At 41.6% G+C, this 57,671-nt stretch carries 43 protein-coding genes and 1 pseudogene (1 of these 44 running past the window's edge); 16 read left to right on the top strand and 28 right to left on the bottom strand.

Going from position 1 to position 57,671, the window contains the following annotated elements; translation table 11 throughout:
* From PI95_RS11175 to PI95_RS11145, 7 genes are all read right to left on the bottom strand, one after another.
* Window positions 1–3,887, bottom strand: partial view of a GAF domain-containing protein gene (locus PI95_RS11175; RefSeq protein ID WP_039737478.1) — the 5' portion only. The gene continues 151 nt to the left of window position 1, outside the view; only the first 3,887 of its 4,038 coding nucleotides appear in the window; the start codon lies at window positions 3,885–3,887; its stop codon lies beyond the left edge, outside the window.
* 80 nt (window positions 3,888–3,967) lie between these two features.
* Window positions 3,968–4,441: a chemotaxis protein CheW gene (locus PI95_RS11170; protein WP_039737475.1), complete on the bottom strand. Its 474-nt coding sequence runs from the start codon at window positions 4,439–4,441 to the stop codon at window positions 3,968–3,970.
* A gap of 85 nt (window positions 4,442–4,526) precedes the next feature.
* Window positions 4,527–4,889: a response regulator transcription factor gene (locus PI95_RS11165; protein WP_039737473.1), complete on the bottom strand. Its 363-nt coding sequence runs from the start codon at window positions 4,887–4,889 to the stop codon at window positions 4,527–4,529.
* A gap of 336 nt (window positions 4,890–5,225) precedes the next feature.
* The gene (locus PI95_RS11160) at window positions 5,226–6,422 is read right to left on the bottom strand and encodes a response regulator (protein WP_039737471.1); all 1,197 of its coding nucleotides are present in this window, start codon (window positions 6,420–6,422) and stop codon (window positions 5,226–5,228) included.
* An 837-nt stretch (window positions 6,423–7,259) separates the two neighbouring features.
* Complete coding sequence (locus PI95_RS11155; protein ID WP_039737469.1) at window positions 7,260–7,814, bottom strand: GTP-binding protein; 555 nt, start codon at window positions 7,812–7,814, stop codon at window positions 7,260–7,262.
* A gap of 346 nt (window positions 7,815–8,160) precedes the next feature.
* Window positions 8,161–9,081, bottom strand: coding sequence for an N-acetylmuramic acid 6-phosphate etherase (murQ, locus tag PI95_RS11150; protein WP_039737467.1), 921 nt, complete (start codon window positions 9,079–9,081; stop codon window positions 8,161–8,163).
* Window positions 9,082–9,168: 87 nt separating this feature from the next.
* Window positions 9,169–9,621 carry a DUF3110 domain-containing protein gene (locus PI95_RS11145; RefSeq protein ID WP_039737463.1) on the bottom strand — a complete coding sequence of 151 codons (453 nt, stop codon included), beginning with the start codon at window positions 9,619–9,621 and terminating at the stop codon, window positions 9,169–9,171.
* A 512-nt stretch (window positions 9,622–10,133) separates the two neighbouring features.
* On the opposite strand from PI95_RS11145, the gene PI95_RS11140 reads away from it, so the two are divergent.
* The gene (locus tag PI95_RS11140) at window positions 10,134–16,463 is read left to right on the top strand and encodes a translocation/assembly module TamB (RefSeq protein ID WP_063842287.1); all 6,330 of its coding nucleotides are present in this window, start codon (window positions 10,134–10,136) and stop codon (window positions 16,461–16,463) included.
* 12 nt (window positions 16,464–16,475) lie between these two features.
* Here the strand turns inward: PI95_RS11140 and PI95_RS11135 are convergent, their stop codons facing one another.
* The 4 genes from PI95_RS11135 to PI95_RS11120 form a co-directional block, all read right to left on the bottom strand.
* Entirely contained in the window at window positions 16,476–17,462 is a 987-nt protein-coding gene (locus PI95_RS11135) for a Rieske 2Fe-2S domain-containing protein (protein ID WP_039737461.1), read from the bottom strand.
* A gap of 215 nt (window positions 17,463–17,677) precedes the next feature.
* Window positions 17,678–18,574, bottom strand: coding sequence for a helix-turn-helix transcriptional regulator (locus PI95_RS11130; protein ID WP_039737459.1), 897 nt, complete (start codon window positions 18,572–18,574; stop codon window positions 17,678–17,680).
* Entirely contained in the window at window positions 18,546–18,857 is a 312-nt protein-coding gene (locus PI95_RS11125; RefSeq protein ID WP_373695698.1) for a type II toxin-antitoxin system RelN family antitoxin, read from the bottom strand. Before PI95_RS11125 ends, PI95_RS11130 begins: the two co-directional genes overlap by 29 nt.
* 57 nt (window positions 18,858–18,914) lie before the next feature.
* Complete coding sequence (locus PI95_RS11120) at window positions 18,915–19,805, bottom strand: carbohydrate ABC transporter permease (protein WP_039738244.1); 891 nt, start codon at window positions 19,803–19,805, stop codon at window positions 18,915–18,917.
* Between the two features lie 210 nt (window positions 19,806–20,015).
* On the opposite strand from PI95_RS11120, the gene PI95_RS11115 reads away from it, so the two are divergent.
* Window positions 20,016–20,741, top strand: a complete 726-nt coding sequence (locus tag PI95_RS11115; protein WP_039737458.1) for a DUF3891 family protein — start codon at window positions 20,016–20,018, stop codon at window positions 20,739–20,741.
* A gap of 63 nt (window positions 20,742–20,804) precedes the next feature.
* Complete coding sequence (locus PI95_RS11110) at window positions 20,805–21,683, top strand: alpha/beta fold hydrolase (RefSeq protein WP_052324639.1); 879 nt, start codon at window positions 20,805–20,807, stop codon at window positions 21,681–21,683.
* A 5-nt stretch (window positions 21,684–21,688) separates the two neighbouring features.
* Here the strand turns inward: PI95_RS11110 and PI95_RS11105 are convergent, their stop codons facing one another.
* Both PI95_RS11105 and PI95_RS11100 read right to left on the bottom strand, forming a co-directional pair.
* Window positions 21,689–22,003, bottom strand: a complete 315-nt coding sequence (locus tag PI95_RS11105; protein ID WP_039737457.1) for a hypothetical protein — start codon at window positions 22,001–22,003, stop codon at window positions 21,689–21,691.
* Between the two features lie 80 nt (window positions 22,004–22,083).
* Window positions 22,084–22,710 (bottom strand): 4Fe-4S single cluster domain-containing protein, encoded by a 627-nt coding sequence (locus PI95_RS11100; RefSeq protein WP_039737456.1) that lies wholly within the window; start codon window positions 22,708–22,710, stop codon window positions 22,084–22,086.
* A 246-nt stretch (window positions 22,711–22,956) separates the two neighbouring features.
* On the opposite strand from PI95_RS11100, the gene PI95_RS11095 reads away from it, so the two are divergent.
* Window positions 22,957–23,514, top strand: coding sequence for a MerR family transcriptional regulator (locus PI95_RS11095; protein WP_163518798.1), 558 nt, complete (start codon window positions 22,957–22,959; stop codon window positions 23,512–23,514).
* 1 nt (window position 23,515) lies between these two features.
* On the opposite strand, the gene PI95_RS11090 is transcribed toward PI95_RS11095, so the two are convergent.
* Together PI95_RS11090 and nudC are read right to left on the bottom strand one after the other, a co-directional pair.
* Window positions 23,516–24,271 carry a PAP/fibrillin family protein gene (locus tag PI95_RS11090; RefSeq protein WP_201280398.1) on the bottom strand — a complete coding sequence of 252 codons (756 nt, stop codon included), beginning with the start codon at window positions 24,269–24,271 and terminating at the stop codon, window positions 23,516–23,518.
* Entirely contained in the window at window positions 24,252–25,064 is an 813-nt protein-coding gene (nudC, locus tag PI95_RS11085) for an NAD(+) diphosphatase (protein ID WP_039737454.1), read from the bottom strand. The genes PI95_RS11090 and nudC overlap by 20 nt, the downstream gene beginning before the upstream one ends.
* A 102-nt stretch (window positions 25,065–25,166) precedes the next feature.
* Between nudC and PI95_RS11080 the strand changes: the two genes are divergently transcribed.
* The 3 genes from PI95_RS11080 (at window position 25,167) to PI95_RS11070 (ending at window position 34,161) form a co-directional block, all read left to right on the top strand.
* Window positions 25,167–26,147 (top strand): aldo/keto reductase, encoded by a 981-nt coding sequence (locus tag PI95_RS11080; RefSeq protein ID WP_039737453.1) that lies wholly within the window; start codon window positions 25,167–25,169, stop codon window positions 26,145–26,147.
* Window positions 26,148–26,213: 66 nt separating this feature from the next.
* On the top strand, window positions 26,214–27,491 hold the full coding sequence (locus PI95_RS11075) for a S41 family peptidase (RefSeq protein WP_039737452.1): 1,278 nt from the start codon (window positions 26,214–26,216) through the stop codon (window positions 27,489–27,491).
* 136 nt (window positions 27,492–27,627) lie between these two features.
* Window positions 27,628–34,161: a PAS domain S-box protein gene (locus PI95_RS11070; RefSeq protein WP_052324637.1), complete on the top strand. Its 6,534-nt coding sequence runs from the start codon at window positions 27,628–27,630 to the stop codon at window positions 34,159–34,161.
* A 149-nt stretch (window positions 34,162–34,310) separates the two neighbouring features.
* Here PI95_RS11070 and PI95_RS11065 read toward each other — a convergent pair whose 3' ends face one another.
* Window positions 34,311–34,766, bottom strand: a complete 456-nt coding sequence (locus PI95_RS11065; RefSeq protein ID WP_039737451.1) for a cupin domain-containing protein — start codon at window positions 34,764–34,766, stop codon at window positions 34,311–34,313.
* Window positions 34,767–34,907: 141 nt separating this feature from the next.
* On the bottom strand, window positions 34,908–35,675 hold the full coding sequence (locus PI95_RS11060) for a cysteine hydrolase family protein (protein ID WP_039737450.1): 768 nt from the start codon (window positions 35,673–35,675) through the stop codon (window positions 34,908–34,910).
* A 79-nt stretch (window positions 35,676–35,754) separates the two neighbouring features.
* On the opposite strand from PI95_RS11060, the gene PI95_RS11055 reads away from it, so the two are divergent.
* The 3 genes from PI95_RS11055 (at window position 35,755) to PI95_RS35860 (ending at window position 38,591) form a co-directional block, all read left to right on the top strand.
* A complete protein-coding gene (locus tag PI95_RS11055; protein ID WP_039737449.1) occupies window positions 35,755–37,155 on the top strand; it encodes an amidohydrolase family protein in 1,401 nt (466 codons plus the stop codon).
* A gap of 329 nt (window positions 37,156–37,484) precedes the next feature.
* The gene (locus PI95_RS35865) at window positions 37,485–38,045 is read left to right on the top strand and encodes an RNA-guided endonuclease InsQ/TnpB family protein (protein ID WP_336507200.1); all 561 of its coding nucleotides are present in this window, start codon (window positions 37,485–37,487) and stop codon (window positions 38,043–38,045) included.
* Window positions 38,046–38,051: 6 nt separating this feature from the next.
* Window positions 38,052–38,591 (top strand): RNA-guided endonuclease InsQ/TnpB family protein, encoded by a 540-nt coding sequence (locus PI95_RS35860; RefSeq protein ID WP_336507201.1) that lies wholly within the window; start codon window positions 38,052–38,054, stop codon window positions 38,589–38,591.
* Between the two features lie 36 nt (window positions 38,592–38,627).
* Here the strand turns inward: PI95_RS35860 and PI95_RS11045 are convergent.
* Window positions 38,628–38,928: pseudogene (locus tag PI95_RS11045) on the bottom strand (peptidase).
* Window positions 38,929–39,184: 256 nt separating this feature from the next.
* Here PI95_RS11045 and PI95_RS11040 point away from each other — a divergent pair.
* Window positions 39,185–40,393 (top strand): NupC/NupG family nucleoside CNT transporter, encoded by a 1,209-nt coding sequence (locus PI95_RS11040; RefSeq protein WP_039737448.1) that lies wholly within the window; start codon window positions 39,185–39,187, stop codon window positions 40,391–40,393.
* 73 nt (window positions 40,394–40,466) lie between these two features.
* Here the strand turns inward: PI95_RS11040 and PI95_RS11035 are convergent, their stop codons facing one another.
* The 7 genes from PI95_RS11035 to PI95_RS11005 all read right to left on the bottom strand — a co-directional run bounded on the left by PI95_RS11035 (window position 40,467) and on the right by PI95_RS11005 (window position 48,733).
* Entirely contained in the window at window positions 40,467–40,925 is a 459-nt protein-coding gene (locus PI95_RS11035) for a hypothetical protein (RefSeq protein WP_039737447.1), read from the bottom strand.
* Window positions 40,926–41,170: 245 nt separating this feature from the next.
* A complete protein-coding gene (locus tag PI95_RS11030; protein ID WP_039737446.1) occupies window positions 41,171–42,349 on the bottom strand; it encodes an acyltransferase family protein in 1,179 nt (392 codons plus the stop codon).
* A gap of 214 nt (window positions 42,350–42,563) precedes the next feature.
* Window positions 42,564–43,742, bottom strand: a complete 1,179-nt coding sequence (locus tag PI95_RS11025) for an acyltransferase family protein (RefSeq protein WP_039738235.1) — start codon at window positions 43,740–43,742, stop codon at window positions 42,564–42,566.
* A 153-nt stretch (window positions 43,743–43,895) separates the two neighbouring features.
* Entirely contained in the window at window positions 43,896–44,600 is a 705-nt protein-coding gene (locus tag PI95_RS11020) for an acyltransferase (RefSeq protein WP_039738232.1), read from the bottom strand.
* A gap of 1,071 nt (window positions 44,601–45,671) precedes the next feature.
* A complete protein-coding gene (locus PI95_RS11015; protein WP_052324636.1) occupies window positions 45,672–47,246 on the bottom strand; it encodes an MHYT domain-containing protein in 1,575 nt (524 codons plus the stop codon).
* A 320-nt stretch (window positions 47,247–47,566) separates the two neighbouring features.
* Window positions 47,567–48,529: a glutaminase A gene (gene glsA / locus PI95_RS11010; RefSeq protein WP_039737445.1), complete on the bottom strand. Its 963-nt coding sequence runs from the start codon at window positions 48,527–48,529 to the stop codon at window positions 47,567–47,569.
* Window positions 48,530–48,562: 33 nt separating this feature from the next.
* Window positions 48,563–48,733 carry a hypothetical protein gene (locus PI95_RS11005; protein WP_163518797.1) on the bottom strand — a complete coding sequence of 57 codons (171 nt, stop codon included), beginning with the start codon at window positions 48,731–48,733 and terminating at the stop codon, window positions 48,563–48,565.
* Between the two features lie 640 nt (window positions 48,734–49,373).
* On the opposite strand from PI95_RS11005, the gene PI95_RS11000 reads away from it, so the two are divergent.
* The 4 genes from PI95_RS11000 (at window position 49,374) to PI95_RS10985 (ending at window position 53,877) form a co-directional block, all read left to right on the top strand.
* Window positions 49,374–50,489: a septal ring lytic transglycosylase RlpA family protein gene (locus tag PI95_RS11000; RefSeq protein WP_039737444.1), complete on the top strand. Its 1,116-nt coding sequence runs from the start codon at window positions 49,374–49,376 to the stop codon at window positions 50,487–50,489.
* A 181-nt stretch (window positions 50,490–50,670) separates the two neighbouring features.
* Window positions 50,671–52,275 carry a bifunctional pantoate--beta-alanine ligase/(d)CMP kinase gene (locus tag PI95_RS10995; protein WP_039737443.1) on the top strand — a complete coding sequence of 535 codons (1,605 nt, stop codon included), beginning with the start codon at window positions 50,671–50,673 and terminating at the stop codon, window positions 52,273–52,275.
* Window positions 52,276–52,859: 584 nt separating this feature from the next.
* On the top strand, window positions 52,860–53,462 hold the full coding sequence (sodB, locus tag PI95_RS10990; protein WP_039737442.1) for a superoxide dismutase [Fe]: 603 nt from the start codon (window positions 52,860–52,862) through the stop codon (window positions 53,460–53,462).
* 208 nt (window positions 53,463–53,670) lie between these two features.
* Window positions 53,671–53,877: a hypothetical protein gene (locus tag PI95_RS10985; protein ID WP_039737441.1), complete on the top strand. Its 207-nt coding sequence runs from the start codon at window positions 53,671–53,673 to the stop codon at window positions 53,875–53,877.
* Between the two features lie 147 nt (window positions 53,878–54,024).
* Here PI95_RS10985 and PI95_RS10980 read toward each other — a convergent pair whose 3' ends face one another.
* The 3 genes from PI95_RS10980 to PI95_RS10970 all read right to left on the bottom strand — a co-directional run bounded on the left by PI95_RS10980 (window position 54,025) and on the right by PI95_RS10970 (window position 56,736).
* Window positions 54,025–54,597, bottom strand: coding sequence for a hypothetical protein (locus PI95_RS10980; protein WP_039737440.1), 573 nt, complete (start codon window positions 54,595–54,597; stop codon window positions 54,025–54,027).
* 327 nt (window positions 54,598–54,924) lie between these two features.
* Complete coding sequence (locus PI95_RS10975) at window positions 54,925–55,782, bottom strand: SDR family NAD(P)-dependent oxidoreductase (protein ID WP_039737439.1); 858 nt, start codon at window positions 55,780–55,782, stop codon at window positions 54,925–54,927.
* 51 nt (window positions 55,783–55,833) lie between these two features.
* Entirely contained in the window at window positions 55,834–56,736 is a 903-nt protein-coding gene (locus PI95_RS10970; RefSeq protein WP_039737437.1) for an oxidoreductase, read from the bottom strand.
* A 118-nt stretch (window positions 56,737–56,854) separates the two neighbouring features.
* Between PI95_RS10970 and PI95_RS10965 the strand changes: the two genes are divergently transcribed.
* Window positions 56,855–57,671 (top strand): LysR substrate-binding domain-containing protein (locus PI95_RS10965; RefSeq protein WP_163518796.1); only part of this gene is annotated, 817 nt, incomplete at its 3' end.

Raw genomic sequence — 57,671 nt, 5'->3', positions numbered from 1 at the left:
TGCACCATTTGTGTTTGGGTAGCTTCGGTAATTCGCTGTAGTAACTGACTAATTTCAGCAGTAGCCGCTACGATCGCATTCAAGTTTTGCCGGGTTTCATTCACCAGATTTGTACCTTCTACAACCTGCTGAATTCCTGTTTCCATTGCAACTGCTACTTCCCCTGTTTCAGCTTGAATTTCCTGAACTAATTTTTCAATTTCTATCGTCGCTGCGGCTGATTGACGAGACAAAGAACGTACTTCATCAGCTACAACTGCAAAACCTTTGCCATATTCGCCCGCACGAGTCGCTTCAATAGCAGCATTCAGAGCTAATACGTTTGTCTGCGTGGCAAAATTACTAATCAAATTCACCACTTTGGATATCTTCTGTGAAGATTCACTCAAACGTTTAATCTTTTTGCTGGTTTGAGCAACAGTTTCGCGGATTCCTTGGATTGCTTCTACAGTCCGGTTCATCGCTGCATCGCCAGATTCGACAGTTTGGTTGGCTTGTTGCACTGTTACTTGTACCAACTCTGCATTAGCCACTACACCTTGAGTAGAGTCCACCATCTGTTGAATCTCGCCTAAAGCTTCGTTAATTTCTTCGGACTGTTGCTTTGCCAAGGTTGTTAGTGTCGCTAATGAAGCATCGCTGTTACTAGAGGTTTGGGCGACTTGTTGAGCTGCTGACTGCACCTGGATGACAATTTGCCGCAGCGCTTGCAGGGTATTATTGTAAGCATCGGCGATTGTGCCTAACTCGTCTTCTGTAATCGGCGCACGCACCGTCAAATCTCCGTTGAGTGCGGGTCTAACTGCACTGAGTAACTGCATGGCTCCTTTCTGCAATAGCTCTTTGGCAGCCTTGTCTTTTGCTGCTGCTTCTGCTAATTGTGCCGATTGTGTCTGTAGTTGTTGCAGATATTCAGCTTGTTGTAATGCTATCCCCAACTGGTCGCCAATTTGTGCTAGTAATTTGACTTCTGATTCTTCCCATTCACGCGGACTCTTATTTTCATAAGCTGCTAACATTCCCCAGAGTTTTTGTCCCTGAAAAATCGGAACGATCGCATAAGCTTTAGCTTCATACTCTTCCAAAACTTCTATGTAACAAGCCGAAAATCCCGCGTTGTAGATATCTGCAACCGCATAACTTTGTTTATGACGGAATCTCCCACCTTGGGTTTCTTGTAAGTATGTGTCTGCGATCGCTTTGCTATTTGTCTGTAGTTTACTACTTTGGATCAGCCTTTGCATTGCATTGCAATTACTAACGCTCTCTTGCAAGCGTAAGATTTTATACTGCTTTTCTACCAGATTGCTCCAGCCAGCAGTCACAGATTCAGAAATAAATTCGCCACTCCAATCTGAATTGAAGCGATAAACGGCTACACGGTCGGTGTTGAGTAGCGATCGCACTTCTTTTGTGGATGTAGTGAAAATCGCTTCAATGTCTGGGGATTGTCTGATTTTATCAATGATTTTGGCGACAGCGCGATCGCGTTCTGCGGTCTTTGCGACTTCGTGAGATTGTCGCTGCAACTGCTCTAATGTTTCCGATTGTTGCATAGCTACTCCCAGCAACACAGCAATCTGCGTCATCACATTTACTTCAAACTCTTCCCAATGTCTGCCTTGTGAATTTTGATAACTAGCTAGCAATCCCCAAAGTTTGCCTTCTTTAAAAATGGGAACAGTCAGATAAGCCTTTGCTTCAAATTGTTCTAGAAGTTCAATGTAGCAAGCAGGAAACCCAGCTTTGTAGATATCATCGACCACAAAAGTGGTTTTCTGTTGATAACGACCTCCTTTATTTTCTTGTAAATAAGTATCTTTAATGTTGACTCCTGCAAGAGTGCGGATGGTATTGCAATCACCGTTATTTTGTAGAGAGCTTCTTTGAAATTGTTGTTCTGTAAAAGGAATCCAATCTTTGCCAACAGATTCAGCTACAAATTCGCCACTCCAATCAGCATTGAAGCGATAAACAACGGTGCGATCCACTTGTAATAATCGGCGAACTTCAGCCGCTGTCGTTTGCAAAATAGTAGCAAATGCCGAAGATTCTGTAACTTTTTCTGCTAGTGCTTCTCCAATTTTGCGAGTGAGGAAAATTAAATTTTGCTGACGTTCTGCTGTGCGAGCAAGTTTTTGAGATTGCTCTTGAGTTTGTTGGATGTATTCTACTTGTGAAACAGCTACGCCAAATTGCACAGCAATTTGAGTTAACAAATTGACTTCCCTAATTTGCCAATTACGAGTTTTGGAGTTTTGATAAGCTGCTAGCAAACCCCATAATTTTTGTCCATAAAATACAGGAACAATCATATATGCCTTGGCTTCAAATTGTTCCAAAATGTCTATGTGGCAGGGGGAATGACCAACTTGATAAATGTCATTAACTACAAATGCTTCATTGTTGCGGTAACGTCCTCCCTGAGTTTCTTTTAGGTGAGTATCTTCCCAAACAGTTTTGATACCTTGTCCTACCAATTTTACCCAACTATTAGCTACAGATTCAGCGACAAACTCGCCACTAAAATCGGGGTTGAAGCGATATACTGCTACGCGATCGCATTGTAATAATTGACGTACTTCTTGAGTAGTTGTTTTGAAAATAGCATCTACATCTAAGGTTTGTCGGATGCGATTGATTACTTTGGTTAAAGCTGTTTCTTGTTCAGCTATCTGAGTTAATTCCTCAGATTTCAACCGCACTTGTTCTAAATTTTCTGCTTGTGATACTGCTACAGCAAAGTTTATCCCGAACTGATTTAATAATTTAACTTCCCAAGCTTGCCACTCACGAGTTCCTGAGTTTTGATAAGCTGCTAGCAATCCCCATAATTTTGTACCAGACAATACAGGAACAATTACATATGCTTTGACTTCAAATTGTTCTAAAATATCTAGATGGCAAGGAGCATGATTTGCTTGATAAATGTCATTAACAATAAAGGTTTCATTATTGCGATAACGTCCACCTTGAGTTTCTTGCAAGTGGGTATCTTCCCAGACAGTTTTAATTCCGGATCCGACAACTTTCACCCATTCATTACCTACAGACTCAGCAATAAACTCGCCACTCCAGTCAGAATTGAAACGATATATTGCTACGCGATCGCATTGCAATAATTGACGTACTTCTTGAGTAGTAGTTTGAAATATTCTATCCAGACTTGATGCTCGTTGAATTTTATCAATGACTTTGGTAATAGATGTATGTTCTACTTGTTGCTGTTGCAGTTTTTTTTCAAATTCAAAATCCTGTAATTTGTGGATTAACTCTGTTATAATTTGAGATAGTAAGCTAATTTCAACTTCTTGCCATTGACGCGGTGCAACGCAATTTTGAACTACCAACAAGCCCCAAATTTCACCTTTTAATAAAATCGGTATACTCAAACTTGCCTTGATTTGAAATTTATCCAGCAGTTGCAATTGATAGGGAGTGATTTCTATTTTATTTGTATCTTCGATAGCAACAAATTCTTCTGCTAAATAATCTTGACTTGCAGCTAAACCAAAAATAATAGCCGGAAGCTTTTCGCGACTTGCAGGTGTCCAACCGACTGTTTTTGACTCTGCTAAGACAACACCATAATCATCAGAATTAAAGCGATAAATAAGAGCGCGATCGCACGCAATTTTTTCTCTGACTTGTGCAGTCGTGATTTTTACTAACGTGTCTTGATCTGAAGCTTGACGTATTTGCGTTGCCATATCTTGCAACTGCCGTCGCCAACTTTTAAAATGCTGTTCAACAACGTTTAATTCGACCAATATTTGATTATTATAAATATTATTATCTATATTATTGCTTGCGTTGTTATTTTCTAAATTTTTAGCATCAACAGCATGATGACCGTTTTCTTTATTATCTTGAAATAAATTTGTCATTTCATATACCTCGATTTGTTAAGTAAAAATTGCGATTATATATTTGGTAATCAAAATTTGTTTTTGTAGTTACCAAATTTTCAATTATGAATTTCCCAAATGGAAGCTTGGATAATTGCCGCAGCATCAACAGCAATAATCATCTCCTCTGAGTCATTAATGAAATATCCCTGCAAAAAATCTGACATTTCTCGTGAAAATAATTCTGCGTTTGGGAATTTTATCTGCTTTGTATCTAGCAATTCAATATCGATAAGCTGGCGCACCAAAAGTCCCAAAGATTTCCCTTCGTTTTGCACCACAAGAGCCATCATTTTTGATAGTAAATTTACCCCTTGCGAAAGTGGTGTATAACCGAGCATATTTTGTAAATCAACTAACCAAAGCATTTCGCCGCGCCAGTTGTAGATACCTAAAACGCAACTAGGCATTTGCGGTACACCACATATTTCCGTTAATGACACTTGCAATACTTCTGTAATATGCTGCAACGAAATTACAGCTGTATCTTTTGCACCTAAATTAAAACTTAAAAACTTTTGCTCTGAGTTCAAAGTTATTTATCCTTTGACAAGTGTCTTTTTATTGATTGACAATAATTAAATAGTTTTTTTGTATTAATTAAAAATATATCAAAAACTATTTAATCAATTGTTTTAATGTTATAACTAATTGTTCTGGATTTATCGGTTTAGAAAGATAAGCATCTGCTCCTAACAAAGTGCCCCACATTTTATCGACATCACTATCTTTCGTGGAGCAAAAAACTACAGGTATTTTGCTAGTAATGGGATTATTTTTCAACTCTCGGCAAATTTCAAAGCCGCTTTTTCCAGGCAAAATTACGTCGAGAAATATTAAATCTGGTTGATTGTGATTTAATTTTTCCTGAGCTTCTTCACTGCTTGTGGCACTAATCACAGAAAAACCTGCCTGTTGCAAGTAACCGCTGAGGATTTTCATATCGGTCAAACCGTCCTCAACTACTAAAACAGTATTCATGGTAATTACCTAATAATGAATTGTGTATTTAAATTAAACAAGTGCAAGTTTTTGACTTTATCTAATTTTGATTCATCGTTTTTAAATTTGGCGAGCGTGAAAGTACTTAGGCTTCACAATTTTGACATTAAAAATTTAAAAATGATGCTTGGTTACGATACATAATCTTTTTATCTGTATTCTTTCAAATCCAAGTTGCGAAGCCTGGGTTGAGGTCATATCAGATAAGAGTTTTAAATATGTTGTGGTATAGCTATCTCTAAATGCCAACCTAATATTTAGGGCTGACTTTATGATTAGCGCTTTGATAAATCATCGAAGATTAACTATCAATCCTTAATGACAAACCTGCAAATCAGATCCGCTCTTTACTGACGATTGAGCCTGCACATACTTACGTACCACAGTCATTACTTTATCAGCGACTACTGGTTTTGTGATAAAGTCCGTAGAACCTACGACTTTGGCACGAACTCTATCAAACAAACCATCACTGCCTGTTAAGATAATCACGGGTGTGTTAGCGAAGACAGAAATTCGCCGTAACTGAGCGCAGATTTCATAACCACTAGCAACGGGCATTACTAAATCTAAAAAAATTAAGTCTGGCTTATGCTCAATTAGAATTGGTAGCGCTTGCACGGGATCTTGAATTTTGATACACCTCAGTCCGTTTGGGATCAGAATCTGTTCTAACATTTGACAGACCTGAGGGCTATCATCTACACAGGCTATTAATGGAACTGCTGGGGTCTTTGGTTGTAGAGGAGTAGAGTTCTTTTTAACTTGGGTGACTGCTAAGGGTAAATCAGGCGCTTCTACCAGTTCAATGAGTCCTTTTAGTATATAAGGAAGTAAAGAACGGGCGACTGGGAGTACACTCTGCTTCATTTTGACTGCTAAATCTCGCAGAGTATATTTGCCGTTGATTAAAGTCACAAAGTTTTTGTAGACAGATAAGCTAACCTGTTGCTGGAGTTGCTCTGGTCTTCGCAAAATTGGTGCTAAATCAGGAGAAAAACTCGCTAAACCAGCTTCAGACCAATTTTTCCACGTTTCTTGCATCAGCTTCAGAGACATGTCTGCATTTGTGAAGCTCATTGGTGCTTCCAAGATAACTTCTTGGTTGCGATCGCAACTAACAGAGGCAAAATTTGCTTGTTGAGCAAGGTCAAATAACAATTCTGTGACTGTATTTTCTACAATAAAGTTGATTTGCTCACGTTTAATTTTCTGTTTTTCATGCAAGACTTCCAAAAGGCGATAACCCCAATAGTCAATTGATATATCCTCAACGCGCAACCGCATTTTCTCTACATCAATTTCCGGACAATGTTGAGCCATATGTCTACGCCAGCGGCGAAACGGATGAGTCCCCCCTGTTGCCCAAACTATCCGTCCTAACCGATAGTAAAAAGCCCATTTATGTCCCTTGGAACTTTTAATATTTAATTTGCCACTGTATTGTAGTTGAGTACAACTTTTAAATTCATCAACTAAGTTATTCGGTACTATCAATTCCGGATGACTCATGCTTTATTCCTTTGATTAACAAGTCAGCCCTTAAAAAACCATAATTAGCTATATAGTATCTTTTCATTCATACACTGGATACTAACAAATTAATCCGGATAGTAGCCATTTATTCTGTATTGTAATGATATAGAGCGTTCTTAAGTATAGATTGAGAATATTGGGGGAAATAGAGGCAGCATTAACTGTCCCTTGAGAGAAGTAATCCGGCGTAGAATTTACCTTCACTCATACCCTACATCCCTGGCAACATTTCCCTAAAAAACGTGGAATTGCGCTCATTTCAAGATAAAGATGCACTATACAGTCATGTATCATCTTACGATTTTGCCCGCTGAAACAAATCCGTGTAAATCCTGATTTTTATTTTGAAGTGAATTTAAAAATTTTAGATATATTGTATTATTCTTTTTAATTTTAAGATGAGTTAGGGTTTGTTCTATGTCTACTAAACAGTATAATTTTATAATATTTTTTATAAATGAAGAGTGGAAAATTTTAATTTATATAAAAAATAGGAAATAATATTTTGAGAAGTGCGGTTAGATCTGAGCGATCGCACTTAATAAACTACTTGATTCTGTATAATAAGTAAATTTGGCAAAAAAGACAAGCTAAGTTGTTCAGTTTGCAACAGTTATTGCGAGTGAAGGCATAAGCCCAACGTTGTATTAACTGGCAAAGCTGGAAAAATTACGATATTAACTTCAAGAATTTGATATCTATTTCTTGATTTAGTTTCGCTAAAACTCTGTTATTATTTAACAGTATAAATAGCCCACAATGTCAAGAAAGCAAAGAATTGAAAAATCAAAGGCAAAACTTTCCGAATATTGATTAAACGGTGATTTCTTGGGGTAAAGAACTTTGCGTATAGTGTTGTACTAAAGCTATTATTGCTTGAGCTACGGAGGCACTTTGATTTGGGCTGACAGTGACAATTGGTGGTCGGGTTTGCTTTGAAGCATAACCGAGAGCGATCGCTATATTTTCTTCGGACCAAGCTCCTGGACAATCTACATGAGTTAAACCAATAATCATGGGAATTTGTACCGTTCGATTCATGTAGTCAGCAATTCGACGAGCGGAGCTAAATTCCTCTGGTCGATTAGCTGATACTAGCAAGATGTAAGCGTGCGCCTTGTTAATTAATATTTTCCAGAGAAAATTGAATCGCTCGTGACCTGGTGTACCGTAAAGATGCAGCACCATATCAGGAGAAAATTGCAGTTTGCCAAAGTCAAAGGCAACGGTAGTTTTTTCCTTAAGTAATGCTGTTTGGTCTGTTGCTTGACAATCTGTATCTACAACTTCAATTTCACTAATAGAACGAATGAAAGTTGACTTGCCAGCCCCGACATGACCAGTCACAACCAAGCGCATGATTTCCATAAAACTTTAATAAAAGATAAACAACGTTCGTCTGATTGTTCTTTCTGGAAGATTAGCACTTATGATTATCCTGAGGTAATTCATAAATGCCAACGGCAGTTTTACTTACAACTAATTCTTGGCTTCATATTTGTTTAAGTAAAATTACGTAATACCATATTCACCCGCAGGCTAGAAGCCTAGGGCTATACGAACAAAGCCCACCTACGTGGGCTAATTAAGAGCATCTTGATATAGAAGAGGAAAAAAAGTGAGCCAGCGCGGTCTTGGGGGTTTCCCCCATGAGCGACTGGCGAACCCGAAGGGTTATTAGCTATTAGCTAATAGTTCGTGGTTTTGTGGAGATTTATCCTTTTTTCTTTGTTGCTTCAATGGCTGCTCTGAGATTACTTTGATGCTCTGACAAGAGCCTATCGCCCTCCTCTTTTTCCAAACCAGTCCAATGCATTAATAGTGCTAATTTTACCCACTTGCCACTGCGTTCTAGTAACAAATTAGCGGCTTCACGGCTTAAGCCTGTAAGGTCTGACAAAATTCGCAAAGCGCGATCGCGTAACTTTTGATTTGTCACAGCTACATCAACCATGCGATTGCCGTAAACCTTGCCGAGCTTGACCATCACTCCTGTAGAAATGATGTTTAAAGCTAGCTTTGTTGCTGTTCCTGCTTTTAAGCGAGTTGAACCAGCTAGCACCTCTGGTCCAGTTAAGAGGCGAATGTCAACATCGACATTAATCTTAACTTGATCGTCAGGGACACAAGCGATAAAAATAGTAGTGGCTCCCCGCTGACGAGCGGCGGAAAGCGCACCATGAACAAAAGGCGTTGTACCGCCGGCGGTAATCCCGATGACTACATCTAGTTGTGTAATTTGTCGTTGAGCGATCGCAGCTTCTCCATCTTGCGATCGGTCTTCTAAATCTTCGGAACTGCGTACTAGTGCCCCTGCACCACCAGCAATTATCCCCTGTACTAACTCTGGAGGTGTACAAAAAGTTGGGGGACACTCGGCGGCGTCTAAAACTCCTAATCTACCACTCGTCCCCGCACCGACATAAAACAGGCGTCCTCCGTGACGCAAACGTTCTGCGGCGCGTTCAATCGTTTCGGCTAGCTGATTTTTAGCTTTCTCAACCGCAGCTACAGCTTTTTGGTCTTCGCTGTTAAACAGTTCTACGAATTCCAAACAACTGAGCTGGTCTAAGTTTAGACTATTAGGATTTACCTGCTCAGTTAAAAGATGCCCGCGCTCCTGCAAATTTTGCATTGTCTACATCCGTTACATCTGTTAATTATCCTTTAACTATTAACTGTCAGTTGTATGATTGTCATCTAGATATTGACTAGTGACTAATTACAACAATCCTTCTAATTTTCGACGAATCCTGTCGATTTCCGAATCAGAAAACTCTGGTTGTTCTTCTGGCGCTTGGTTGCGACGCTGGGATTCTTCATCATTGTTCTGTTCCGGGGCATTTGGTTGCCAGTCGGTTTCTGGTACGTTTGTTTCTGGGGGAATGGCTAATTCGCCGTTTTCCGGGACGATTTCCCAGTCATAATTAGCACTTTCACAAAATTCTTTGATTTCCTCGGCATCTACCGCTTCTACTGTGGGTGAGGCGAAATCCTGAGCTTCTAGCAACAGAGCATAGCGGGTAGCGTCGTCTTCTGACTCGAACATCAGAATTTTATTGCGTACTGCCCCTGGCAGCGCCGCTTCGGCATCGCCTACCCGAATCGAGTGAATTCCCTCATTTTCTGTTCGCGCATTAAAAATTAACACAAAAACACGCATGGGTGTAATCATCAGTCCTTTTATCTTGAATCTATTCATTAAATTATGGCGCGATAGAGACCCCATACCGCAGGGGAAAAGGAAAAGGGGACAAGGGGGGAGGGGGAGCAGGGGGGGCAGGGGGAGCAGGGGAAGCAGGGGGGGCAGGGGGGGCAGGGGGATTTCTTACCCTTTCCCCTTTCCCCAATCATAGGCAGGTGCTCCACTTGGGGAGACCCCAAGACCGCACTGCCTCCCCTTTTCCCCTCTTAAAAAAGCCCATTACCCATTACCCATTACCCATTACCAATTACCCATTACCTAATTCCCAATTCCCAAATTATTAAGATTTTCTTGACAGTCCGAATATCGCCATACATCAAGCTATTAAGCGTTATTTCTCATTAATTCTCGTTTATACGCCCTCTTAATCTATCCTGTATCACTGCTTGACTTGGCGTATCCTGGTAATGACATGTCCAATGCTGTGTCCGTTAGCTTTCTTCTGTGTACCAGCTACATCTGGCAGTAAATAGTAAAACCAAATGGCTAACTCTCCCCATCAAGATCCTAACTTTAATGCCCGTGCTAATAAGCGTCTTTGGTTTCTAGTGCTAAGTCGCGGTGGTATTGCCTTAGGCGGACTTTTATTGCTTGGACTTATCGGCGGTGCTTGGAGATTGTCGATTTTTGTCCAAAAAGAGTTAGCACCGCTGGCAGAACAAAATCTTACAACTTCACTTAACCGTCCTGTAAAACTGGGGAAAGTTAAAGGATTTTCTCTTACTGGAGTAAGCTTTGGATCTTCAGCAATTCCAGCAACACCTACAGATCCCGACCGAGTGGCAATTGGTGGCGTGGATGTAGGTTTTGATATATTACAGTTACTCACCAAGCGTACATTAAAGCTAGATGTCACTTTAGTCAATCCGGATCTTTATATAGAACAGGATCGACAAGGGCGCTGGATTACTACAAGCATCGCACCGCCAGGTAAAAGCGGCGCTATTAAGACTGATTTGGACAAAATTCGGTTTAGCAATGCCAACTTGGTTTTAGTACCGTATCGAGAGGCAGGTGGACAAGGGGGACTAGGGGGACAAGGAGGACAAGGAGGACAAGGGGGACAAGGGGAAATTTCTTCTTCTGCTCCCCCTGCTTCCCCTGCTTCCCCTGCTTCCCCTGCTTCCCCTGCTTCCCCTGCTTCCCCTCTCCCCCTCCCCCCCTCCCCCACTCCTGCAACAGTGGCGTTTTCACAGCTTAACGGTTCGGCTCAACTTCTGGAAAACAACAAACTGATTAGGTTTGACCTGCAAGGACTGCCCGGTACTGGGGGCACAATTGCCCTTGGGGGAGATGTGCGTGTAGAGGGAGGAGGGATACAACAAGCTAAACTACGGGTTCAAGCGCAAGATTTTCTTGCTTCTGATATCACTAGTTTGATTAAATTACCACTGATATTAGAGGCGGGGCGAACTAATGGAAATTTACAAGTTGAATTAAACGGGAAAAAACAACCTTTACTACAAGGAAGCGCTAGTTTACAAGCAGTGCGATTTCAGATTCCCAAAGTGCCACAACCATTTATCAATTCCCAAGGAAATCTCAATTTCCAAGGTACGCAAATCAAGGTTGATAATGTGGCGACTAGCTACGGTAAAATTCCAGTGGTGGCTAATGGCACCATCGATACAAAAACTGGCTTTAAGCTGATAGCGCGATCGCAGCCTGTAAGTGTAGCGAATGCTTTAGAAACTCTTAAGGTAAAATCGCCTTTAGCTGTAACTGGAGAAGTCAAAACCGACTTGCAGATAGGCGGAGGAATCTCACAGCCATTTCTCTCAGGTACAGTTGTCAGCACCAAACCTGCCAAAATTGACAAAGTTGATTTAGATAGCTTCCGCAGTAAATTTGATTTTTCGACTGCTGCTTCCCTAATTACCCTGAAAGATATTCAAGGTAAGGTAAAATTAGGCGGCGATGTCACTGGTGGTGGAACGATCGCTTTAGGTAAAGTTCCCCAAATAAATGTCAATTTCCGCGCCAAAAATCTACCTGGAGATGTATTGGCAAAAGTTTACGATGTCAATACGTCTAATGTGCAAATCGGCACTGTCTCTGGTAATGCTAATTTAAGTGGCGGTGGTAGTAATGTGCAAACTGTGGTAGACTTTCAAGCACCACAGGCTACTTACCCAACAAGTGGTGAAATAGCGATCGCACCAGATAAAAGCATCTCTTTCCGCAATGTGGTTGCTAGTCTCCCTGGCGGTACAGTACAGGCATCTGGCAGTTTTGCCAATCAACGCTGGCAAGCTGTAGCCCAAACTCAAGGCTTACAGTTAGAACCGTTTGTAAACAAACAACAACTGCAAAATGTCTCTTTGGCTGGGGCACAATTAAACGGTCGTTTCACATTATCCGGCACTACCGGTCCGTTTCAAATTGCCAAAATTGACTCGGATAACGGACGAGTTCAAATTGGTGGCGGTACTGTTGCAATTTCTAACATCAAGCTGCAAGACCAAAACGTTTCCGCCCAATTAATCGCATCAGGTGTGCGACTGGGACGAGTGTTGAAAAAGACTCCGCCTATTTTACAAGCACCTTTGGCGGGTAAATTCCAAATTGCAGGCAATAGAGAAAATTTTAGCCTGAAAACTCTGCAAGCCACAGGCGAAGCGCGTTTGGGCGTTGCTGGCGGTACCGTCACAGCTGCAAATATCCGACTGGCTGATGGCGTGTATCAAGCACAAGTCCGGGCAAATGATGTTGCCGTGCAAGAATTATCACCAGCCACTAAGGATTTTCGCGGAAGGCTAATCGGTCAGTTTCAGGTGGCGGGAAGCGCCGAATCAATTACACCAGAAACTATCCAAGCAACTGGTCAAGCACGGGTGAATGTAGGAAATGGCACAGTCACGGCATCAAATATTCAACTTGCTAATGGCGTGTATCAAGCACAAGTCCAAGCAAATAACGTGTCGTTGCAGCGTTTGCCATCAGTACCGCCACAGCTTCAAGGTGATTTAAACGGTCAATTTAATGTAGCAGGCAGCGCTACTTCCTTTCAACCAGAAACTATTCAAGCCAGTGGTCGGGCAAGGGTGAATTTAGGAAAGGGAACAGTTACAGCCTCGAATATCCAATTGGCGAATGGTCGCTATCAAGCACAAGTGCAAGCAAATAATGTGCCTTTGCAGCGTTTGCCATCAGTCCCACCGCAGTTTCAAGGTGATTTAAACGGTCAATTTAATGTGGCGGGAAGTTTGGAAGCATCCCAACGGCAAAATATTCAAGCCACCGGTCAAGCGAGGGTGAATTTTGGAAAGGGTACAGTTACAGCTTCAAATATCCAACTTGCCAATGGTCGCTATCAAGCGGAAATTATAGCAGATAATCTGCCTTTGCAGCGTTTGGCAAAAGTACCACCGCAGTTTCAAGGTGATTTAAACGGTCAATTTAATGTGGCTGGAAGTTTGGAAGCATCCCAACGGCAAAATATTCAAGCCACCGGTGAAGCGCGGGTAAATGTTGCAGGTGGGACAGTTACAGCTTCTAATATTCAACTTGCCAATGGTCGCTATGAAGCTTTAGTGGCGGCTGAGGGTGTAGAATTAAACCGCTTTAATCAGCAGTTACGCGGTGATTTGGGCGGTGAATTGCAAGTAGCGGGAACAGTGGCATCGCCCAAATTATCAGATGTGCGTGCCGCTGGTGATGTACAGTTATCTCAAGGTATTCCCGGACTTGAGAAACCTTTGAATGCTGCGATCGCCTGGAATGGTCAAAAGCTGACGATTGTCAAAGCTACGGCTCCAGATTTAAATGTTAGTGGTGATATATTTGTTAACGCGAAAGCAAGTATCCCAGAAATTACTAATTTAAATCTGAATGTACAAGCACAAAATTACAATCTGCAACAATTGCCTATAAAGCTGCCGAATGCGGTAGCCTTGGCAGGAAAAGCTGATTTTAGCGGACAAGTAACTGGAAAGTTACCTTTGCCAAATGTTGAAGGGCAACTCAATTTACGCGACTTGGTGGTAAATAATTTAGCTTTTGAACCGGTGTTGAGTGGTAAAGTTGAATCAGTGCAGGGACGTGGTTTAAATTTGAATCTAGCAGGGACACGCGATCGCATTGCTTTCAACCTGAATGAAAATAATCGCCCTGAATCCTTTGTAGTGCAGTGGCAGCAAGCATCGGCAATCGGTCGCAGTCAAGGAGATAATTTGGCAGTGCAAGTCAGAGATTTCCCCTTGCAGGTATTGAAATTAAATCCGCCACCGAATATTCGCTTGGGTGTAGGTGCGATCGCTGGATTGATATCAGCAGATTTAGAGGTTAATCAGCGAACATTTGCGACAACGGGTAATATTAATATTGATAAACCAGAAGTAGGCAGAATTAAAGGCGATCGCTTTGCTGCTCAGTTCAACTACAACAACGGTATAGCAACACTCACAAATAGCGAATTCGCCAAAGGAAACAGTCGCTATGCTTTCAGCGGCACTTTTAACCAAAATGGCAAAACTCCGCAACTACAAGCCAAAGTAAACATCAATCAAGGTAATATCCAAGATGTCTTGCTTGTAGCACAGTTATTTGAAATCCAAGATTTCCAACGCGGTGCCCAAGCACCAACTTATGGCAAAGCTGCGGATTTAGTCACCATCCCACAAGGTTTACCCAATCAGCCGTTATTTACGCAACTTCTGCGCTTTAATGAAATTGATGCACTCCTAGCACAACAAGATCAACAGCAGCGGGATGCTTCTCCTTTGCCAGCATTGGCAGATTTAACCGGCACTTTTAACGGTGAAGTTGCCGTGGAAACAGGTACGACAAAAGGATTGGCTGTAAACTTTGATTTGAACGGTCAAAACTTTGTTTGGGGTGCAAAAGACGAACAAAATCAATGTTTAGAAACAGATTTTTGTTATAGTGCCGAAAAAGTAATTGCCGAAGGTAGCTTGGAAAATGGCGTTCTGAGATTGTTACCTTTACGACTGGAGTCTCAAAACAGACTGATCGCTTTTACAGGTGTCATAGGCAGTGAAGAACAATCCGGTCAATTACAAGTCAGTAATTTCCCTATAGGAGTACTGAATAATTTTGTCAAACTGCCGATTGGTTTTACAGGTAATCTGGACGCTTCAGCAGCTTTAGCAGGCAGTATTAAGAACCCGCAAGCTAGAGGGGAATTGCAAGTCACCGATGGAACTCTCAATCAAAAACCAATAGAATCAGCAGCTGCAAGTTTCGCTTATGCCAACGGACGCCTGAACTTTGGCAGTAGAGTTACGGTTTCTGGTCCAGAACCAGTTAACATCAGCGGTAGCATTCCCTACCAGTTTCCTTTTGCGTCAGCAGCACCTGATAGCAATGAAATTCAGCTAGATGTAAAGGTGAAAAATGAAGGATTGGCGTTATTAAATCTGTTTACTAACCAAGTTGCCTTGGAAAATGGTCAAGGAGAAATAGACTTAACGGTGCGCGGGACAAGAAAAGATCCAGTTGTTAATGGAATTGCTAGTATCAACAATGGTGTTTTTTCGGCTCAAGCTTTACCAGGACAACTGACAGATGTCAACGGCAGAGTGCTGTTTAACTTTAACAGTATAACAGTGGAAAATGTCCAGGCTAATTATAGCCGGGGTAAAGTAGCAGCGGCGGGAGAGATTCCCATTTCCGAGAATCGACAAGTACAAATAAACAATCCCTTAAGAGTTACTCTTGACCAGTTGGCGTTAAATCTCAAAGGATTGTATGAAGGTGGTGTCAGTGGCGATGTAAAAATTACTGGTGCTGCCCTTAGCCCAATAATTGGCGGCAAAGTACAGTTGACAAATGGTCAAGTGTTGTTAGCAGAATCTAATAATGCCACTAACCCGGGAACTAATAATGTAGGCGTTCCACCTCAAACCAAAGCCCTCAAACAGAACAAAAACAATCCTACTAACGGCGCGGCTACGACAACGACCAGGTTTAATAATCTAGAGATTGAGTTAGCCAAAAACGTAAAAGTTACCCGTCCACCTCTTATCAGTTTTGGGGCTACTGGCACCCTCACCATCAACGGCGCTTTGGGTAATTTGTTACCTGATGGAACTATTACCTTGCGAAATGGGGGAGTAAATTTGTATACTACGCAGTTCAATCTTGCCCGTGGCTACGAACAAACTGCAATTTTTACCCCAGAGAGAGGACTCGATCCGGAATTGAATGTCAGGCTATTTGCCAAGGTACTAGATACGGTTCCGAACCGGGTTCCCACCACATCAGTATCATCGGAAATCAACGATAGCGATGGTCTTATTCCCAACTTTGAACCGATCAGAACTATTCAAGTTGAAGCGCGTGTTGAAGGTTTGGCTAGCCAACTTAACCAAAATTTAGAATTGACAAGTAGTCCCGCACGCAGCGAAACCGAAATTGTGGCTTTGCTTGGTGGTAGCTTTGTAAACACGCTGGGAAGTGGGGACAGTACGCTGGCACTTGCTAACTTAGCAGGTTCAGCTCTCAACCTTCAGGGAACTTTTAACCAGATTGGCAATGCATTTGGTTTAAGTGAATTCCGTTTATTCCCAACTATTTCAGCAGTCAGTGATTCTTCTAGTCTGGAATTGGGAGCTGAGGCTGGAATTGATATTACTCCGAGAATTTCTTTTTCCGGCATCAAGATTTTGACTGCCGAAGACCCTTTACAATTAGGTGTTAACTACCGAATAAATGATAACTTGCGTTTGCGTGGTTCTGCGCCTTTATTCTCTAACTCTAATTGTTCTGCCGGAAGTGGTAACGATGAAGACAACTTTGCTACTTACTCATGTGGCATTAATGCTGTGTTGGAGTATGAAAAGCGGTTTTAATTGGGCATTGATTTAACGAGAAAGATTCGGTTCTACAACTGTGGGGAAATTCTCAAAATTTCGCCGCACCCAATCGATGCCAACTTCATTATTGAGTTTAATATGCTGAGGCGTATTCGCATAAAGTTTGCCTAAAATGTCAGCGTCTTGCTCAATAACGACTTCAATCAACCGCAGAAGATTTCCTTTGAGCAGATGGGCAATGGGAGTGTGTGCTTTCATGAACATGAGAACGTAAACGCGAGATTGATTTGCTGATTCGGGAATGTAAAAATGACACTCTTTGAGGCTTAAAAGCGGACTTTCACCATGCATTATTCCCATGTAGGGAAAGAAGTTTTCTAAATGAGCCTGAAGCACTTTTGGCATTAATAAAAGTGCCGGGTTTTTCAGGATGTCGCGGAATTTAGGTTTGGTTCTTGGTTGATCGATATAAGCATGAGAGTGAAATCCGTTGTCGATAAACTGTTTAAGCTGAACTTCTTCAATCTCAAATAACTGACGATGAGTACCATTTTGGTGATTGTAGTCGTGCATGTTTAGCAGCAGAGTGAGAATATCGGTTTTGATGCTGCAATTTCCTGTAAAACCAATAAATTCGTACTCTGCTGCAATTTCATTCATTACTGTTGGGATAGGAATCTTCGGTTCATATCCACCGTAAGACCATATAAAATTGCCTTGAATAATTAACTCTAATGGCTTGATTAAGGATTTTGTTGGCTTGTCGGAACCTGGTAAAACTGTACAGCCAGCGCTATCAAATTCCAATGCATGAAACGGACAAGCCACTGTACTACTATTATCTGGCTTGGTTACACACCAACCTTCGGAAAGCATAGCACCCATGTGAGGGCAGGCATTCGGCAAGCAACTAATCTTACCTTTACTGTCTTGCCAAAGTACGTAGTCGTTGCCGTAGAGTGATACTTTCATCGGTTGATTTTTCAGCATAGCGCGATGTGCTAATAGCCACGGTGCCCCTTGCAGCATGGACATAAATGTCTCCGATTAATTGAGTTAATTACACTGAGTTTAGTATTGGCACTTCAAAGCTGTCTCGCGCAATCTTCCGACAATTAGCGCAATCTTCTGTTTATAGGGAAAAAACGAACCGCAGAGACGCAGAGAACACAGAGGAGGAAAGAGGGAGTTTGATGAATGATTTAGGATTGTTATATAGCTATTTAAAATATAGAGATTAGTATGATTTATTAGAAATTTGCTCTAAATGCTTGAGGAGTAATGCCGACGTATTTACGGAAGACTTTAGCAAAATGACTTTGACTTTGAAATCCTACTAGGTGGGAAACTTGTAGAATTGATAATTCTCGTTTTGCGAGTAAATGTTTTGCCTTATCGATTCGGCATTTTGTGACATATTGATGAGGTGCGATTTTTGTTGATTGCTTGAATAAGCTGGCAAAATAATGCGGACTCATTTGAGCGATCGCACTAATTTCTGCCAGCGATAAATTTGCTTCTAAGTTATCGTTAATATATGTCAGTACCTCTTTTAATTTGTACTTTGGCAATCCACCTGTATATTCTTTAATAATAAGTTTCCGCGTTGAATAGCGTTTCAATAAATGCACTGCCAACATATTTGCCGCTGACTCTGCATAAAGGCGACTATCAATTATACTGATTTCTAATTCTCTTTTTAATGCAAGTCCAATTTGTTGAATTAAGGGATCGTGGCTTTGCAATTGCTGGATAATTTCAACGTTATCAGCATCAACTGATTCATAGGCAGCGCGATGCACAAATTCTGGCTCAAGACAAAGGATAATAAATCCTAATTCCTGCTCAAACTCTACTGCTGGAGATATTTGGTGTGCTGGAAAAATCGCGACATCACTCGCAGCGTAAGATTTATGTTGCCATTGTTTGTTGATTTTCATGTTTGCCTGAAAACCTTCAATGCAAATGGCACTAATATGCTGGTCAGGGCAAGTTTCCGGAATTTTATGATTTAACTGTCGATGATAGGCAAAATAAAAACCATTCCAACCTGTCACTGGGGTGGAAAGAATTACAGGTTTGGGAAGGATTGGTTTAAGTTTTTCTGGTTCGGTGGCATTAATTATTAAAGGTTTCTCTATTTGCATCCTCAATTCCTTCCCAAAGTTGAGCAACAGAAATCGTTTGTCCAGTCATCGCTTCATGCCAAGCTTGACGAAAATCTTCTATAATCGCTTCTTTAGATTTATCTTCTTCATCGATTTCTGTTTCTTCTGGAATGAGGACTATTACTTCAACGCGACTGTTCTTATTTATTATTAAGGGTCGCTCTAAAGTAAGTTGTCCCTCCTCATCAATGGTTGCCATCACTTTAATTGCTTTCATCGTTTCTCCAATTAGACTGACGTTTTCATCAATACTTACCGTCACTTATTGCGCTCTCATTTTTTATGATTGCTGTTATCAAGATGTATCTGCTTACTTTTTCTATAAACTAACACCATTAAGGAAGAGTCGCACTATCGATAAGCTCAAAATTATTAAAAATAACACTAGCCCAATTGTGCAAGCATAACTAATTTCTAAGTTATTGAAAGCTTGTTCATAAAGATAATAAACTATCGTTTTGGAACTGTTACGCGGTCCACCTTCAGTCATGATGTAGACTTCTTCAAAGACTTTGGTGGCAGAAATGGCAGAAATTACTGCTACTAATGCTAAATAAGGTTTCATCAAGGGGACGGTAATATCCCAGTGTTTGCTAATTCCATCTGAACCATCAATTGCTGCGGCTTCGTAGACATCGGCACCAATTGATTGCAAGCCGGCTAAATAAATCACCATGTAATAGCCTAATCCTTTCCAGATGGTGACTGCCATTACACTATAAAGGGCAAATTTGGGGCTAGTTAACCAAGGAATTCCTTCGGGAAAAATGCCTTTGAGCAACTGATTGAGTAAGCCGTTTTCGGCATACAGCCATTTGAAGGCGATACCCGCAACTACCATTGAAATTACTACTGGTGTGTAGTAAGCTGCTCGAAACCAATTCATTCCCCGTAGTTTTTGATTTACCAAAATTGCCAAAATTAAGGGGGCAATGACTAAAATGGGCACTACACCGACAAGATAAATCAGTGTATTAACTAAAGTTTGCCAGAAAACTGGGTCTTTGGATAAGCGCTGGAAGTTGGCAAAACCTACCCATTGCGGTGCTTGGGTAATGTCGTATTCGTAGCGGGTAAAACTGAGGTAAAACGCTTGCAGTGCTGGATAAAAGACGGTTAAGCCTAAGATAATTAATGCGGGTAGCAAAAAGAAGTAGGGAGTTAATCGCTGTTGGATAATAATCCAATTTTTGGGTGTCAATCTATTCATAGGGGCGTTTTTTTTCGTGCTTTTGGTGGATGGATTTTCTGCTGTGGATGAGTGCAAGATAAGGAAGCTGATTAATTGGGATTGACGCAAAATGACCAAAAAACGAACCGCAGAGGGCGCGGAGAACACAGAGGAATAGGAGGAGCGATCTTGGTTTTTGCGTAAGTCCTGGATATTTTACACAAATTTCTAGATTAATGAGGATGATTTATGATAGTTAATCAACATGAGAAGGGATGGGAAGTTATTTATCATCGCGCACATGCTTTGCTTGCTGCTGAATTGGCGGGACACTGGAATGCAAAGGATCGTCCGATACGCTGGCTGGAAACGATCGCTGCAATTTCCCATCATGATGATTTGGAAAAAGAGTGGGAAGGTAATCACCTGACTGAAGCTGGTGCTCCACTAGATTTTACTTTAGAAAAGAAAACCTATCTCGAAAGGCTGCGATCGCATACGCAAAATGCCCGCTATCGGGGACGATGGGTGGCGATGCTAATTTCTATGCACATGAGTTTGCTCAATGAGGGAAAGCGCGGTGAATCAAAAGAATTGGATAGTTTTCTCGATGAACAATTAGAAAATCAAGAGCAATGGCGTAAGGAGTTAAATATTAGCAAAGATGAAGCCGCTGAAGCTTACGCTTTTTTGTTATGGTGCGAGCGCTTGTCACTGATTCTCTGCAAACAGCAATTACCTGATGGCGAACGTGCTTTAGAAATTACTTCTTATCTAAATAATACACGCTACGATGTTATGCAACGCAGCGATCGCACTGTCACTGTACAACCTTGGGCTTTTCAAGAGCAAGAGTTTACTGTCAGAGTGGAAGCTTGCTATCTCGATCAAGTGCAATTTAGCAGTAATGACGAACTGACTGAGGCGCTTCAAACAGCACCAATTAAAACATTAGAGTGGAAATTTGTCAAGTAGTTATCGGTTGCTTGGGGTGTGGGTAAATGCAATTTGAGCCGGACCGTAGTCGAGGTTTATGATATGTCCCAACTCGGAAACGCCGATTACTTCGTCGAGCGCGGAACGATTCGTTCCGGAAGTTTTGAACTGGGTTATTCGATTGAGGGCAGCGGTAAACCAGCCCTCGTAATCGGTAGCTCAATTTATTATCCAAGAACCTTCTCAGCCGAATTGCGGCGGGAGCTAAAGTTAATCTTCGTCGATCACAGAGGCTTTTCCAAACCTGTCGGTGAGGTCACGAAGTCCGACTATGCACTCGACGTGATTTTAGCCGATGTGGAGCTAATCCGGCAGCATCTGGCGTTGTCAGAAATCGTGGTCATTGGACACTCCGGTCACGGTTACATGGCACTTGAGTATGCCAAGAGGTATCCGCAGCATGTGACGCACCTCGTTATAATCGCCACTGGTCCAAGCCATAGCGCCGCTCACGCCAAAATGACCGAGGAGTATTGGCGAGAAGCGGTCTGTCCCGAACGTAAGGCAAAACTCGAAAGCGATTTACAACTGCTGTATGATGAAATCGCCGCTGCGCCGGAAAAACGGTTCATCACCTACTGCATCCGACAGGGAGCCAGAAGCTGGTATGACCCAACTTTCGACGCGACACCGCTGTGGTCAGATGTTCACGTCAACATGGACATGTTCGACTACATTTTCGGCGAGGTGTTTCGCGACATCGAGATCGCCAACGGTCTCGCCGATCTCGATATCCCCGTATTGCTGGCGTTGGGACGTTTCGACTATCTGGTTGCCCCATACTTTGCTTGGGAGCCGTATCGTGCGAGTTTCCGCGATCTGACTGTCAGAGTGTTCGATAAAAGCAGTCACACCCCCCAACTTGAAGAGAGTCGCCTCTTCGATAACGAGCTGCTGCACTGGATCGCAACAAGCGGTTAAGCTTCCTAATCTCTTGGGGCAGTAGTGAGCAAAGCAGCCCCAAGAATCATCGGACGAGATTTGTTCAGTGTAAGTTCGATTGCTTCGTGTTCGGAACTCGGAATTTCGTGTTCAGAACTCGAAACTTCGTGTTCTGAACTCGGAACTTCGTGTTCGGAACTCGGAATTTCGTGTTCGGAACTCGAAACTTCGTGTTCTGAACTCGAAAGTTGATGTTCTGAACTCGAAAGTTCGAGTTCCGAACTCGAAAGTTGATGTTCTGAACTCGAAAGTTGGTGTTCGGAACTCGGAACTTCGTGTTCGGAACTCGTAGTAAGCACTTTAGTGCTTAAAATAAGCGCTTCAGCGCTTACTACGAGCTTCTTTTACATTTTCGTGTGACACTTGCACTGATTCGTGTTTAAGATTGTTCTACCCAACTACCGCGATAACCAGTAATGATGCGGCTACCATCTTTGAGGACATGAATTTCTATTTGGTCGCTTGCCCAGGTAATCTGGTCTTGGAAGGCTGGATTAAGCACATGCACCCGCTGGTTAGTAGAAGACACCGGGGAGTTAGGAGAATTAATTGCTTTTGACTCGACAAAAGCCCCATCTATCAGAATATCAAGCTGTGTTAACAACTCTTGTGACCCTGCTGGTGCAGATTCTGACTGTAGTTTCTCTAAAGTGAACCCTGTAAAAGACATCACATTTAGTCCTGCGGCTTTTAGCTGACGCGCCAAACTTGCCAGCGCGGGTGCTTGCCAAAAAGGTTCTCCTCCAGAAAATGTTACACCTGTGTTGCGAGGATTACTGAGGATTTTTTCGGCGAGGCTGTCAATAGAAATTAGTTGGTTAATCTCAAATGACCAAGATTCAACATTAAAGCAGCCCGGACACTCGCGCAAACAACCTTGCACCCACACTACAGCACGACAACCAGGACCGTTGACTTCTGACTCATCAATATAACCCATGATGTTGAGACAGCCAGGGGGAATTTCTTCGAGTGCTGGGGATGGGTTGATTGATTGTTTTTCCATCTTGCCTCCTTTTAACTGTGAGCCTTAACCGTTAACTATAGCTAGCAAAGGCTTGCAGTACATCAGGACTGATACTGTGACAGGATTTAAACCGCTGATACACAAAGGATAAACGCGGATATTTATTTTATCCGCGTTCATCCGCTATAGGGTGCGGTTGCAATTTGAAATTTTTTTTCTCAAAACACTTGACTTAGAGCGCACTCTAAGTTTTAAGGTAGTTTGTATAGTTCTGCGGAGGTGGCGATGGAAACAGAACTCACGATTCAACAGGTGGCGGCGCTTACCGGGCTGAGTGTACATACACTTCGCTATTATGAGCGTCAAGGGCTGTTGGAGCCAGTCAACCGAGCGGCAAACGGTCATCGTCGTTACCGTACTGACGATATTACGCGAATAGAGTTTTTGACTCGATTGCGAACAACAGGAATGCCAATTCGTCAGATGCAAGAGTTTGCGTTCTTGTATCGAGAGAAACCTGAGGCTATAAGCGATCGCCGTTTAATTCTCGAAGCTCATGAACGTCAGGTTCAAAAAGGCATCCGCGAACTTAATCACAATTTAGAGGTAATTCAGAAAAAAATCCAACACTACAAAAAGTTAGAAGCCAGCAACAAAACTGATAATGCCTTTATTCATCTCCAACATGACTCATTAAACTGTTTAACTCAGGAGCAATCAAAACAAGAGGCTACGCTAAAGTCTAGCTTATCTTCAACGGTATCGGCTCTTGAGAAAGCTGAAGTTGTAAAATCCGATCTCAAACAAAACGCAACTCATACACATTACTCACCAATCAGTTAGCCTAGTTGGTTCGCACCAGCACATACAAATTTTGATTATTGCCACGCATGAGACGCAAATTTTCATCCAAATAGGTAATATCCGACCAACCGCTAAAATCAAGCTTTGATTCTAAAGCTGATTGAGAATCGATTCCTAAGCAAGAGCGAAAGGTGGAAACATCCAAATCGTTGCTTGCACTTTTAACGGAGGTTTCTAAAAAATCAATGTTGAGACGTTTAGAGTCTTCTACTCTGTAGCGTCCTGTTACCGCAGCAACGCCTTTAACATCGGAACCTACGGTAAACTCAATTAAGTTAATGTACTGCTGATTATCCAGATAAACTTCTTGAAAGATACCAGTAACATTAACCGTCACATTCGGCAGCTTTCCAAAAGAAAGACGTTGAAGTGTAGTTTCTCGTTCTAATCCGAATGTACTGTACAACAACTGCCAGCGCCCTTGAACCAATTCCATAAAGCTTGTAGGTTCAACAGTTGGATTTAGCACTTCCAGAGATTCCGCTAATGTCTCGATTTGCTGCTTGATTGTTGGGGTGGAGTTAAAGCCAATGTCAGTGGCAGTTGAAATAGAAATCAACTCTTTTTTGAGGTTTGCGAGAACGCTCACTATAATCTTCTCCCAAAAATTTATTTGTGTTTTCAGAATGCTGAATGCTTGTAGTTGATAGCGATCGCTTGTCACTACTACATAACGGCTTTTGCTTAACAAGCACGGGAAATAACGGTGAATTTCTTCAACTAGATACAAATGCATCAATTAGTTTACGCGCAATGCTCAACTTTGGAGGAATCTGTGGTAAATTATCTTTTTTAAACCAAGCTGCGTCTGCTATTTCTTGCTCTTCGATGACGATTTCACCATCAGCATAATCTGCTGTAAAGCCAATCATCAACGAGTTGGGAAAGGGCCAAGGTTGAGAGCCAAAATAGCGAATATTCTTGACTGAAATCCCCACTTCTTCTTTAACTTCGCGGATGAGGGTTTCTTCTAAGGATTCTCCTGGTTCGACAAAACCGGCAAGTACGCTGTACATTGCTTGGGGGAATCGATTAGCGCGGGCTAATAAAAGTTCTTCCCCACGAGAGATTAAAACAATGATAGCTGGACAAAGGCGAGGATAATTAACTAAACCACAATTAGGACAGCGTTTAGCGCGATCGCCTGATAATTGTGTTGTCGCAGTTGCACAATGTCCGCAATATTGGTGCGTGCGATCCCATTCCATAATTTGAAAGGCTCGACCGCTAAGTGCGAAAAAATCTTCTTCCAGAATACCGTATAACTCGCGCAGTCCTCGAAAAATCATGCCCTCAGGAGGAACAGTATCTTTTGGTAATTCGGCACAATAACACGGGTGATTATCAATTGTGCCGAGAAATTGTGTCCGCACTGGGGTTAAGTTAATTTCTGCCAAGCTTATTAAATGCGGAATTTGGTTGGAAGTGTCATTACGAATAAGTAGTTTATTGCCCACAAAGGCAAACCACCAAGCTGGTTGAGACTGTTGTGTGGGTGGAGTGATTCCGGGAATGAAAATTCTAGTCATGCGTGTAGAACTGTTTGACTTTTATCGTAAGCTTTCCCGGCATCGGACGAGTGATGGAGATATTTTTTAAGCACTGAAGTGCTTACTACGAGGAGAGAATTTATGAAGACACGCAAATTAGGAAGTCAGGGTTTGACGGTTTCGGAATTGGGACTCGGATGTATGGGTATGTCTGAGTTTTACGGTGCGGTTGATGAGACTGAATCTATCGCGACGATTCACCGGGCTTTGGATTTGGGTGTAAATTTGCTGGATACTGCTGATATGTATGGCAAAGGAGCAAATGAACAGCTTGTTGGTAAGGCAATTAAGGATAGACGCGATCGCGTTGTCTTAGCAACTAAATTTGGTATCCTGCGTACTGATGATAGCAGTTCTCGTGGTGTCAGCGGTAGCCCGGAGTATGTTCGCTCGGCTTGCGATGCTTCTTTGCAAAGGCTTGGTGTTGATTACATTGACCTTTATTATCAGCATCGCGTCGATCCCAATGTTGCCATTGAGGAAACTATCGGGGCAATGGCAGAGTTAGTACAACTTGGTAAAGTCCGCTACCTGGGAATGTCGGAAGCAGCGGCAGAAACTATTCGACGCGCTCATGCTGTCCACCCAATTACGGCTTTGCAGTCCGAATATTCACTTTGGCAACGCGAACCAGAAGACGAGATTTTAGCGACTATTCGCAGCTTGGGGATTGGCTTTGTTCCCTACAGTCCACTGGGTAGAGGCTTTCTTTCCGGACAAATTACCAGTCCAGATGACTTTGCACCTGACGACTTTAGGAGAAATTTACCTAGGTTTCAAGGTGAAAACTTTGACAAAAATCTTCAGGTTGTGGAGCGTGTGAAGGAAATCGCTAAGGAAAAAAATGCGACACCGGGACAATTAGCTTTAGCGTGGTTGCTAGCGCAAGGAGAAGACATTGTACCGATTCCGGGAACAAAGCGCGTAGCTTATTTAGAAGAGAATGTTGCAGCGGTAGATATTACATTAACACCAGCCGAACTTGCACGAATTGATGAAGTATCACCATTAGGTGTTGCCGCAGGCGATCGCTATGCTGATATGAGCAGCGTGAATAGATAAAATGTAGTGAGGACTGTAGTGAGGACTTCAGTCCTCTGATATCAGAGCGCTGAAGCGCTCACTACGATGAAAAACTTTCGATCTCGCTTAAACCGTCTAGCTATAATAATCCTTTTTAGCTTCTCTGTATTGCTTTTGCTGTGGTTGGCGCCGCTATTACCGACTTTGGCAAAACCAGAGGTTCAAGTTTTTGAGCAAGTTTGGCAAACAGTAAACGACAACTTTTTTGACCCGAAATTTAACGGAGTAGACTGGAAAGCCATCCGAGAACAGTATAAACCTCAAATAGCGCGGGCAAAGTCAACTGAAGAAGCTGCTGTCATCATCAATCAGATGCTTTCTCAGTTGCGGACTTCGCACACTCGCTTTTACACTGCAAATGAACCGGAATATTACCAGCTTTTAGGGATTTTTTATCCGAGAAGTAGAGATTTACAGAAGGAATTAAGAAAGATTTTCCCCAAAGGCAAAATTGAATACAGTGGTATTGGGGCGTTTACCAAAGAGATTAACGGCAAGATTTTTGTGAAAGCGATTCTAGATAAAAGTCCGGCGGCGTCTTCCGGCTTGAAGGTGGGCGATGAAATACTGAGTGTAGATGGTAAGCCGTATCAAGCAATACAATCTTTTGCGGGTAAAGCGGGTCAACAAGTTAAATTGTTGATTCAGAGAACAGCGGATGTAAATAGTCGGCAAGAAATAGCGATCGCCCCAAAGATGTTCGATACAACTAAAATCTTTTTCGATGCTCAACAAGCCAGCACTCAAGTAATTGAACAACAAGGCAAGAAAATAGGCTATATTCATATTTGGTCAAATGCAGCCGATCCGCATCAGCAACAGTTGCAAGATGACCTAATTTATGGTCGTCTGTCAAGCGCAGACGCATTAATTTTGGATCTTAGAGACGGTTGGGGTGGAGGAGATTTAGATTATCTCAACATATTTACCGCAAAACCAGGACCAAGCGTCACGAATATTCGACGCAATGGCAAACAATATACCTATAATTATCAATGGAAAAAGCCTGCGGTGATGTTGGTCAATGAAGGTAGCCGCAGCAGTAAGGAAATTCTCGCGTTTGCTTTTCAACAACACCGCATCGGACAAGTAATTGGTTCCAAAACAACCGGTGCTGTAGTTGCTGGTAGTCCGTTTTTAATGAAAGATAACAGCCTGCTTTACGTTGCAGTCACAAATGTATTTCTCAATAACGATCAAAGGTTAGAGGGTAAGGGTGTCACCCCAGATATCAGCGTTCCCTTCTCCTTAGAATACGCTCAAGGAGCAGATCCGCAAAAACAGCGAGCGATAGAAACTGTGTTGCAAAAGACTGGGGAGTAGGGAGTAGGGAGTGGGGAGTAGGGGGTGGGGAGTGGGTACTATGTACTAAGTACTGGGTAGTGGGTAATGGGGAATTACCAATTACCAATTCCCTACTCCCTACTCCCTACTCCCTACTCCCAATTCCCAATTCCCAATGCACGCAAATCAAGGCAGTATTTTAATAGTTGATGATTCGCAGGATAATCTGCAACTTTTATCTGCTACTCTGTCCCAACGCGGATACACAATTCGGGGTGTAAATATAGCTTCTAAAGCTCTAATGGTGGCGCAATTGGCTCCGCCAGATTTAATTTTGCTGGATATTAAAATGCCTTCAGTTGATGGCTATACATGCCAACAACTGAAGGCTGATGAAATAACTCGCGATATCCCCGTAATTTTTCTCAGCAACGGGGAAGATGTTTTTGACAGGGTGAAAGCCTTTAAAATGGGTGCTGTAGACTACATCACCAAACCATTTCAAGTTGAAGAAATTTTTGTCAGAGTAGAAAATCAACTGACGATCCAAAGGCTGCAAAAACAGTTACAAAAGCAGAATTATCAACTAGAAAATGAAATAAAAGAGCGTCAGCGGATTGCGGTTGAGTTAAAGAACCGTAATACACAAATAGAATCTATTTTAAATTTTACCCAAGTCGGAATTTGTCTGACGGATCAAAATGGATATGTTGTCGATGTCAATCCAGCGTATTGTCAGCTTTATCAGTTGACTAGAGAAGAAATTATTGCTCAATTGTTTACTTTGCATTATCCAAGTTTAACAGAGGCAGAAAAAGCTGATTTAATTCAAGAATATCAAGATTTTATCCGCAATGGCGCACAAGATGAAAATCAAGAAGTTACTATTAGACGAAAAGATAATTTGCGGTTAACTGTGAATATGACGCGGGGGATTTTTTCCAAAGATGACGGCAAAATTTTTGTCGTGACTTCTGTAATGGATATTACTAGCCGCAAAGATGCAGAAAAAGCTTTGACAAAATGCGAAGAACGTTGGCAATTAGCTCTCAAAGGTAATAATGATGGCGTTTGGGATCGCGACCTGAGAACTAATAAACATTTCCTCTCTGCCCGCTGTAGAGAGATACTGGGATATCTTGAGGATGAATTGAATAATTTTGAACAATGGACGAAGTTGATTCATCCTGACGATTTTGAGCGGATGATGAGTGCTTTAATGGCTTACCTAAATCGCCAAAGTACCCAATACATTGCTCAGTACCGAATGCGCTGCAAAGATAATAGTTATAAATGGATTTTGTCACGAGGAGAGGCACTGTGGGATGAAGCCGGAAAGCCGATGCGAATAACTGGCTCAATAACAGACATTAGTTATTGCAAACTTGCTGAAGATGCGCTGCAACAACAACTTAACCGCAGTAATTTACTCAGACAAATTACAGATAAAATTCGTTCGGAATTAGATCCCAAAAAAATTTTGGAGACAGCTGCTAGTCAAATAGGTGAGACGCTTGATGTGAATCGCGTACTTATTCATACTTACGTCAGCTTGCCAAATCCAAAAATTCCCATTTTGGGCGAATTTTTATCTCCTGGCTATGCTTCGTTGATGAATTTTGAAATACCCGTTGCGGGCAATCTTCATTTGCAACAAATATTATTGCAAGATGAAGCGATCGCCTCTTATGATGTCTTTGCCGATCCACTGTTGCAAAATGTCCAAGATATTTGCCGACAGCTGGAAATGAAGTCCTTGCTGGCAGTACGCACTTCTTACAAAGGTGAAGCTAATGGCGTAATTGGTTTACATCAATGCGATCGCCACCGAGAATGGACACCCGCAGAAATTGAATTATTAGAGTCTATCGCCGCGAATGTGGGAATTGCCCTCGCACAAGCTACACTACTAGAACAACATCAAAAAGCTCGTGACGAGTTATACATTCAAAATATCCAACTACAAGCAGAAATTCGCAATCGCCTTTTAACAGAAGCCGCTTTAAAAGCGAATGAAAGCAAATATCGCCGCTTAGTTGAAACATCCCAAGATGTAATTTGGAAAACGGATATCCACGGATATATTACTTTTGTCAACTCTGCTGTGAGAAAAGTTTTCGGCTACGAACCCGCAGAAATGATTGGGCGTTCTTGGCTTGATTTTATACCAAGAGAACAAGTTGCGGCAGATAGAGAATTATTTGCGCGTGTTCTCTGCGGTGAAACTGTGTTTCAATATGAGACGAAGCGCATCGCTAAAGATGGTAGCCTGATTTATCTAATGGTGAATGCGATCGCTTTGCAAAATGAAGCCGATTTAGTTGTCGGCATCACAGGCACAGCAAGCAATATTACACAGCGCAAATCCTCGGAAGCAGCGCGACGCGCTTCTGAAGAAAAGTTTGCATCAGCTTTTCGGTCATCTCCCGACCCAATTGCTCTCTCGACTTTTCCGGAAACACGTTATATCGAAGTTAACGACAGCTTCTGTAAGTTTTTTGGTTGTTCTCGCTCTGAAATTATCGGTCGCATCAAGCAAGAATTGAATATTTGGGTGAATACTGAAGAATGTGCTTTCCTCACCCAAATTTTGCAACAGACGAAAGTTATTCGCAATCATGAAATCGATTTTCGTATTGCAACTGGAGAAGTTAGGACGGTACTGTTTAGTGCGGAACTAATCGAGATTGACCAACAACAGTACATGCTTGGTACATCTAAAGACATTACCGAGCGCAAGCACGCGGAAAATGAAAGCCGTTTGCTGTTGTTAACAACCCAAGCTATTACCCGCGCCCAAAATGTCAACAGTGCTTTAGAACGAGTTTCGCGTTTAATTTGTCACACAATTAACTGGGATTTTGGTGAGGCGTGGATACCCAGTGAAGATAATACTGTTTTAGAACATAAACTGGCTTGGTGCGAAGACCAAAGCATGTTAGAAAAATTCAACCGCCATAGCCAAAATATCACATTTGCTGCTGGTGTGGGACTACCAGGACGAGTTTGGTTAACTAAACAGCCAGAATGGATCGAAGATGTAACTGCGGTTGGCAAGCCAACTTTTCTCCGCTCTCAAATAGCTGCCCGTGTAGGATTCAAAGCCGGTTTTGCCGTTCCGATTCAATCTGATAATCAAGTCTTGGCAGTTTTGGTGTTTTTTAAACGCAGCTCGCTACCACTAGATAAGCGTTTGCTGGAATTAGTTGGTTTAGTAGCTGCCCAGTTAGGTGCGCTAATAGTGCGAAAACACATAGAAGCACAACACCAACAAAGCAAAGAACGTTTACAGCTAGCTTTAGAAGGTAGCAATTTAGGCTTGTGGGATTGGAATCTCAGCACCGGTAAAGTTTATCGCGATTGGCATTGGAAAAAAATGCTTTCGTACAAAGAACACGAGATTGCAGATAATATGGCAGCTTTTGAGGTATTAATACATCCAGAAGATTTGCCCGTAGTTAAAAAAGCTTTAAACGCCCATCTTCAAGGTGCTACTCCCGTTTATGAAGTAGAATTTCGGATGCGTACCGGTATGGGTAAGTGGAAGTGGATTCTGTCTCGCGGTCAGGTTTGCGAACGGGATAATAAAGGTCAGCCGCTGCGAATGACCGGTACCCACAAAGACATTACTGAGCGCAAAACTTTAGAAAGAGAACTAGCTTTAAGAGAAGCGCGTCTCAATGCCTTTTTTGGTTGTGCGCCGGTGGGGATGAGCATTTTAAATAATCAATTGCGGTTTGTGCAAATTAACGAACTGTTGGCAGAAATTTACGGACGACGCCAGCTTGATTATATTGGCAAAACTATCTATGAGATCGTACCCGCCGTTATCGCTCCCTTGGTTGCACCATTTTACGAGCAGGTGTTGAAGACTGGTGAACCGATTCTTAATTTAGAAGTCAGCGTTGCATCAACCAAGCAACCGGATACTGAGCGTCATTTCCTCGCTTCTTACTTTCCGATTCTTGGTGAGGATGGGAACTTGTCTGGAGTGGGTACAGTTGTAGTTGAAATTACTTCTCGCAAGCAAGTAGAGTTAGCATTGCTTACCAGCCAGCGCCGCTATCAAACTTTAGCAGAAGCCGCACCAGTTTGCATATTTCATACTGATGCCGAGAATAATTGCTTCTATATAAATAAACGTTGGACAGAGATGACTGGATACTCACAAGAAGAGGCTTTGGGGATGGGTTGGATATCTGCTTTGTATCCAGAAGATCGCGATCGCGTTTTTGCCGTCTGGATGGAAGCCGCAGCAAATCAAACTCTGTATCAATGCGAGCATCGCTTTTTACGTGCTGATGGCACGGATATTTGGGTCATTTGTCAAGCATTACCTGAAGTTGACGATAACAAAGAAATTAAAGGCTTTATCGGTACAATAACGGATATAACTGAGCATAAAGTAGCAGAAGTAGCTTTGCATGAAAGTGCAGAAAGAGAACGTACCATCGCTCGCGTAATTCAAAGGATGCGCGAGACATTGGATATAGAGACGATATTTGCCGCGACAACTCAAGAATTGCGGCAAGTACTCAACTGCGATCGCGTAGTTGTCTATCGTTTTAATGACAACTGGAGTGGCGAATTTGTCGCCGAGTCGGTAAGCAATAACTGGATTTCTCTGATAGAAGAAGATCAAAACGATCCCAACTTCACCAATGGTGCTTTACTAGATGACCGTTGTGTAGTCAGAATGTTAAATAGTCAAGATAACCAGAACCAGGTTTTGGATAGTTATCTGCAAAAAACTCAAGGCGGTATGTACATTCGAGGCGCAAGTTTTCTTTGTGTTCCCGACATTTACAAAGCTGGATTTGAAGATTGTTATGTCCAACTTTTAGAACGCTTTCAAGCAAAAGCTTACATTACAGTACCGATTTACTGTGGTAATCAACTGTGGGGATTGCTGGCAAGTTATGAAAATTCCACTCCCCGACAATGGAAAACAGGAGAAATTAGCATTGCAGTTCAAATCGGCAATCAGTTGGGAGTTGCCTTGCAGCAAGCAGAATTGCTAGCACAAACTCAAAGACAGTCACAAGCACTACAACAAGCTGCGATCGCTGCTGATGCTGCTAACCGCGCTAAAAGCGAATTTCTCGCCAACATGAGTCATGAACTGCGTACCCCACTTAACGCCATTCTTGGCTTCACTCAAGTTATGAGTCGAGAAAATTCTTTATCCAGCGAAAATCAGCAAAACCTGACAATCATCAATCGCGCCGGCGAACATCTACTTAATTTAATCAACGACATTCTAGAAATGTCCAAAATTGAAGCTGGTAGAACAACATTAAATCCCAGCAGCTTTGACTTAATTCGCTTGTTGGATAACTTGCAAGACATGTTGCACTTCCGCGCCGCTGACAAAGGCTTACAATTAACATTTGAATATTCTTTAACCATTCCTCAATATATACAAACCGACGAAAGCAAACTGCGCCAAGTTTTACTCAACCTTTTAGGAAACGCCATCAAATTTACCGATACCGGTAGTGTGACACTGCGCGTCTTGCTGGGGGAGTGGGGAAGTGGGGGAGTGGGAGGACAAGGGGGACAAGGGGGACAAGGAGGACAAGGGGGACAAGGGGACAGGAGGCAGGGGGCAGGGGGCAGGGAGCAGGGAGAGTTTGTCTCTCCATCTCCCTCACCTCCCCCCACTCCCCCTGCTTCCCCTGCTCCCCCTGCTTCCCCTGCTCCCCCATCCCCCCCCTCTCCCCCATCCCCCCACTCCCCACTCCCCACTCCCCACTCCCTAATCTTCGAGATACAAGACACCGGTGTGGGTATTTCCCCGGAAGAACTCGACCAGCTTTTTGTTGCGTTTGGGCAAACTGAAAGTGGGAAAAAATCGCAACAGGGAACAGGACTAGGTTTAGCAATTAGCCGTAAATACGTGCAATTAATGGGGGGAGATATTAGCGTCAGCAGTACTTTTGGTGCGGGAAGTACATTTACTTTTGATATTAAAGTTAGTCTAGCAACAGAAAGCGAAATTGAAATTACTCAAACTAAACGCCGAGTTATTGGTTTGGTGCCCAAGCAAAGAGAATATCGCATTTTGGTAGTTGATGATGTCAGAGAAAGCCGTTTGCTGCTAGTTAAACTACTAACAGACATAGGTTTTGCAGTTAAAGAAGCTGCAAATGGTGATGAAGCGATCGCTATTTGGTCAACTTGGCAACCACACTTAATCTTAATGGATATGCGGATGCCCGTGATGGATGGCTATGAAGCCACCAAGGAGATTAAAGCTAGAGAGTCATTTAAAGAAGACTACAGACAAATAACAACGGTAATCATTGCCTTAACTGCTAACGTCTTTGAGGAACAACGAACAGCAATCATGCAAGCGGGTTGTGATGATTTTATTAATAAGCCATTCCGAGAAGAAATACTATTAGAAAAACTTAGCCAGTATCTGGGGTTAGAATATATTTATCAAGAATCAAGCGCGGAAATATCAGAAAAAACTAAAAAAACCACACAAGAAATATTGTTATCTGGCGATTTAGTGCCTTTGTTATCTCAAATGTCGCCAGAATGGTTAGCACAAGTATACAATGCCGCAGCTCAATGCAGCGATGACCTAATTTTTGATTTGCTTGAGCAAATTCCACCAGAATATGTTTTACTAAAAGACTGTTTAACTGATTTAGCTAATAACTTTTTGTTTGAAAAAATTCTGAAATTGGCAACTAAGTAGGTAATAGGTAATTGGTAATAGGTAATTGGTAATTGGGAAAAAGCGAATTGGAAATGAGAAAAGTCATTACCCATTACCCATTCCCCATTACCCATTACCCATTCCCCATTCCCCATTCCCCATGCCCCATTAGTATATATTTTACCTTTTCAACAGGGCATTAAAGAATCTAATCTTCCAAGTACTGTCATATCTTCCTCATCTAATTCTACTGGGATACCACTTCTAATTAATTCCGCAAAATATTCATTAGGAACCATTATTGTCAGCAAATACAAGCGACTTGAACCGGTATTTTTAATTAGATGCGTGCCCGTGGGTGGCACTAACAAACTATCTCCAGCTTTAATTTCTACAGACTTTCCGTCACAAACAGCAAGACCTTCTCCTTTGATGACAAAAAACATTTCTAAAGCCCATTGATGGCGATTGGGCGGTGTTTCGCCACCGACATCAAAAATTTCTATACAAGAAGTTAAGGAAGAGTTAGCAGTTGCCGAATCAAAGATGATTGCTAACCGATTTGTAGCATCGGGACTAATGCGATAGGTTTGGTAATCTTTAGGAGACTTGACAACAGGAATTACACAACTATTAGTGGGCATTTGATTTATTTCCTTATAAGTTGTCGATGGTTGTTAATTGTTATTTGTTAGTTGTTAGTTGTTGGTTGTTGGTTGTCAAAAATTACTCAGAACTACTAACCACTATCCACTAACCACTATCAACTATCAACTATCCACTATCTACTTCAACACTTTTAAAATCGCTTGAGAGTCAGTTACAAAGCCGAAGCATTGTTTGACGTTGTACAGCGTCGCTAACCAACAATATTCAGGAGAAGTTGTCGCAGTGCAGTCTTTGACTAACACGCAGTCATATCCTAAGAAGTTGGCATCGCATAACGTGGTCATTACACATTGGTCTGCGTTCACACCAGCAAAGAACAGTGTCGTCTTTCCCAGATTCCGCAGGATACTATCTAAAGGAGTATCCCAAAAGCCACTCATGCGGTATTTATCTACGGTAATATCTTCGGGTAGTTGTTCGAGTTCATCGACTACCGCAGCTGCCCAGCTACCTGCCATTAGTACTAATTCACCGTTGGCAGGTAGGGGATCGCCTAATCCTACACCTTCGCCCGTGGGGTTGTAAACGTGAAGCGATGCGGCGCTAATATTGAGTAAGTCGGGACGATTGCCCCAATTTACCCATATTACGGGAACTCCAGCAGCCCGAAGTTCTGGAAGTAAGTTTTTCAAAGGTTCGATGGGCTGACGCGCAGGCTTGACATCTACGCCAATATGTGATAACCAACCATCAGGGTGACAAAAGTCGTTTTGCATATCAATGACGAGGATGGCGGCTTTTGCCAAATCAAGACGCACCTCTTTAGTTTCTGTTGTTAAGATAACTCTTTGTGGGGTTACGGGAGGACGAGTGATATCTGCGATCGCATGATTCACCGTCCAAGCATTTGGTGCAACTCCCAATGTCCGAAAAGGCAAATTCATAAATTCCTTCACCCAACATCATTTTTTACTTTGTACCTTGAATTTGCCTGGAAGTGAAATTACTTAATTAAGGTTAAATATTGTGGATACAATAAGAAATGTTTTAATTCCGGTTGAAAACGGTTACGACACCGTAGATGTGCAGGTTGTAGATAATGCGATCGCTGCAATCTCTCCTGGGTGTGATGCGACGAACAGCGCAATTGATGGTAAAAATAAACTGTTACTTCCCGGTTTCGTCAACGCCCACACTCACTCTTCAGAAATGTGGCAGCGGGGAATTATGTCAGTGTTTCCCCTGGAATTATGGTTAGCGGAACTTTACGACTTTGCACCCCTGGATATTGAGAAGGTTTATCTCAGCGCGTTGGGTACAGCCGTAGAAACTTTACTTTCGGGTGGTACAACTGTAGTAGATCATCTGGTACTAATTCCGGGGAAAGAGTTAGAAACCATTGCCTCTGCGGTTCGCGCTTACAAAGAAGTGGGAATTCGTGCTTTTGTCGCACCGTTAATTCAAGATGAATCTTTGAGTGCGGGGATACCATCCGGAGAATCAGAACAAATCCATGAGCCTTATTTTCGCTCAACGCAGGCAACATTAGAAATTATTTCTGAAGCGGTAAAGCAATTTCATCGTCCAGATGAGGGTATGTATATTGCTACAGCACCAACAGGGATACAATTGTGTTCTGATGCTTTGTTTACCGGGTGTATTGAATTAAGCGAAAAATATGACCTTTGCCGTCATTCGCACTTACTCGAAACCAAAGCGCAAGAAAAACTCGCTCAAGAAAAATACGGTTGCAGTGCTGTAGAACATCTTAAACGAATTGGGTATTTAAGCGATCGCACTTCTCTAGCACATTGCGTTCACTTAACTGAAGCTGACATCACCATCCTTGCAGAAACGAAATCTACAGTCGTTCACAACCCCTTAAGCAATTTGCGTTTAGGCAGCGGCATCGCTCCCATATTAAAATATCGTCAAGCTGGGATAAACGTCACCTTTGGCTGTGATGGTGCATCCAGCAACGATTCCCAAGACTTACTCGAAGCGATCAAAATCGGTTCAATATTGCACAACGTCACCGACTCAGATTATCAACACTGGATTACACCCCGTCAAGCTGTAGAAATGGCTTCCTTAGGTGGTGCAAAAGCACTAAATATGACTTCGGAACTCGGTTCTCTCAGCGTTGGGAAAAAAGCCGATTTAGTAATGTATGACCTCACCAGTTTATCACTCTTGCCGCGTACAGATCCAATTGGTTTATTAGTATTAGGTCGTCCCACCAACGTTGTAAATAGCGTCTGGGTGAATGGCAAGCAAATCGTCGCCGATGGTAAAGTGAAAACTATCGATGTTGATAACTTGCGGCAAGAATTATTCAACCACAGTCAGTGGCAGACAACCCGCAAATCGCAAACCGTCGCGCAAATTGAAGCGCATTATCGCACGGTGATGAATTTGAGTTAGATTGTCTCACGCAAAGTCGCAAAGACGAGGCAGTGCGTTGGACGGGTTTCCCGGCTTAAAGCAACTGCCGTCGCAAAGTAAAAAAGTTCTTCTTTGCGCCTTTGCACGGCAGTCGCTACAACGGGGGGAACCCCCGCAACGCGCTGCCTTGCCTTTGCGTGAGTTATGTCCTAATAGACTATTTCCCCGACAAAACCTGACATTTCTTGACAAACCGCACCAAAAAACCGTCCATTTATTTTAAGAAAATTTACATCAACCTCCTAGACTTACCTCGACAAGTTATGTGATGATTTGAAACGTGGTTGCTAAATCATCAAAGTAAATTTGTGTTGCTGACCTCTATTAAAACCAAGCTAAAATTGACATCAGCACAAAAAATTCTGATGTCAAAACACGTTGGAATATCCCGATTTACATACAACTGGGGACTGGCAACATGGCAAGCTTTATATCGGTCAGGATATCAACCAAATCACTTGATTTTAAAGAAATTTTTTAATAATGAAGTTAAACCAGTTTTGACATGGATTAAAGAAAAAGGTATTTGTCAAAAAATCACAGAATTTGCTTTTGAGAATTTAGGGAAAGCCTTTAAAAACTTCTTTGAAAAACGTGCAGACTATCCCAAGTTTAAACGAAAAGGGAGAAATGACAGTTTTACAATTAATGCAGGCGGAAAACCAATAAATTTGGGTGGTAAACGAATAAAATTACCTACCATTGGATGGGTTTATACTTATGAATCTTTACCTCGCACAACAACCACAAAGCTCACTATATCTCAAACAGCAGGAGATTGGTACATTTCTTGTTCTTATGAAATAGCAGCCCAAATCACCAAAAAAGAATATGATTATGTCGGGGTTGATTTAGGGATAAAAACTTGAGCTACCATTACAACAGGAGTGATTTTTGTCAACCCAAAAGCTTTCCAAAAAGCGGAAAAAAGGTTAACGAGATTACAGCGTCAACTTTCGAGAAAAGTTAAAGGTAGTAATCGTTATAAAAAACAAAAATTAAGAATATCTAAGGGGCATCGACGTATTGCTAATATACGTAAAGATGCCACCCACAAAGCAACTACATTTATCTGCAAAAACCACGCAGTAATTGCTTTGGAAGATTTGAATACTTCGGGGATGTTGAAAAATCATAAGTTAGCTGGTGCTGTCAGTGATGCCAATTTTTCTGAATTTCGTAGACAGGTTGAATATAAAGTAATTAGATATGGTGGAACTGTCGTAAAAGTTGATAGATTTTATCCATCTAGTAAAACTTGTTCAAATTGTGGAGAAATTCGAGAAATTAGTCTCAGAGAGCGGGTTTATGTGTGTCAGAAATGTCAGCACACTGCCGACCGAGATTTAAATGCATCTCAAAATCTGGAAAATTATGCACGGTTGGCTAAACCGTGTCTGGACGTTAAGGGATAACCGCTCCCATGCTCCCATTGAAACGTCAAGTAATGTCTAGTTTTGTCTAGATTTTATGTAGCAGATAATTCTTAAGCTATGAATGCGAAATAAACCTATCATACTTACACCAGTAATCAACAAGCCGACTAACCCCAAACCGTTTAAGAGGGGATAAATTTTCTCTAAATGTAAAATTTCCAAGGTGTGAAGTCCGAGGAGAAACCTGCCTAATTGGTCTTGGTGCAACCATTCGTGGGCAATAGTAAAACCCATGCCGGTGAGTACGGTGAGAAATAAGGGAAGACAAAGAGCGATCGCTTGCTTGGCGATGGTATTTTCTGAAACTACGTATCATCAATAATTTCCTAAGTTAATTTCACCTGTTTTTTAAGCAGTAAATAACTCAATTTTAGAAGAAACCAAGTGTAAAAAAGGTTGCTGCACAAACTCGTTTGGTTCGTAATGAACAGAATTTACCCCGAAAAGGTGGTTTACCACTAAAGACATCAGGAAGTAAAAAAAGGGATATATTTTTGTGTATTCTTTGTGTCTTAGTAGAGACGTTCCGGACGGAACGTTTCTACAATACCTTAATTGCCTTGGGAGTATACATGGAACGCGCTATTTCCGCATTGGGTGTATTAGTTTTCATCGCCATATCCTACGCATTATCTAACAACCGTCGCGCTATACGTTGGCGAACTATCGCTTGGGGGTTGGGGTTGGAGTTTGCCTTTGCGCTGCTAATTCTGAAAACTCCCGGTGGTTTAGCTGTATTTAAATCTCTCGGCGATGTGGTAAGTAATTTTTTAGCATTCTCTGATGAAGGTGCAAAATTTGTCTTTGGAGAGAATTTTAAAGAGCATTTATTTGCCTTTCAAGTGCTACCAACAATTATCTTTTTCTCTGCCTTCATCAGTGTGTTGTACCACTACGGTATTTTGCAGTGGGTGGTGAATAAGCTGGCGTGGGTGATGATGAAGACAATGAAAACATCAGGAGCTGAATCGTTATCGACTGCTGGTAACATCTTTTTGGGACCCACTGAATCACCGTTAATCGTTAAACCCTTTGTCGCAACAATGACGCAATCAGAATTATTTGCAGTGATGACAGTTGGTTTTGCGACAGTTGCAGGTGGGGTAGTGGGTGTTTATTTATCGCTTGGTATACCAGCAGAACACTTGATTGCCGCTTTCTTTATGACAGCCCCTACTGCTTTAGTGGTAGCAAAACTGCTTTACCCAGAAACGGAAGTATCGGACACAGTGGGTAAGATAAAGATGGATGTTCAGACGAATTACGTCAATGTGATAGATGCTGCTACAACAGGGGCGCTTGACGGCGTGAAATTAGCCGTTAATGTGGGGGTGATGATTATTGCCTTTTTGGGATTGTTAGCCGCTGTGAATGCGCTGCTGGGATGGTTGGGAGCGCTTGTTAATTTACCGCAGTTGTCATTGGAATGGATATTATCTTTTATTATGGCACCTTTGGCGTGGTTGATGGGCGTGCCTTTAGCTGATTGCGGACAAGTCGGAGCGTTGTTGGGTAAAAAGACTATTTTAAATGAGTTTATTGCTTACGTGGATTTAGGGAAACTGATTAAAGATGGCAAAATTTCCCAGCGAGGAGTAATTATTGCAACTTACGCGCTGTGTAATTTTGCGAATATCGGCTCAATCGGGATTACCATCGGTGGTATTACGGGGATGGCACCGAACCGCCAGCACGATTTGGCACGTATGGGTGTAAAGTCGATGATTGGCGGATTGCTTGCAGGTTTTATCACCGCTTGTATTGCGGGGATGTTGGTATGAAGGAATTGGTAATTGGTAATTGGTAATTGGAAAAAGCTATTCCCCATTACCCATTCCCCATTCCCCATTCCCCTCATTCTTTATTGACGTAACCCACTCTCCAATTTTGTGGCTGCTTTAATTGATCTCCTTTACCTTGGATAATTAGTTGAAGAGCAACTCGCGTGTTCAAAAGTCCTTTTATCAGATAATATCCTGGTTTGGCATTTACGCCTGCGGCAAATTTTGTAGCAGCTTCATCCATAACTCCGCAGTGAACGTCAGTTTTATCTATTGTGACTGTAAAGAAAAAGTCATTACGATATCCATCCGGAATCATGAACATGCCGTAAACATTATGCGGACCAACCCAAGGTTTTACTACAATTTTCTCTGGATGAGCGTAATATTTTTCACCTTTTGACGAATAAAATCCCCATCTGCGGCAACTAGTGATTGGCGATCGCTCTGAGAGATCCGAGACGTAAGAAAAGCCTAAAATGCTTAGTAAGCTAAGTGCAAATAAGATGTAAAGCAGTTGATTTTTTCGCACTTGTTCTACCCATCCATCATTGTCTTTTTCCGGTTATAGCTTACAAAATTTTACTGCGGCTAGAGTAATTTTGCTTTTTTAAAAATCTGTCTGGGGGTTAATGCTAAACTGGGAATATCGTCTAACTATAAATTTTGACATAGAAAAGAGCGATCGCTTTGATATTATAAAATTAACAAAAAAATGTAGTGAAGTAAAATTCCCTACAAACAAGCTGCATTTTCTTTCTAGGTTTTCTGTAATTCTCAACTAATTGCATCTTTGACTTTCCGCTTTTTTAAGAAACCAGACATAAAAGGTCTTTCAAAGGCTAAGTAAAATAAATAGGCAAATATTAACGAGATTCCCACACTCAATAAGTATAATGTCACTGCAAACATTACCGGAGACATATTTAAAGTAACAAGCCAGTGATTGATTAGCGTTTCTACTGGTCCGTGAGTGAGATACAGACTGTAAGAAAATGTCGAGAGTGCGATCGCAATCGGATGCTCGAATAGTCTCATAATTAAAGGTGGTGTTTTCCGTTCAATCACAATCTTGGTGCAGTAGATTATTAGACAAGCGGCAGCTATACTCGCGAAAGTCTCGAAAATCCAAGCATCAACTCCTAGTTTTTTCCATTCAGTGATGATAGCAACGCTTGCAAAAATTGCCGCTAGCTTACCCCACGGCAAAGATTTATTGAGTTTTATTAGTTGTGGCTGTTGTGAAAATGCGATTTCTGCCGCAGCCATTCCGATAGTAAATGAACCGACAAACCAAGGACGGCTTGGGTCCATATAATTATTAAATAAATAGTGGGGTGTAAGTCCAATTAAAAAAGCGATCGCTATCACTGACAACAAACCCCAACGTCGCAACACAGGTAGAAAAACTAAAGGAAATAAAAAGTAAATCTGCCATTCTAAAGCCACACTCCATAATGGTATATTCATAATATAAACATCACTTCCTGGAAGCAAATTATGAATTATTAAAAAGTGCAAAATTACATCTAAAAATGAGAAATAAGGAGAAAACCAATCGTACTGAACTTCACGCCATTGAAAAGTTGTAAATCGCTCTAGAGTTAATATAATCAGAGCTAATACACAGCAGAAAATAATAGCTGCATAAAAAGGTGGTATAATCCTTCGCGCTCTTTTTTTAAAGTAATTAAATAAATTTCCGGGAATGTAACCGGTTTGAGAGCGAGTTACTGGCAACATTAAACAGTAGCCAGAAAGTACAATAAAAATTGCCACACTAAAAGAACCATATCTTAATAGTTTAGTTGGCAAACTTATCCACAAAGGTAAGTTTTCCCCTTGGTGCGGCAAAATATGACAAAATACCACATACAATGCTGCCAAACCACGTATTCCATCTAAGAAATGCAGACGTATTCTCTCGTCAGTTGATGTCGTAGTTAATTGTTTCATTAAATTAACACCCTGTTTTGTTTTTTTGCTAATTATGTGAAAATAAATAGTAGCTAAACCTCCTGTATTAATGTAATTAATAACTTAAATCAGTGTCAGCTTGAACTTTCCACTTCAGAAGTTGTAGCTTATTTTTAATGAGCGTGTTCGCGCTTTACCCATTTTTTTGAATTATGAATTATGAATTATGAATTATGAATTAATAATTATTTGGTCAACTTACTGCATCTTTTACTTTACGCTTCTTTAAGAAACCAGACATAAATGGTCTTTCAAAAAGTAAGTAAAACAAATAAGCAATTACTAACGACGTTGCCAGACCTAATGTGTAAGATGTAACCGCAAATAATACAGGAGATAATTGCAGACTAAAAAGAAAGTAACGTACCAACACTAATACTGGTCCATGAGTGAGATAGAGACTATAAGAAAATACTCCGAGTGCGATCGCAATCGGATGCTCAAATACACGTAAAATTGAAGGTAGCTTTTTGTCAGCGATCGCAAACTTGGTGCAGTAAATAAATAAACAAGCAGATGCCAGACCAAAAAAACTTTCACTAATCCATATATGCAATCCCAATTTTCGCCATTCAGTTAAAAAAGCTACGCCAGTAAATATAATTGTCAATACACCCCACGGGAGAGAATTTCTCATAGCAATTAATTTCGATTTTTGCGAAAGTCCAATATCTGCTGCTGCCATTCCCAAGGCAAATAAACCAAGAAACCAAGGACTAGCTGTTTCAAACAATCCATTGAAAAGATATAAGGGTGCTATTCCAATTAAAAAAGCAGCGATAACAACTGAAGTTAATCCAAAACGTCGCCATATAGGTAATAAGAATAGCGGAAATATAAAGTATAACTGCCATTCAGTAGCCACAGTCCATAATGGTGGATTAATGGACATATAGGCACCTGGAATAAGATTGTGAATTAGTAGCAGGTGATAGCCGAAATCACTCAAGGAAAAGTAAGGAGAAAATGGACCTTTACCAGCTATTTCATTCCATTGAAAACTAGTAAATTTCTCTAATATAAATATTGCTGCTGCTAGTAAGACGCAGAAAAAAAGTGTGGCATAGTATGGTGGTAAAATTCGACGCGATCGCCGCTTAATATAACCCAACAAACCTCCAGCTACATAACCGTTCTTAGAGCGAACTACTGATGCCATCAAAACGTAGCCAGAAAGTATAATAAACACTACAACACTAACGCGACCATATCTTAATGTTTTGATAAAAAGTTGTAACCAATTAGGCAATTGTTCTCCTATAGATGGTTCGATATGGACAAGTACCACATACACTGCTGCCAGTCCACGTAAGCCATCTAAATACTGAAGACGCAACCGTTTTTCCGGAGCTTTTTCTATTAATTGAATCATTAAATCAATTTCCTTATCTATATATGAGTTTTCAAGTTTAAAAACTGCAATTTTACTATGCAAAAATTATCATTTGCATAATTAAATTACGTTAAAAACTAATAAATATTCGCCTGTTTGTATATCAAATTACCAGGCTTTATTTGTACAAACTTAGGTCAACCTTAACATTGAAGATTCTGCAATTTGGGTATTACGGCTTTTAATTACTCGTGCCGGAACACCTACAGCAACTGAAAAAGGAGGAATATTTTTGGTAACAACAGAACCGGCACCAATAACACTACCTTTACCGATGGTGACTCCATCTAATACCTTCACTCCAGAACCTAACCAACAATCATCTTCAATTACAATTCCCTCGCGAGTTATACCTTGTAAGCCAATCAACTGGGTGGGATCTGAAAAAATATGATTATTAGCGAATATTCCGGTGTGTGCCGCAATTAAACAGTTTTTACCAATCTTAATATTGCCGGGACCAGCAATACAAACATAAGGACCGATGAAGGTGGATTCATCTATATATATACACGTATTTCTTAACGCATTTATGTCAACACCATAGTTAAGACCAACTTTATCTGCTAAATAAATTTTATTGTTTTTATCTCCACTCGCATCGAGATTAACACCTCGTAAAATCTGCACATTATTGCCTATTTCAATACAAGGAGTGTTGATGAATTCAACACCGTGTTGAATATAAACTGAGTTACCTATTTTGCCAAAAATATTACGATACAGCGAAGTTCGTAATTTGCTACCCACGAAATTTGTAGGTATACCTTTTAACAAGTTAGTTAAAACAGTTTCTTGGATTTTTTTCCACTTTGAGATATAGCCGTGGTTATTCATGATTTTCACCCAGATAAATAGTTGTCTTGATGTTTGCATTCTGTCCTGCGTTGTCAGATATACTTTTTAATCTGCATTCTCGGAATGTATAGTCATTAAAAAGCACAGATACAAACCAAATGGTCGATCAAACTTTCAAAAACCAAAAGGTATCTCTGAGAATTAAACGCAGGTATTATTTAATTGTTAGATAAAGCTGTCTAAGAGATGCTTTATTTGCTTACAAGCAACTTTGGTAGTTAGTATTGAATATTGATATTTCCTGGAAATTAGAGACACTGCTTTATATATTCGGAACTAATTAAGAACCGAATAAGAATCAATTTGCCTGTCAAGATAATTGCATAATTACTAATTTATACATGCAGATTTGATCGGCTGTTTGATGCGCGTTATTCAATTACAAAAGCAGCAATTTCAACTAAATTACATCTGTTTAAGTGATACCAACACAAAAGTAAAATTTTCTTACTTCATTTGGATGTAATTATTGAATTTATCTAAAAATTTCCAAGTAAATACATGCACATCTAGGGTGGAGTGTCACCAACTTCAGCCATTATGTTGAAGTTGACCATCGGAGCGAATAAGTACACACTTCCCCGACTACTATAACGGCTTTCTTGTCGCCAGTTTTTAGAGTCTGTTGTTATAAACATGATGTGCAAGAGTAATTTACATATTAGTCCAGAGCGTCTTAGTAGCGACACAACTATTTTTATCTTATAGCTAAATATGAAATCGTTTTTAAACTAACTGTAAAGACTATTGAGAGTTTATGAATTTTTTACAAAGCTATGTTTTAAAAGCCGAGTATTTTCGTAACTTTATTGTTTGATTTTTAACCGCGTGTAGAAGAAAATGAGCATTTATATCGTGTCCGGTTGATTACTTATTAAACCAGAAGAACCCCGCCCCGCCAAAGCTACGCTTCGTCTCCCCTCCCCGCTTGCGGGGAGGGGATAAAGGGGTGGGGTGCAATGACTGTGGGAATCATAACTAATTATGCGGACATGATATTATATCAACAAATAATTAAGTATAAAGTAATCGTGAAAATAGCGATCGCTTTTATTCCACAATTTGCAAAGAATTGACTACTGGCGATTCGGGTAAAAGTAAAGTAAAGTTACTACCCTTTCCTAACTCAGACTCAACTGTAATATCGCCTTTATGAAGTAGGGCTAAATTTTTTGACAAAGCAAGACCCAATCCTGTACCTTGACGTTGGCGATCGCGATCGCTACCGACTTGCTGAAATGTTTGAAAAAGCTTTTGTTGATCCTCTGGGGCAATACCAATACCAGTATCGATTACCGCAAAGTTAATAAAGCCAGACTTTTTCTCAACTTTTAGTTTCACAAAGCCGCATTCGGTAAACTTGACAGCATTTGAAAGTAAATTTAATAATATCTGCCGCAATCGGCGATCGTCAGCATTACAAATCGTAACATCTGGCGCAATTTCTAATAATAAATCTAAACCGCGAGCGATCGCTTGTTCGCGAATCACCGCAAGACAGTCTTGACAAATAGGTTCTACTGCTAAAGTGACGATATCTAATTCTTCTCGTCCTGCCTCAATTTTAGCTAAATCCAACAAGTCATTAATCAGATTTAACTGTTGATATCCGCACTTATTGATTCCCTTAACATACTGTTCTTGTTTGTCGTTCAACGGACCAAAGACTTTCTGTAAAAGTACGCTCGAAAACCCAATTATTGCAGTTAGCGGTGTTCGCAATTCATGATTCATATTAGCTAGAAATTCTGACTTTGTACGGTTGGCAGCTTCAGCAATCATTTTTGCGGCTTCTAATTCTTGAGTGCGCTCTTTTACCAATTGTTCTAGACGTTCTTCGCTTTTACGCAAAGCTTCTGTTGTTGCCAATTCAGCACTCAAACGCCGACCATAAAAAGCAGCCAGTTGTCCTAATATCAAAACAATTAAAGTAGCAATGCTAATTGCAATTATCAATACGGTATTATCTCCGGGAACATCTAACAAGGCTGAAACATTTTTCACCTTAAACTTAATGCCTGCCATTGCAATGTAGTGCATTACAGAAATCGCACTTCCCATCAGCAAAGCAGTGCAAAGCTTCCGCACTTCTGTTGATACAATCTTGTCTTTAAAGGGATGAAATGTTAGCCAGAAAGCGCTTAATGAGCCACCAATCGCTACTCCAGCACTTAGAGGAATTAACTTTAAGTCATGCACCGGCTCGGCAGAAACTTTCAGTGCGAACATTGCCGTATAGTGCATACAAATAATTGCACCTGCTACAAAAAAGCTCCCAACTAATAACGTTACGTTACCCACTTTCGGCTGACAGCTAATAATAAAAAATCCAATTGCTGAACCGACAATTGCTACTATGATTGAAATTAAGACGATAGTATAATCATATTCAACTCGTATCGGCAGCCGATATGAAAGAATGCCAATAAAGTGCATTACCCAGATAGTAATTCCTAAGGTAAGTGCGCTACCCGTCACCCACCACAGCCGACTAGATGTTTTAGCAAGGGAGATTTGTTCAGCTATATCTAAGGCAATGCATGAACCAATTATGGCAATAGCAATTGAAAGGACAATCAGGCGTATATCAAAGTTAGCTGTCAGGACTGTAGCTAAATACAACATTACATTATTAATTTGCCAAATCTGAAAAATTTGCTAATATAGATGCTATGATTGAATCTCAAATATTTTAACTTGTTCGTACTCAATGCTTTAACAGTCAACATCAAGGTAATAAAAGTTAATAACCTTATTTACCATGTTCGTTCTATTAGTTTTTTTTAATCTGAATAACGGGCATTAAGCATTCCTTATATAATTATAAAATATTTAAAATACAATTTACTCTTCCTAAAGGCTCATCTAATGATAATAAATTAGGGTAAATTTGTTTTTTTTGTATTGCCAAATCTCTGGTTATTATTACTTAAGATAAATAAAATTTAATTACATAAATCTCCCGACTTGAAATTATTGCGCGAACACTCAAATAGATGTAAGCCTAACTGCTGGGAAAGTTCTTCACACACCTTCACCCCGCGAACACTGTTACCACGCGCATCAAGACGTGGCGAAAACACTCCGATTCCCATCTGATTTGGTACTATAGCGATAATTCCACCACAAACACCACTTTTCGCAGGAATACCGATTTTATAAGCCCATTCCCCGGCAAAATTATACATCCCGCAGGTATACATGACGCTCAAAATGTCTTTTATATAACTGCTATTCACGGCACGCTCTTTTGTAACCGGATTGATACCTTTGTTCGCCAAAGTAGCTGCCATAACTGCCAAGTCCTGGCAATTTACCATCACGGCGCATTGCTGGAAGTACAAATCCAGCGATTCTTCAATGTTACGATCAATCATGCCAAAGTTTAGCATTAAGTGCGCCATTGCTCGGTTGCGATGTCCGGTGGAGCGCTCTGAGGTAAATACGGAGATGTCAACGAATACATCATGACCGATGTATCCGCGAAACATATTCAACATTCGATTGAGACGTTCGGTTGCACCATTACCCTTGATTAAACTGGTGGTGGCGATCGCTCCCGCATTTACCATTGGATTTAACGGTCGATTTGATTGCTCATCTAAAATAATTGCATTAAATGCATCTCCCGTCGGTTCCACCCCAACCCTAGTTAAAACATAATCCCGTCCATGATCCTCAAGCGCAAGTCCATATGCAAACACCTTGGAAATCGACTGGATTGTAAATAACTGTTTGTCATCACCAACTTGGTAAACCTCACCATCAACAGTTACAACGCAGATGCTAAACAACTCCGGATTCACCTTTGCCAATTCCGGTATATATTTAGCTACTGCACCATCTTGCAGTGACTTGTATTTGCAATGCAAGTCGTTGAGAACAGCTTCTAAATTTTCTTGTGCCATGACGCTTAGACTGGGGGACTGGGGACGCTTGGACTAAGGAAGAAATCCGCGTTGCCTGTGAGCGCGTTGTTTTAACCAAATCAACGAAGTTACATCACTCCAGTGCTTAATAAAAACGCGATGCGGGGGAAACTTTCCGTAGTTTTTCGCTATATCGGCAAATAAACTGAAAATTTGCCGATTAACTCTGGTTAATTTTCTCATATTTCTTCCGCCAGGGGAGTGTCAATGCTAGCAGCTACTATTGCCATAGGTGGCTTATTTGACAAATTCTCAAACATCGGTTAAGACTGTGTGGTTCGGGGTTTGTATAGAATCAAACTATTTGAAAAAGATAATTAATCTCAAGTTTTGCAGATACTTTTGAGATGAAAAGCAATCAATTGATTAATCTAATAAAATATCAGTATTTATATTTAAATTTATCAACTTAATCCTATTGTTTTTTAAGTTATTTTGTGCATTTGACTTTTGTTTTCGATTTTACGCATACAGCAATTAACTTGATGCACGGTTGAAGACACTATCCAAACCAATTTATCCACTAAATATTGTTAAGTTTCCCTAAGAAAAATTTTAATTTTCCAGACAACTCTTAAACAGCCAAAATCCGCTTTTGGGAAAGGTTTTGTGCTGAAAATTTAAATTTAAATTTGATAAATTTACCAAGAGTTACAATACAACCCCGATCCCCTAGGCAAAAGGTTCATGTTAATCTGTTGCAGTTATAAAGAAAAAGTGAAAGCGGAATGAGTTTAAATTTTTGGGGCATTTTACATGATTGTGGTGCAAAATCTCACGAAAGATAAAACTTCAGTTCTTCACACGCTTTAAAAACGGACGCATGAATCAAAGACATTTGTGGACTATTGTCACCCTGTTTATGACTGTTTTGGGAATGCCCTCAATCGGTCGCGCTCAAACAGACAAGGAAACGGATACCGCTTCCGAAAAAACACCTTCAGCCGATATCGTCAAGGTGGGAGAGTATCAATCCTCAGCAGGGAACCTTACCTCGGATGCCGTAATTACGGAAATTCATCCTCACAATATTGGAGGTCGTCAAGCTGCAACGCTATTTATTCGCAAAATTCCTGTTCTCACCTTTGTGAGTTCTACACCAGTGAAGAGCGAAGAAACGAAAGTAGATACCAAAGTTGGTGTAACTGGTGGTGATACTCAAAGTACACAGTCAAACAATGCTGTTGCTGACACTTCTGTAAAAGTAGCGAGTGTTGGAACTACAACTTTTGTCAATAACCAAACAAACATTGGCGATGATGACCCGGTTAAAAGAGCTGGTGTAGTAGCAGCGAAGATAAACCAGTTAAGCCGGGAAAATGTAGATGCCAGTCAAATAATCGTCAGTTGGAAAGCTCTTAGCGCGACAACAAATCAAGCACAAAATAAAAGTGTCTCTGCTGACCAAACATCGAGCGATCGCTATATCATCAAAGTCAATAACGAAGAATTGGTCGAAATCAACGATCAAACGCGATCGCCAGACACAACCAATAATCTGGCAGAAGACGCATTGCAAGCCACCAATCGCTTGCGGAGATTACTAGGCAATGCATCTCCCCTAAACCAGATTCTTAACTTACCAGCGCGATCGCCACTATCAATACCAAAATTGCCATCAGAGATTAATGTCGGACCTGTGAAAGTCTCCCTCCGGGGAGTAGCTTCTTATTATGGCTATGATGGTTCTGGCAGTCGCACCGCCAGCGGTCAGAGATTTAATCCAGAAAAACTAACCGCTGCCCATCGCCATTTACCCTTTGGTACGCGAGTCCGCGTTACCAACACCCGCAACGGTCGTTCTGTAGTAGTGCGAATTAACGATCGCGGTCCATTCATTCGCGGTCGAGTAATTGACCTTTCTGTTGCCGCTGCCCGAATTTTAGGAATGATGGGCAGTGGTGTAGCACCAGTGCGGATTGAAGTCTTAGGAAGGTAGGGAGGCAGGGGGCAGGGGGCAGGGGGCAGGGGGAGTTTGTCTCCTCGTCTTCCTTGTCTTCCTTGTCCCCCCTCCCCCATTCCCCATTCCCCACTCCCCATTTCCCCTAGTTCACTCGTTTTTCCCCGAATTCAGATATAAACTAACGGGGGAGAGGCTCAAGAAGAACTAGGGGTATTTTGTGCGCCTGCTGACAACAGTTGCAGCTTTACGCTGTTATTTAGCTAAACGTCGTTCGGAAAATCAGCTTTGCCAGTCGGAGGAACTGCTATCAAATGAGGCAACCAGCTGGTATCAGACACCAGTTGGTCTGGTTCCGACGATGGGAGCTTTGCATCAAGGTCATTTAAGCTTGATAGAACGGGCACGGCGAGAAAACGCCACGGTAATCGTCAGTATATTCGTCAATCCCCTGCAATTTGGTCCCAATGAGGATTTTCAACGCTATCCTCGAACTTTAGAGGCAGATGGACAATTTTGTGAACAAGCTGGTGTGGATGCGATTTTTGCGCCTTCTCCGGAAGAATTAGGAGTTCCGCAGAAGAGTATACAAGATTCAATTGTTACACAAGTTATCCCTCCATCTGCTATGATATCACGCTTGTGTGGTCGTTCTCGGCTAGGTCACTTTCAGGGTGTGGCTACGATTGTTACCAAGCTTTTTAACTTGGTACAGCCCGATCGAGCCTATTTCGGTCAAAAGGATGGTCAGCAACTGGCAATTATTAGAAAGCTAGTGGCTGATTTGAATTTGCCGACAGAAATTGTTGCTTGTCCTACGGTGCGCGAAGCATCGGGTCTTGCCTTGAGTTCCCGCAATCAATATTTGACTGCAACGCAAAAGCAGCAGGCAGCGGCATTATATCGCGGCTTGCGGCAAGCTGAAGCAGCATTTAAAGCGGGCGTTCGTAACACCAGCACTCTTATAGCAGCGGTGGAGCAAGAACTAGCAATGGTCACTACTGTTTTAGTCGAATATATTGAATTGGTTGAACCGACTACGTTGATGTCTTTAGAGGAAGTTAAGGAGGAAGGAATGCTTGCGATCGCAGCTCGTCTTGGTTCTACACGTTTGATTGATAATACCATCCTGCGCGATCGCTCTCCCGTCATCGCCATTGATGGACCGGCTGGTGCTGGTAAATCAACGGTGGCTCGTCAAGTGGCAGCGAACTTGGGTCTAGTATATTTAGATACTGGCGCAATGTATCGAGCTTTCACCTGGCTAGTGTTGCAAGAAGAAATTGCTTTGGATGATGAGTGTGCGATCGCTGAATTAGCTAACCTGTGTGTCATTGAACTGACTCCGGGCGAAAATTTACAATCTCCTGTACGAGTCTGGATTAATCATACTGATGTTACTCAGGTAATTCGCACGCCAGGAGTAACATCAAAAGTATCCGCCATAGCCGCACAAAGCGCTGTACGTGAAGCATTAGTTAAACAACAGCAAAACTGGGGTAAAAAAGGTGGTTTAGTTGCTGAAGGACGGGATATCGGTACTCACGTTTTTCCCGATGCTGAAGTCAAAATCTTTTTAACCGCTTCGGTTAGCGAACGCGCACGGCGTCGTCAGCAAGACTTTAAAAAACAAGGTCAACCCGAAGTCAGTTTAGAGCAGCTGGAAAAAGACATCGCCGAACGCGACTGGAAAGATAGCACCCGCAAAGTTTCCCCCTTGCAGAAAGCAGCCGATGCAATTGAAATACAAACCGATGGTCTTTCAATTTCAGAAGTCACGGCAAAAATTATTGACTTCTACCAGCAAAGGTTATCTCAATTGTAATTAACACAAATTGCTGCGCTAGTCAACTTAAGCCGGGACATGTCCTAAAAAATTCACTCAGGCTCTTTGTCTCGCCTTAAGTTATTAGTTAAATATAATGGTGAGCATCTACTCACCATTATTAAAATTAGAAAAAAACAGTATTAAATAATCCCATTACCGCTTTCATAAAAATAATTGTATCTAGTAGAGACGTTCCACCGGAACGTCTCTATCTACAATGTGTGTGATTTGCAGGACATCATATAAAACAATAAATTATTTATCCAATCTTGTCTATTGATTGTGACTGGTTTGATTAACAATAAATACTAATTTTATATTAAAATTAATTGATGAGAAAATATATCTATCGAGACATAATCGGCATAATCTCTTACTTATTGTGTATTCATTTAGATAGATTTGACCTCAATTGTGACAAAACTACTTTGTCTGAATCCTGCCTTTGGTAGTAAAATAACAATGTAAAGTTTTATTTTACAGTGTTCAGCATCTTCAATTGCTCAACACAAAACCTGTAATTTCCAAAGCTATAGCATTAGCTTTAAACTGGAAAACGGTAAAGAGAGGATTTCACACTCATGGCATTTACACAAGACCCCTTACCCTTCGACTTTAACGCTTTAGAGCCGTATGGCATGAAAGCTGAGACTTTCGAGTATCACTACGGCAAGCATCATAAAGCTTATGTAGATAACCTTAACAAGCTCACCGAAGGTAAAGACCTCGCTGATAAACCTCTAGAAGAGGTGATCAAAATTTCTTTTAAAGACCCCTCTTTAACAGGAGTTTTCAACAACGCAGCTCAAGTTTGGAATCATACTTTCTTTTGGAATTCTTTGAAGCCAGCAGGCGGCGGTACACCAAGCGGTGATTTAGCTGCTAAAATTGACAAAGATTTTGGTAGCTTTGATAAATTCAAAGAAGAGTTTTCTAACGCGGCTACAACGCAGTTTGGCAGCGGATGGGCTTGGTTGATTGATGATAATGGTACGCTGAAGGTGACGAAAACACCGAATGCAGAGAACCCTCTAGCTCATGGTCAGAAAGCACTCCTAACTCTAGACGTTTGGGAACATGCTTACTACATTGACTTCCGCAATGCTCGTCCTGCCTTTATCAAGAACTTCTTAGATCAGTTGGTAAACTGGGATTTTGTTGCACAAAATTTAGCCAAAGCCTAATTATCAGCTTTTTTTGTCGGCACTGTAACGCGGAAATCATTACTTAATTTATCTAGTTTACAAACAGTCACGATTTTGTTTCGTGGCTGTTTTTACTGCTAAGAACCCCGACTTCTTTAATAAGTCGGGTATCTTGTTTTTCACGAATTATAAACGGATTGCTACATAACTTGTATCTTAAAAGGTAGTGCAATAAAAATCAAAATTTATGAATAGCAAAGAACTAGCGGAATACATCGAAGCCACGAATAGCATCACTAAACCTTGGCTGTTGGTGCAACTGCGACTGAAAAAACTCCAAGAACGTCAAGCGACGCTTTCAGAAAATGAATACGCCGGTGAATTAGCAGACATACACGAAGATTTGATGAATTTAGGGGAATGGTGGCGCGGTATTGAAAATGAGGTATTTTGATTAGTTAGGAGTTGTAGAGACGTTCCGCTGGAACGTCTCTACGAAAGGCGCGGAGTCAATAAGTAAGTGGGCGAAATTCAAGCGTTTTGATGACATATAAAGAGGAGGTAAACCTGTGATTCCTCAGGTTAGCCAAAGTCCAAATACTTAAATTTTATCTTGTAGATAATTCAGAATCCCTTGCTCATTCCATATTTGAGCTTCGATAAATATATCGTATTTTCTCGTTTTTTCAAGCTTCCATTCTTCCACAGGAATTCCAGATTTTTTGATAATCTGAACAATTTCATCTAACCGAAATACTTGACCATGATAGTCAGGCTGATAGAAAGGTTCTTGTTTTTTATCTTTGAGCCAATAACTTATCATGCTGTCTGGATAAGTAAAGCTAATTTCTTTTAAGTTAAATTCAGATACAGAAATCTGTATTTTCTTACTCTGACCGTTGTATCCTTCTTCTATCCAAGTTGAATTTTCAATCACCATGTAGAAGGGAAAGGAAGTTTTTGGCTCTCCACCCTTATTGATGAATTCTTCTTTTAGCCATTTTTCGGTTGCAATTCTTGCTTCCAGATATTTTTTCGGCTGTTTAAATCTGCGATATACACTTCCTTCCTTGGCTTGCAACTGTGTCGCTATTGTCAGAGCTTCTTCTATGTTCAAAACTGATAAACTTCTAAATGGAGGCTCTTCTTTATGATAATAGTGGGTTAGCATCATAGCGGCAAATCGGCAAACTATATAGCTTGTAACTATCTCCCACTAATTATACTTTCCCTTAAAAGAACTGCAATTAAGATTATATTACCCTCTTACATAGCATCAAGACAGTCAGGGAACCAAATCGCTACCTAGACATAAGCAGTAATTATCAATTTTAGTTGTTTATTTAAAGCTGTCTTGAGTAAAATGTATCGCTTGCTCTCATTCACAGCTATGCGTTGGGGAGAGAAGCGATCGCCCCTTACCCACATCCTTTCAACTACGCTGCCACCAATAATCAAGGGTTGTTTCCCTCTAGACCATCTCGAAGTACAAGCCCAGTCCTTAAAACGCAACAAAAGCAGCAATCTCCTGCCAGCGAGTAGCCAAATCCTCCGCAGTAGAACTTTCAACAGCGGCAAGGTTTAATGGATAGTCCACGTTGTCTCGCTCGATCCAGCGCGCGGCTGTGAATTGACCATTGCTTGCCCTTAATATAAATCCAGACTCTCGGCATTCACCAGAAGCGAGATATAAAACTCCTGGAGCTACTTGCTCTGGTCGTAAATCTTCTGGTTCATCCTGGACATTCCACATCCGCGTTTTGGCAACTGGCGAAATCGCATTCACCAAAATGCCATGCTCTTTGCCTTCAACTGCCAGCACGTTCATCAGACCAATCTGTGCCATTTTTCCCATAGCGTAAGGGGCAAGACCGCCCAGAGCATATTGCTGATAAATCGCTCTATCCGAAGTTGTCAACACAATCCGTCCATAGTGTTGTTGCTTCATCCTTGTCAAGGCAGCTTGAGACAACCACGTTGGTGCTTCTATGTTGATGTTGATGGCGCGTTCTAGAAAATCAGGTGTCAGGTCTTGTACAGTCTGATAAGCAACCCATCCAGCATTGTGGATTAAGATGTCGAGGCGATCGAACTTTTCTAGTGTCATTTCTACCAGGCTGCGGCAGTTGTCTCGACTATCCAGGAGTACATTGCTGGCGATCGCAACTCCACCAGCTTCGCAAATTTTATTGGCGACATCAGCCGCCACATTGGGATCGAAACCAGTCCCCTCTTTGTTAACGCCTGCATCGTGGATTACAACTCGCGCCCCTCTTTCTGCCAACAAACGAGCATAGGCTGCTCCTAAACCGCGTCCACTGCCTGTAATAATGGCTACTTGATCGTCAAGTCGAATCATTTGCCTCTCTCCTGACTGAAATCCTGAACTTGAGTGGGCGCAAGCACGATCTCATGACTCGCTCAAAGTTGGCACAAGCGCGATCGCCTCTGCGTGGCTATCTGTATAGTCTGTACTAACAGTTACTTGCTGCCAACCATCTAAACTCGTTTTGACCGATTCCAGTTTGTCCTGAATCAGGCTCATGGCATCCGTGCCTAATGCCAGTCGCATCGGTGGATTGGGGCTTTCTACAGCTTGAATGATGGCTTGCGCCGCTTTCGCTGGATTGCCAGGTTGCTTACCATCCATTTCTTTGAACCACTGCAATGAAGCACCGCTCACAGGGTCATAGGCATCAATGGGTTGTTCGGCGCCTGCCAGAGATCGCCCGTTAAAGTTTGTCCGAAATGCTCCAGGTTCAATTAAAGTGACTTTAATTCCAAAGGATTCGACTTCTTTAGCCAGGGCTTCAGATATACCTTCAAGGGCAAATTTAGTGGCACAGTAGATGCTACTTCCGCCAAACCCTACAAATCCTGCTGTGGATGACATATTCACAATGTGACCGCTGCCTTGCTGCCGCATCACAGGCAAGACAGTTCGCATCAGACGGAGTGCCCCAAAGAAGTTGGTTTCAAACTGTTGGCGAATATCAGCATCACTGACTTCTTCGAGTGCGCCAATCAGTCCATAGCCAGCATTGTTGACGAGCACATCAATTCGAGCAAATGTTTTGATTGCTGCATCAACCGCTGCTTGTATGTCTTGGGATAATGTTACATCCAGACGTACAGCCTTTGCAGTCAAAGGATAGTGCTCAATCAAAGCGCGAAGTTGCTCTGGTTCGCGAGCAGTAGCAAGCACTTCGTCGCCCTTCTTCAACACAGCTTCTGCCAGGGCACGTCCGAACCCTGTTGAACATCCGGTAATCAACCAAACTTTAGGAGCGACACGATTTTTGTCTGAGTTCATTTGTTTTCTCCAATACAAAAGCGATGAGATGCGCCTCATATTTCTTACGATAGGAGACAGCTATGCGACTGTCCAATATATATTTGACTAAGATTAATAGGTTAAACATATAAGTACGATGGAATTACGGCATCTGCACTACTTCATCGCGGTGGCTGAGGAACTACACTTTAGTCGAGCCGCACAGCGGTTGCACATTTCCCAGCCCCCACTTAGCCAGCAGATTCGTAGTTTGGAAGATGAACTAGGAGTCAAGCTGTTTGAACGAACGAAGCGGCAAGTGCAGCTTACTGAAGCAGGCAAAGTGTTTTTAGAGCGCTCCATAGGAGTGTTAGCGCAACTCGAACAGGCGATCGAAGTGACCCAACGAATCGGGCGGGGTGAGGTTGGACGGTTGGCGATCGGCTTTGTTGACTCTGCAATGTATACGTTACTACCAGAGATTTTAAGGGTCTTTCGAGCACAGTTTCCGGCTGTAGAACTGCGATTGCATGAACTGACGACTGCTCAACAGATTCAAGCCCTGCATCACAAACAGGTTGATATCGGCATTGTTCGTTCTGCCATCAGCGAACCAGGTTTGAGTGTGGAGTGCTTTTTGCCAGAATCATTGGTCTTGGCGTTGCCAGAAACCCATCCGTTGTCTGCCCAGACTCAATTGTCTCTCTCCACATTGGCTTCGGAATCATTTATCCTATTTCCTGCCAAACTGGGACCCCTCTTTTACGAGCAGATTATGAACATGTGTCAACAAGCTGGATTTCGTCCGAAAGTTGCTCAGGAGGCAGTTCAGATGCAAACGATCGTCGGCTTGGTTGCAGCAGGACTGGGCATTGCAATCGTTCCCGCCTCCTTGCAAAATTTCCACAGAAGCGGAGTCATTTACAGACCCTTACAAGAGCAGACACCTAAGACCGGACTTTATCTTGCTTGGC

It is taken from the genome of Hassallia byssoidea VB512170 (genome assembly GCF_000817785.2).
Lineage (GTDB): Bacteria > Cyanobacteriota > Cyanobacteriia > Cyanobacteriales > Nostocaceae > Hassallia > Hassallia carrinoi.
Note: the sequence above shows the minus strand (reverse complement) of the source record. Positions and strands in the feature narration are given on the sequence as shown.

Bases quoted from the DNA above. Each gene is read 5' to 3' on its own strand.
- PI95_RS11165 (WP_039737473.1), bottom strand. From the start codon at position 4,889: ATGAATACTGTTTTAGTAGTTGAGGACGGTTTGACCGATATGAAAATC.
- PI95_RS11160 (WP_039737471.1), bottom strand. From the start codon at position 6,422: ATGAGTCATCCGGAATTGATAGTACCGAATAACTTAGTTGATGAATTT.
- PI95_RS11155 (WP_039737469.1), bottom strand. From the start codon at position 7,814: ATGGAAATCATGCGCTTGGTTGTGACTGGTCATGTCGGGGCTGGCAAG.
- murQ (WP_039737467.1), bottom strand. From the start codon at position 9,081: ATGCAAAATTTGCAGGAGCGCGGGCATCTTTTAACTGAGCAGGTAAAT.
- PI95_RS11145 (WP_039737463.1), bottom strand. From the start codon at position 9,621: ATGATTACACCCATGCGTGTTTTTGTGTTAATTTTTAATGCGCGAACA.
- PI95_RS11140 (WP_063842287.1), top strand. From the start codon at position 10,134: ATGGCTAACTCTCCCCATCAAGATCCTAACTTTAATGCCCGTGCTAAT.
- PI95_RS11135 (WP_039737461.1), bottom strand. From the start codon at position 17,462: ATGTCCATGCTGCAAGGGGCACCGTGGCTATTAGCACATCGCGCTATG.
- PI95_RS11130 (WP_039737459.1), bottom strand. From the start codon at position 18,574: ATGCAAATAGAGAAACCTTTAATAATTAATGCCACCGAACCAGAAAAA.
- PI95_RS11120 (WP_039738244.1), bottom strand. From the start codon at position 19,805: ATGAATAGATTGACACCCAAAAATTGGATTATTATCCAACAGCGATTA.
- PI95_RS11115 (WP_039737458.1), top strand. From the start codon at position 20,016: ATGATAGTTAATCAACATGAGAAGGGATGGGAAGTTATTTATCATCGC.
- PI95_RS11110 (WP_052324639.1), top strand. From the start codon at position 20,805: ATGTCCCAACTCGGAAACGCCGATTACTTCGTCGAGCGCGGAACGATT.
- PI95_RS11100 (WP_039737456.1), bottom strand. From the start codon at position 22,710: ATGGAAAAACAATCAATCAACCCATCCCCAGCACTCGAAGAAATTCCC.
- PI95_RS11095 (WP_163518798.1), top strand. From the start codon at position 22,957: ATGGAAACAGAACTCACGATTCAACAGGTGGCGGCGCTTACCGGGCTG.
- PI95_RS11090 (WP_201280398.1), bottom strand. From the start codon at position 24,271: ATGCATTTGTATCTAGTTGAAGAAATTCACCGTTATTTCCCGTGCTTG.
- nudC (WP_039737454.1), bottom strand. From the start codon at position 25,064: ATGACTAGAATTTTCATTCCCGGAATCACTCCACCCACACAACAGTCT.
- PI95_RS11080 (WP_039737453.1), top strand. From the start codon at position 25,167: ATGAAGACACGCAAATTAGGAAGTCAGGGTTTGACGGTTTCGGAATTG.
- PI95_RS11075 (WP_039737452.1), top strand. From the start codon at position 26,214: ATGAAAAACTTTCGATCTCGCTTAAACCGTCTAGCTATAATAATCCTT.
- PI95_RS11070 (WP_052324637.1), top strand. From the start codon at position 27,628: ATGCACGCAAATCAAGGCAGTATTTTAATAGTTGATGATTCGCAGGAT.
- PI95_RS11065 (WP_039737451.1), bottom strand. From the start codon at position 34,766: ATGCCCACTAATAGTTGTGTAATTCCTGTTGTCAAGTCTCCTAAAGAT.
- PI95_RS11060 (WP_039737450.1), bottom strand. From the start codon at position 35,675: ATGAATTTGCCTTTTCGGACATTGGGAGTTGCACCAAATGCTTGGACG.
- PI95_RS11040 (WP_039737448.1), top strand. From the start codon at position 39,185: ATGGAACGCGCTATTTCCGCATTGGGTGTATTAGTTTTCATCGCCATA.
- PI95_RS11030 (WP_039737446.1), bottom strand. From the start codon at position 42,349: ATGAAACAATTAACTACGACATCAACTGACGAGAGAATACGTCTGCAT.
- PI95_RS11025 (WP_039738235.1), bottom strand. From the start codon at position 43,742: ATGATTCAATTAATAGAAAAAGCTCCGGAAAAACGGTTGCGTCTTCAG.
- PI95_RS11020 (WP_039738232.1), bottom strand. From the start codon at position 44,600: ATGAATAACCACGGCTATATCTCAAAGTGGAAAAAAATCCAAGAAACT.
- PI95_RS11015 (WP_052324636.1), bottom strand. From the start codon at position 47,246: ATGTTGTATTTAGCTACAGTCCTGACAGCTAACTTTGATATACGCCTG.
- glsA (WP_039737445.1), bottom strand. From the start codon at position 48,529: ATGGCACAAGAAAATTTAGAAGCTGTTCTCAACGACTTGCATTGCAAA.
- PI95_RS11005 (WP_163518797.1), bottom strand. From the start codon at position 48,733: ATGAGAAAATTAACCAGAGTTAATCGGCAAATTTTCAGTTTATTTGCC.
- PI95_RS11000 (WP_039737444.1), top strand. From the start codon at position 49,374: ATGAATCAAAGACATTTGTGGACTATTGTCACCCTGTTTATGACTGTT.
- sodB (WP_039737442.1), top strand. From the start codon at position 52,860: ATGGCATTTACACAAGACCCCTTACCCTTCGACTTTAACGCTTTAGAG.
- PI95_RS10985 (WP_039737441.1), top strand. From the start codon at position 53,671: ATGAATAGCAAAGAACTAGCGGAATACATCGAAGCCACGAATAGCATC.
- PI95_RS10980 (WP_039737440.1), bottom strand. From the start codon at position 54,597: ATGATGCTAACCCACTATTATCATAAAGAAGAGCCTCCATTTAGAAGT.
- PI95_RS10975 (WP_039737439.1), bottom strand. From the start codon at position 55,782: ATGATTCGACTTGACGATCAAGTAGCCATTATTACAGGCAGTGGACGC.
- PI95_RS10970 (WP_039737437.1), bottom strand. From the start codon at position 56,736: ATGAACTCAGACAAAAATCGTGTCGCTCCTAAAGTTTGGTTGATTACC.